We start from the raw sequence: 55,719 nt of genomic DNA, 5'->3' as shown, positions 1-55,719 counted from the left end.
GGTCGCCGGCCCGCCACTCGGCGCGCTGCACGGTGACGCTGCGCCCGGTCAGCGTCTCGATGGCGTCGATCACCTGGCGCAGGCTGACCGCATTGGCCGGGCCGCCGCCGAGGTTCAGCGCGCGGCCGCCGAGCTGCGGCGCCTGCCGCCAGGCGGCGAGATAGGCGTCGACGGCATCATCGACATGCAGCAGGTCGCGCACCTGGAAGCCGTCGCCGAACACCGTGATCGGCTCGCCGGCCAGGGCGCGCAGCAGGAAATGCGCGACCCAGCCCTGGTCCTCGGTGCCCATCTGCCGCTGGCCGTAGATGCAGCTCATGCGCAGCACGGTGACCGGCAGGCCGAAGCTGCGGCCGTAGTCGAGCACATACTGGTCGGCCGCGCCCTTGGAGCAGCCATAGGGCGTGTGGAAGTCGAGCGGCTGCTGCTCGCCGATGCCATGCGCATGCAGCTGCGGATCGGCCGGGTGATAGCCCTCGGGGCCGCGCGCCAGGGCGATCTCGCCGAGCCCGCCATAGACCTTGTTGGTGCTGGCGAAGACCAGCGGCACCGCCTCGCCGCGCTGGCGCAGCGCCTCCAGCAGCAGGAAGGTGCCGCGCAGGTTGACGTCGAAATCCTCGACCGGCGCGGTGAGGCTGGTGGTGACGGCGACCTGCGCCGCCAGGTGGAAGACCGCCGAGGCCTGCTGCGCGGCGCGGCGCAGCGCCGCCTCGTCGCGCAAATCGGCGACCAGCGCCGTGATGCGCTGCGGATGGCGCTGCTGCAGCCAGCGGAGATTGCGCTCGACCCCCGGCCGCGCCAGCGAATCATAGACCATGACGTCGTGGCCGAGCCCGGCCAGCCGGTCGGCCAGGTTGCTGCCGATGAAGCCGGCGCCGCCGGTGACCAGGATCGGCGCGGTCATGCCACCAGCCCCCGCGCTTCGAGCTCGTGCCGCGCCTGCTGCACGCGGTCCTCCGCCTGCTGCGCGGCGACCCAGCCGGCGAGCTCGGCGAGGTCGGCGGCGAAGTCGCCGCTGGCGGCATAGCCGAGCTCGGCCTGGGCCTTGCCGATATCGGGGATGTTGTGGCGGATGTCGCCGCTGCGCGCCTTGCCGGTGATCTCGGGGGCGATCTCCGGCCGGCCCATGGCGGCGGCCAGCGCCAGCGCCACCTCGGCCACGCTGCGGTTGAGCCCGCTGCCGATGTTGTAGACCTGGCCGGCCGCCTGCGGCGTCTCCAGGGCGAGCACAAAGGCGCGGGCGACGTCGCGCACATGCACGAAGTCGCGGCGCTGCGCGCCATCCTCGAAGATCATCGGGCTCTGGCCGTGCAGCAGCCGCGCGGCGAAAATCGCCAACACGCCGGTATAGGGGTTGGACAGCGCCTGACCGGGACCGTAGGCATTCCACAGCCGCAGCGCGACGCCCTCCATGCCATAGGCCGGCGCCAGCGTCAGGGTCATGCGCTCCTGCGCGAACTTGCCGATGGCATAGACCGAGGCGAGGGCAGGGCGCTTGCTTTCCGGCGTCGGCACCGGGCGCAGCGGGCGGCCCTGCGCGTCGAGCGGATCCCAGCCCTGGCCAGGGCGGCGCGGGCCGCGCGTGACATCCTCGTGCAGCAGGTTGTCGGCGTCGCGGTAGAGCCCCTCGCCATAGATGCTCATCGAGGAGGCGACGACGACGCGCTGCACCGGCTGCGCGATCAGCTGCTGGAACAGCACCGCGGTGCCCAGCTCGTTGACCGAGGTATAGCGCTCGACCGCATACATGCTCTGGCCGACGCCGACCTCGGCGGCCAAATGGACGACCTTGTCGACGCCGCGCAGCGCGCGCGCGACCGCCGCCTCGTCGCGCACATCGCCGCGGATCAGCTCGACCTCGGCCGGCAGCAGCGGCGGGCGCGGCGTGTCGCCATGCACCTGCTCGATCAGCGCGTCGAGCACGCGTATCCGATGGCCGCGCTCCAGCAGCGCCCTGGCCAGATGGCATCCGATGAAGCCTGCGCCACCGGTGATCAGGATGGTATCCGCCACGCGTCCATTCCTTGTGAAGGGCGGCATGCTGGTGTGCAGGGATGAAGATGATCAAGCGGAAAGCCGGCGCGGCGGATGACGGAAAAGTTTTTGGTGAGGAACTTTCCTTTCGAATCAACGAGGGTCGGAGAGCACCCCAGGGCGTCACTTTAAATTATTCACATGCGTTAGTTTCGGACCGGCATCGGCAGCCCTAGGCTACAAAGAAGGTCGCGGATGCCCGGCAGGCATCCCGCGTCGGAGTGTCGCAGAAAGGAAAGTGCGTGTCCGCATCGCGATCGATTCGCCTGGGCGTTGTCGGACTCGGCAATTGCGCTTCCGCCCTGCTGCAGGGTCTGCAGCACTACCGCGACGTCGGCGCCAACGAGACGCCGCCCGGGCTGATGCATGCGGATCTCGGCGGCTACCGCCCGCGCGACATCGTGCTGGCCTCGGCCTTCGACGTCAACGCGCGCAAGGTCGGGCGCGACGCGGCGGAAGCGCTGCTGGCGCCGCCGAACAACACGGTGATCTTCGCCGAGGTGCCGGCCACCGGCATCATCGTCGAGCGCGGTCCGACGCTCGACGGCATCGGCCGCTACCTGGAGGAGGAGATCGAGGAATCGGCCGAGCCGGTGGCCGATGTCGCGGCCTCGCTGCGGCGCAGCGGCACCGAGGTGCTGGTCTCCTACCTGCCGGTCGGCGCGCAGCGCGCCACCGAATTCTATGCCGAGCAGGCGCTGGCCGCCGGCTGCGCCTTCATCAACTGCGTCCCCGTCTTCATCGCCTCCGACCCGGCCTGGCGGCGCCGCTTCGCCGAGCGCGGCCTGCCGCTGGTCGGCGACGACATCAAGAGCCAGGTCGGCGCCACCATCCTGCACCGCATGCTGACCCGGCTGCTGGCCGAGCGCGGGCTGCGCCTTGACCGCACCTACCAGCTGAACTTCGGCGGCAACAGCGACTTCCGCAACATGCTGGAGCGGGAGCGGCTGGAATCGAAGAAGATCTCGAAGACCCGCGCGGTGACCAGCCAGCTCGGCATGCCGCTGCCGGCGGAGGCCGTGCATATCGGCCCGAGCGACCACGTGCCCTGGCTGACCGACCGCAAATGGGCGCATATCCGCCTGGAGGCCACCGGCTTCGGCGACCAGCCGCTGAACATCGAGCTCAAGCTCGAGGTCTGGGATTCGCCCAATTCCGCCGGCGTCGTCGTCGACGCGGTGCGCTGCGCCCGGCTGGCGCTGGACCGCGGCATCGGCGGCGTGCTGGCCGCGCCCTCCAGCTACTACATGAAGTCGCCGCCCGAGCAGCTGACCGACGAGGAGGCGCGGCTCGCCGTCGAGCGCTTCATCGCCGGGCAGGGCTGACGCGCGGCCTTGGCGACGACGCTGTTCCTGCTGCGCCACGCGGCGCATGGCGAGCTGCACCGGCTATGCGGCCGGCTGCCCGGCATCCCGCTCGGCGAGGCGGGGCGGGCCCAGGCGGCGTGGCTCGGCGCGCGGCTGCGGCGCGAGGCGCTGGAGGCGGTCTATACCAGCCCGCTGCAGCGCTGCCGCGAGACCGCCGCGGCGATCGGCGCCGCGGTCGCGCTGGCGCCTGCCATCGAGCCGGACGCCACCGAGATCGAGGTCGGCGCCTGGAGCGGGCAGTCTTTCGAGGCCCTCGCCGTAGCCCCTGGCTGGGATTCCTGGAACGCCGAGCGCGACCGCGCCCGGCCGCCCGGCGGCGAGAGCATGGCCGAGGTGACGGCGCGCATCACCGCGCTGATCGAACGGCTGCGCCAGCGCCACCCCGCCGGGCGGATCGCGCTGGTCAGCCATGCCGATGTGATCAAGGCGGCGGTCTGCGCGCTGCTCGGCCTCGGCATCGCCGCGCATGCGCGCTTCGAGGTGGCGCCCGCCTCGCTGACCGCCTGCGCGCTCTGGCCGGGTGGCGGCAAGCTGCTGCGGCTGAACGAGACGGGAGACGAGGCATGAGCCGCGACCAGGAAGCCCTGCGCGCCCGCATCGCGGCGCTGGGGCCGTGGTTCCACAACATCGACCTGCACGGCGTGATGACCGCGCCGGAGCATCCGCTCGGCGACTTCCCGCGCCAGGTCTGGCAGCATTTCTCGCAGCTGGTGCCGCAGGACCTGGCCGGCCGCAGCGTGCTCGACATCGGCTGCAACGGCGGCTTCTACGCGCTGGAGATGAAGCGGCGCGGCGCCGGGCGCGTGCTTGGCATCGATGCCGATGCGCGCTATCTCGCCCAGGCGCGCCTCGCCGCTGCCGAGCTCGGCCTCGACATCGAATACCGCGAGATGTCGGTCTTCGATGTGGGCGCCCTGGGCGAGCGCTTCGACCTGGTGATCTTCATGGGCGTGCTCTACCACCTGCGCCATCCGCTGCTGGCGCTCGACCTGCTGCGCGAGCATGTCGTGGGCGACCTGCTGCTGTTCCAGACCATGCAGCGCGGCGCGCGCGAGATCGAGCCGGTCGCCGCCGACTACGCCTTCGAGGCCGAGGCGCATCTGGCCCAACCGGGCTATCCGAAGCTGCATTTCATCGAGCACCGCTATGCCGGCGATCCCACCAACTGGTGGCTGCCGAACCGCGCCTGCGCCGAGGCCATGCTGCGCAATGCCGGCTTCGAGATCCTGCAGAACCCCGACCGCGAGACCTATCTCTGCCGCGCGGCCGACCTCCCCTACGGCGCCGGCGCCGTCTATCCCGCGAGGACCCCTGGCTGATGCTCGAAGCGGCGATGATCTGGAACGAGCCCAACAACAAGTCGCACTGGGATCCCGGGCTCGACCCCGACTGGATGATCTTCGCCGAGACGGCGCGGCTGGCCGGCCAGGCGATCCGCGCCGAGAGCGGCCGGCTGCCGCGGGTGCTGGGCGGCATCTCGCCGATCGATCCCGTCTTCATCATGAAGATGGGCGAGCGCGGCGTGCTGGCCGAGATGGAGGCGGTCGCCGTGCACGGCTTCCCGCTCGACTGGAACCTCTGGCAGATCCATGAATGGCCGGCGAAGCTCGCCGAGATCCGCGCGGTGACCGAGCTGCCGGTCTGGGTCTCCGAGGTCGGCGTCTCCACCTTCGGCGCCGAGGAGGTGCAGCTCTGGGGGCTGCAGCGCACGGCGCAGCTGCTGACCGGCCAAGCGCCGCGCATCCATTGGTACAGCCTCTACGACCTGCCGCGCGCCTGGGAGGCGACCACCCGCCACCGCGAGGCCGAAGGCTCCTCCTACTACCGGCATTTCCACATGGGGCTGCTGCGCGAGGACGGCACGCCGAAGCTGGCGCTGGAGGAATTCGGCCGCCACACGCCGACGCTCGGCCTGTGCCAGTGGTTCAACTTCGAGGACCACCGGCTGGACGATGCGGTGACCTGGATGAAGCGCCTCGGCGTCCGCCACCTGCGCACCGGCCTGTCCTGGGCCGACAGCTTCCGCCCCGACGCGCTGGCCTGGTTCGACCGGCAGATGCGCGCGCTGGAGGAGTTCGACGTCACCGTCACCTTCTGCTTCACGCCGGAGCATCGCGGCCCCGGCCAGCACCACACCAGCCCGCCCTACGAGCCGCTGGAATTCGCCGAGTTCTGCGCCGCCATGGTGCGCCGCTATGCATGACGGGTCGATGCGCGCGGCCGTGCTGACCGGGCCCGGCCGGGTAGAGATCCGCGACGTGCCGCGGCCGCGGCCGGGACCCGGCCAGCTGCGGCTGCGGCTGCAGGGCTGCGGCGTCTGCGCCTCCAACCTGACGCCCTGGGCCGGGCCGGACTGGATGCGCTTCCCGACCGAGCCGGGCGGGCTGGGCCATGAGGGCTGGGGCGTGGTCGAGGCCGTCGGCCCCGGCGTCGCGGAAGGCTGGCTGGGCCAGCGGGTCGGCGCGCTCTCCTACCACGCCTATGCCGAATACGACCTGGCCGATGAGGAGGCGGTGCTGCCGCTGCCGCCGGCGCTGGACGGCCAGCCCTTCCCGGCCGAGCCGCTCGGCTGCGCCATGAACATCTTCGCCCGCTCGGAGATCCGCGCCGGGCAGGATGTCGCCATCATCGGCATCGGCTTCCTCGGCGCGCTGCTGACGCGGCTGGCCAGCCAGGCCGGCGCGCGGGTCATCGCCATCTCGCGGCGGCCGACCTCGCTCGACCTCGCCCGCCGCATGGGGGCGGCCGAGACCATCCCGATGGAGGACCACCACGCGATCATCGCCCGCGTCCAGGCGCTGACCGAGGGCCGGCTCTGCCCGCGCGTCATCGAGGCGGTGGGCAAGCAGTGGCCGCTCGATCTGGCTGGCGAGCTGACCGCCGAGCGCGGCCGGCTGGTGGTCGCCGGCTATCACCAGGACGGGCCGCGCCAGGTCTCGATGGGGCTGTGGAACTGGCGCGGCCTCGACGTGATCAACGCGCATGAACGCGACCCGGCGGTGTATCGCCAGGGCATGCAGGCGGCGCTGCGGGCGGTGGAGGAGGGCCGGCTGCGGCTCGACGGGCTGTGCAGCCACGAATACCCGCTGGACCGGCTGGGCGAGGCGCTGGACGCCACCCGCGACCGGCCCGAGGGCTTCGTCAAGGCCTGGATCCGGCTGGCATGAGCGGGCGCCTTCCCCGTCTCGGTTTTCTCGGCACCGGCTGGATCGGCCGGCACCGGCTGCAGGCGATCCGCGATGCCGGTCTCGCCGAGATCGTCGCCATCGCCGATGCCGCGCCGGAAGCGCTCGACGCCGCCGCCGCGCTGGTGCCGGGCGCCCGCCGGCTGCCGGATCTCGACGCGCTGCTCGGCGAGCGGCTCGACGGCCTCGTCATCGCCACCCCCAGCGCGCAGCACGCGGCGCAGGCGCTGCAGGCGCTGCGCCAGGGGGTCGCCGTCTTCTGCCAGAAGCCGCTGGGCCGCGACGCGGCCGAGGTCGCGGCGGTGCTGCAGGCGGCGCGCCAGGCCGACCGGCTGCTGGCGGTCGACCTCTCCTATCGCGGCACCGCGGCGATGCGGCGCATCCGCGCGCTGGCCGACAGCGGCGCGCTGGGCCGCATCCATGCCGTCGACCTGGTCTTCCACAATGCCTATGGGCCGGACAAGCCGTGGTTCTACGACAGGGCGCACTCGGGCGGCGGCTGCCTGATCGATCTCGGCGTGCATCTGCTGGACCTGGCGATGTGGGTGCTGGGCTTCCCGGCGGTGCCGCAGGCGGCCGGGCTGCTGCAGGCGCAGGGCCGGCCGCTGCCGCCCGATGCCGCCGAGGTCGAGGACTATGCCAGCGCCCAGCTGCAGACCGCCGAGGGCACCCTGCTGCGCCTGGCCTGCTCCTGGCGGCTGCATGCCGGGCGCGAGGCGGTGATCGGCGCCACCTTCCACGGCACCGAGGGAGGGGCGGCGCTGCGCAACATCGGCGGCTCCTTCTACGATTTCGAGGCGGTGCAGCTGCGCGGCACGCGGGAGGAGGTCCTGCTGGGCCCGCCCGACGACTGGGGCGGCCGCGCCGCCACCGACTGGGCGGCAAGCCTGGCGCAGGGCGGGCGCTTCGATCCGGCGGCGGCCGAGCTGCTCGAGGTGGCGCGGCTGCTCGACCGGCTCTATGGCCGGACGCCCGCGGTGGCGCTCGCCGCCGTCGGTGCCGGGTAGGCGCCATGCTGGTCTATGGCGATGCCTGGCAGGAGGTGGCGCCGGACCAGGAACTGGACCGGCTGGCCGGCCGGCTGCGCCGCGTCGCCGCCATGCCCGCCGGCCTGCCGCGCCATGCCGTGCTGGCCGAGGCCTTCTGCCAGGCCGCGGCGCTCGCCCAGGGCCTCGCCGATGCCGCCTTCGAGGCCGCCGGCGAGGACGCCCCCGGCGCCGCCCAGGAGTCCGGCATGGCCCTGGTGATGCCGCTGGCGCAGGCGCTCGGCCGGTCCTGGCGATCCGGCTTCCTGTCCGCAGTTACCCTGCCGCCGGTGCCGCGCCGCGCCGCCGGCTGGCCGGCGCGGCTGCGGCTGCGCCAGCCGGAGGGATTTTCCTTCTACGCCCTCTATCCGGAGGGGCATTGGCAGGCGGCGCTGGCCTCGGGGCTGGGGCCGGGCACGCGGGTGATCGGGCTGCGCAGCATCGGCCTGGCGCTGGCCGCCATGGTGGCCGCGGCCCTCGGCGCCGCGCCGCCGCTGAGCCTGCGCCCGACCGGGCCGCCCTTCCGCCGCCGCCTGGCGCTGTCCGCGGCGCTGCAAGCGCGGCTGGCCAAGCCAGTGCCCGCCATCGCCATCGTCGACGAGGGGCCGGGCCTGTCCGGCAGCTCGATGGCCGCGGTGGCCGAGGCGCTGCTGGCTTCCGGCCATCCGCCCGGGCGGCTGCATCTCTTCCCCGGCCATGCCGGCCTGCCCGGCGCCCAGGCCAGCGCCGCGCATCGCGCGCTGTGGCAGCGGCTGCCGCGCCATGTCGCGCCGCTGCAGCCCGATCTGGCGACCTGGCTGGCGCCGCTGGCCGGCCCGGCCGAGGCGCCGCCGCAGGAGCTCTCGGGCGGCGCCTGGCGCGGCCTGCGCTATGCGGCGGAGGCCGACTGGCCGCCGGTGGATTCGCTGCAGGAGCGCCGGAAATTCCTGCTGCAGGCCGGCGGCCGGCGCTGGCTGGCGCGCTTCTGCGGGCTGGGCGAGGCGGGGCGGCGCAAGGCGCCGCTGGCCCGCGCCCTGTCGCGCGCCGGCTTCATCCCCGCCTGGCGCGGCCTGCGCCACGGCTTCTCGCTGGAGGCCTGGGAGGCGGCGGAGGGGCTCGACCAGCGCCCGGCCGATCCGGCGCGGCTGTTCGACACCGTGCTGCGCTACCTGGCGTTCCGCGCCCGCCACTTCCCGGCAGCGGCGGCGCAGGGCGCGGCGCCGGAGGCCCTGTGGGAGATGGCCTGCGTCAACACCGGCCGGGCGCTAGGCGAGGCGGCCGGGCAGGCCTTGCGCCGCCGGACGCCCCACCTGCTGCGGCTGGCCACGCTCGCCCGGCCCTGCCGCACCGATGGCCGGATGCAGGCCTGGGAATGGCTGCACCTGGCCGATGGCCGGCTGCTCAAGGCCGATGCGCTGGACCATCACGCGGCGCATGACCTGGTCGGCTGTCAGGACATCGCCTGGGACGTGGCGGGGGCCGAGATCGAGCTCGGCCTCGATGGCGACCGGCTGCTCGCGGCGCTCGCCGGGCGGCTGGAGCGGCGGCCGGCGCCGGCGCTGCTCGACTTCCACCGGCTCTGCTACCCGGCCTTCCAGCTCGGCGCCCGCGCCATGGCGGCGGCCGCCCATGCCCATTGGCCGGCCGAGGCTGCCCGCCTCGGCCGGACCGACCCTTACGCCGCGGCGCTGGCGCGGCGGCTGTGACCCTCCCTCCTTCCGGCTCCCCATGAGGAAACATGCCATGCAAGGCGAAGCCAGCATCCTGGTCACCGGCGGCGGGGGATTCCTCGGCTCGCATCTCTGCGAACGCCTGCTCGCCGAAGGCCACCACGTCATCTGCGTGGACAATTTCTACACCGGCTCGCGCAGCAACCTGACGGCGCTGCTGCGGCATCCGCGCTTCGAGCTGATGCGCCACGATGTCTGCCTGCCGCTCTACATCGAGTGCGACGCCATCTACAATCTCGCCTGCCCGGCCTCGCCGGTGCACTACCAGCGCGACCCGGTGCAGACGGTGAAGACCAATGTCGCCGGCGCCATCAACATGCTGGGCCTGGCCAAGCGGGTGAAGGCGCGGATCTTCCAGGCCTCGACCTCCGAGGTCTATGGCGATCCCGAGCAGCACCCGCAGACCGAGGGCTACTGGGGCCATGTCAATCCGATCGGCACCCGCTCCTGCTACGACGAGGGCAAGCGCTGCGCCGAGACGCTGTTCTTCGACTACCACCGCCAGCACGGCGTCGAGGTCAAGGTGGCGCGGATCTTCAACACCTATGGCCCGCGCATGCATCCGAATGACGGCCGCGTGGTCTCGAGCTTCATCGTCCAGGCGCTGACCGGGCAGGAGATCACCCTGTTCGGCGACGGCAGCCAGACCCGCTCCTTCTGCTATGTCGACGACCTGATCGAGGGCTTCCTGCGGTTGATGAACAGCGACGCGGCGGTGACCGGCCCGGTCAATCTCGGCAATCCGGATGAATTCACCATCGCCGAGCTGGCCCGGCTGGTCATCGAAATGACCGGCTCGCGCTCGCGCCTGGCCTACCGGCCGCTGCCGCAGGACGATCCGCGCCAGCGCCGCCCCGACATCAGCCAGGCGCGCGAGCGGCTGGGCTGGCAGCCGCGCGTGCCGCTGCGCGAGGGGCTGGCCCGCACCATCGCGCATTTCGACGCGCTGCTCGGGCGTGGCGAGGGCGTCGCGCGGCTGGCCGGGCGCCAGGTGGCGGCGCCGCCGGTGCAGTGAGCGCGGCGCGCCGCCTCAACCGGCCAGGCGGGGCGGCGGCTGCCAGTCGGCGATGCTGCGCAGCGCCGCCGTCTGCTTCAGCGTGACGACGCGGCCCTTCAGCGCGATCAGCCCCTCGCGCCGCATCTGCTGCAGCGTGCGGTTCAGGTGCACGACGCTGAGGCCGAGCGCATCGGCCAGCACCTCCTGGGTCAGCGGCATGGCGAAGCAGCCGCCGCTGGCGAGGCCGGCGGCGGTCAGCCGCGCCTCGAATTCCAGCAGCAGCCCGGCCATCCGCTCATGCGCCATCTGCCGGCCGAGCCGCACCACCTGGTCGCGCAGCTGCGCCACCTCCTGCAGCTCCAGCGCCCGCAGCGCGCGCGCCAGCGGCGTCTCCTCGCCGCCGGTCACCAGGCTGGAGGCATCGACATGGCGCAGCCGCGTCAGGCTGTTGATGCTGCAGAGCTCGGCGAGCGAGGGCCGGCCGCGGCCGATGATGTCGCCGGGCAGCAGGAAGCTGATGATCTGCCGCCGCCCGTCCGGCAGGATGTGGACGCGGCAGGCCCAGCCGGCCAGCAGCAGCAGCGGCGGCGCGCTCTGGCCCTCGGCGCGCAGCTCCTGCCGGGCGGCGGTCTCGCGCGCCGGCAGCCGCGCCAGGCCGGCGACGCGCTCCGCCTCCTCCTCGGTCAGCGGCGCCAGGCCGCGCAGCCGCGCCAGCAGCGCGACGATCTCCGGGGCGTCGGCGGGCGCGGTGACCAGGCAGCTCATCGGCCGCCGCGCACGGCCACCTCCGTGCTCGGGGCGGCGGGCGAAGGGGCAGGGCGATGGCCGGCGCGCAAGCGGGCCATCCGATCTTCGGTCATCAGTTCCTCAGTGACCGCCGGCAGGCCGCGGTCGCGCAATGGTCCGGGGGGCATCCCCCGGCAAGGCCATGTCCCCCGGGCCGCCGCGGCGGGCGCCCGCCGCGCCGGGGCGTTCCGCCCGGCAGGGCGGCAGGGCGGCAAGGTCGATGTCAAATTCTCCAGCTGCGGCTCGTCTCGATGTTTCGACGACGGCAACTGCCCAAGACGGGGCAGGGAAACAACTACATATGTTATGGAGTTCGGCGCTGTATTGGCCGGGCCCGCGACAGTCGCGCCGCAGGAAAGCCGGCAAGGCGGCAAGTCATCGCCGGTCGCCGGTCTGTGAAGTTGCCCGCCCGCTGGCGCTGGCGCGGCGGTTGCAGGGGCCGGACCGGGCACAGTCGGCGGCGCAGCTTCTGCTTGGGGAGAGCTGTCCTCGGCCGAAGAGGCGGGCCAATTTACTTATGTTATACTAATTTTTCCGGCGGCCGCGACAACCCCTGACCTGCCGCGGCCGTTCCTCTCCCATCCGGCCGGCTCCCGCCGGCGGCCGACCCAGAATGGGAAGAGGAACGCCCGCATGCCGCTGCGCCCCGCCGCCACCCCGCCTGCCTGCCGCCGCCGGATCGGGGGCGTGGCATGAAGGCGCTGACCTGGCACGGCAAGTCCGACATCCGCTGCGAGGCGGTCAAGGATCCCGAGATCCAGCACGGCCAGGACGCCATCATCCGCGTCACCGCCTGTGCCATCTGCGGCTCCGACCTGCACATCTATGACGGGGTGATCCCCGGCATGGAGCATGGCGACATCCTGGGCCACGAGACCATGGGCGAGGTGGTCGAGGTCGGCCGCGACAACAAGAAGCTCAAGGTCGGCGACCGCGTGGTGGTGCCCTTCACCATCTCCTGCGGCGAATGCTTCTTCTGCCGCCGCGGCCAGTATTCCGGCTGCGAGCGCAGCAACCCGAACCGCGAGGCGGCGACCAAGCTCTGGGGCAATTCGCCGGCCGGGCTGTTCGGCTATTCGCACCTGCTGGGCGGCTATGCCGGCGGCCAGGCCGAATACCTGCGCGTGCCCTATGCCGATGTCGGGCCGATCAAGATCCCCGACGGCATGCCGGACGAGCAGGCGCTGTTCCTCTCCGACATCTTCCCCACCGGCTACATGGCGGCCGATCTCTGCGGGCTGACCGGCGGCGAGACGGTGGCGATCTGGGGCTGCGGCCCGGTCGGGCAGTTCGCCATCCGCAGCGCCTTCCTGCTGGGCGCCGAGCGGGTCATCGCCATCGACACCGTGCCCGAGCGGCTGGCCATGGCGCGCCAGGCCGGCGCGCTGACGCTCGACTTCAAGGAAGAGGACATCTACGAGCGCATCATGCAGCTCACCCAGGGGCGCGGCGCCGATGCCTGCATCGACGCGGTGGGGTCGGAGGCGGATGCGACCGCCAGCCTCGATAGCCTGATCGACCGGGTGAAGGTCGCGACCTTCATGGGCACCGACCGGCCGCATGTGCTGCGCCAGGCGATCCATTGCTGCCGCAACTTCGGCACCGTCTCGATCGTCGGCGTCTATGGCGGTCTGCTCGACAAGATCCCGATGGGCTCGGCGATCAACCGCGGCCTGACCTTCCGCATGGCGCAGACGCCGGTGCAGCGCTACCTGCCCGAGCTGCTGCAGCGCATCGAGAAGGGCGAGATCGACCCCTCCTTCGTCGTCACCCACACCGCGCGGCTGGAGGACGGGCCCGAGCTCTACAAGACCTTCCGCGACAAGCAGGATGGCTGCATCAAGGTGGTGCTGAAGCCATGACGCAGAGCCCCCCCGGAGCGCGCCGCCTGGCGCTGGTGACCGGCGCCTCCAGCGGCATCGGCTTCGAGCTGGCGCGCTGCTGCGCCGAGGACGGCCACGACCTGGTCATCGCCGCCGACGAGCCGGAGATCGAGCAGGCGGCGGTGCAGCTGCGCGGCCATGGCGCCACGGTCACCGCCGTGCAGGCCGATCTGGCGACCGAGGCGGGGGTCGACCGGCTGGTCGCCGCCCTGGCCGGCCGGCCGGTCGACGCGCTGCTGGCCAATGCCGGCCGCGGCCTCGGCCATGGCTTCCTCGACCAGGACTTCGCCGCCATCCGCCATGTCGTCGAGACCAACATCACCGGCACGCTGCGGCTGGTGCAGCAGGTCGGGCGGCAGATGCGGGCGCGCGGCGCGGGCCGCATCCTGCTGACCGGCTCGATCGCCGGCTTCATGCCCGGCAGCTACCAGGCCGTCTACAACGGCAGCAAGGCCTTCATCGATTCCTTCAGCCACGCGCTGCGCGACGAGCTGAAGGACAGCGGCGTCACCGTCACCTGCCTGATGCCGGGGCCGACCGAGACCCGCTTCTTCGAGCGGGCCGGCATGCTCGACACCCCGGTCGGCCAGGGATCGAAGGATGATGCGGCCGATGTGGCGCGCAGCGGCTATGCGGCGATGCAGAAGGGCGAGGGCGACGTGGTCAGCGGCGTCAAGAACAAGCTGCAGGCGGCGATCGCCCATGTGATGCCGGCGCCGGTGCTGGCCGCGATGCACCGCCACATGGCCGAGCCGAAGAAGGAGGGCTGAACCGCCCGGCCGCGGCAACCGGCGCGGGCTGCGCCGGTTCTGCTGCCACCACCCCTCGCATGGAGCCCGCAGGACGCATGACCGTCTCCCACCGTCTTCCGGCGCCGCCCCGGGATTTCCGGCCGCTGGGCGGGCCGCTGCAGCATGGCGTCCCCTATGCCGTCGATGCCGCCACCTGGCTGGAGCGGCGGGTGCACGACCAGCTCGGCCTGCTGCGCCAGGGCCTGCGCGACAATCCCGCCGGCTGCCTGGTGCTGGCCTTCGGCCTCGGCCTGCTGCTCGCCAGCCGCCGCGCGCGCTGAGGCCGGCGCCGCCGGGGATGCGCCGCAGAGATCCGGTCAGAGATCCTGGGGCGACAGCGCGAAGTGGCGGTGCAGCGCCTGCCAGCCGGGCGGCGTGACGCTGATCGCGCGGCTGCCCTCCTGCCGCCGTATCCAGCCCTGCGCCAGGCAGAAGCCGCAGAAGGCGCGGCCCAGCTGCCCCGCCAGATGCGGCCGCCGCTCGCTCCAGTCCAGGCAGGGCCGGCAGAACAGGCGGCCGCCGCGCGCTTCCGGCAGCGCCAGCCCGATCCCGGCGAAGAAATCGCGCCCGGCCTCGGTCAACGCGCCGCCATCCGCCGAGAGCTCGATCTGGCCGCGTGCCACCAGGCGGTCGGCGAGGGCAACGGCGACCTGCCCGGCCAGATGGTCGTAGCAGCCGCGCAGCCGCCGCAGCGCCGCATCGCGCGGTCCGGTGCGCGGCGCCGGCCGGGGCGGCGGGGCAGCGGCCGCGGCAACGGCCATCAGCCCCTCCAGCATCTGCGCCACGGCGGGCGAGGCCAGCCGGTGGTAGCGGTGCCGCCCCTGCCGCTGCATCGCCAGCAGCCCGGCCTCGGTGAGCCGGGCCAGATGGGCGCTGGCGGTCTGCGGCGCGATGCCGGCGGCGGTGGCCAGCTCGCCGGCGGTCAGCGCCCGCCCGTCGAGCAGTGCGGCCAGCATGGTGGCGCGCGCCGGCTCGCCGATCAGCGCGGCGATGCCGGCGAAGCCCGCGGTGCTCAGCATGCGCTTCCTCCCTGCTGCGGTGGCCTGATGCGGCGACCGGTCTAGCATGGCGGGGCGCGGGATGCTTCGGCCGGGATGGTAGCATCCGGCGGCGCGCCGGCGCGACACAGGCGGCGACAGCAGGAGCGCCCCGCATGGCTTTCACCGATCCTTCCCCCCCGCCGCCGACCGGCTTCTTCGGCTGGAAGGTGGTGCGCGCCGCCTTCGTCACCGCCTTCTTCGCCTGGGGCATCGGCTTCTACGGGCCGCCGATCTTCCTGCAGACCCTGGCGCAGCAGCATGGCTGGCCGGTCGGCCTGCTCTCCCTGGCGCTGACCGTGCAGTTCCTGATCGGCGCCGCGGTGGTGGCGCAGCTGGCCCGGCTGCACCGCCGCTTCGGCCAGGTCGCCGTGCTGCGCGCCGGCGCCGTGCTGACGGCGCTCGGGCTGCTGGGCTGGGCCATGGCGCAGCAGCCCTGGCAGCTGTTCCTGGCGCTGCCGCTGAGCGCGGCCGGCTGGGCGCTGACCAGCGCGGCGGCGCTGAACGCCGCCCTCGCGCCCTGGTTCGTGCAGCGCCGGCCGATGGCGCTGGGCCTGGCCTTCAACGGCGCCAGCCTCAGCGGGCTGGTGCTGTCACCGCTCTGGGTGGCGCTGATCGGCGGGCTGGGCTTCGCCACGGCGGCCGGGCTGGTCGGTGCCGTCGCCGCCGTGCTGCTCTGGTGGATGGCCGGGCGCTTCTTCGCGCCGACCCCGGCCGGGCTGGGCCAGGCGCCGGATGGCGCGGCCCCGGCGGCTTCTGCCCTGGCCGCGCCGCCACGGCCCGCTGTCGCGTCGGCGCCGCTGCCCGCCAATCCCTGGCGCGACCGGCGCTTCGCCACGCTGACGGTGGCGGCCAGCCTGGCGCTCTTCGCGCAGATCGGGCTGGTGGCGCATCTCTTCTCGGTGCTGGTGCCGCTGCTCGGCGCCGGCGCCGCCGGCTGGGCCATGGGCGGCGCCACTGGCTGCGGCATGCTCGGGCGGCTGGCGGTGGGGCGGCTGCTGCGGCCGGGGGCCAGCCGGCGCCGGGCGGCGGCGCTGAACGGCGCGGTGCAGGCGCTGGGCTCGGCGCTGCTGCTGGCCGGCAGCGCCGGCTCGGTGCCGCTGATGCTGGCGGGCTGCGCGCTGTTCGGCCTGGGCATCGGCAATGCTACCTCGCTGCCGCCGCTGATCGCCCAGGCCGAGTTCCGCGCCGAGGACCTGCCGCGCGCCGTCGCCCTGGTCACGGCGATCGGGCAGGCCGCCTATGCCTTCGCCCCGGCCGGCTTCGGCCTGCTGCGCGACGGCGGCCCGGCGATCTTCCTGGCAGCCGGGCTGCTGCAGCTGGCGGCGGGCGCGCTGCTGCTCTGGCCGCCCCCGCGCCAGTCCCGGCGCCGGCGCGGCGCGCCCGCCTGATCCCGGCGGGTCGGCGAGGCCGCCGGGATCAGGCCGGCTGCGGCTTGCCATAGGTCTTGTAGCGCTCGCGCGCCGCGGCGATCTCGCTGTCCGAGAGCAGGCGCGGCCGGCCGGCGCCGCGCGCCAGCAGGTACTGCCGCGCCAGGGTCTCCAGCCGCAGCGCCGTGGCCAGCGCGGTCGCCGCGTCGGGGCCCTGCACGATCATGCCGTGATTCTCCAGCAGGCAGGCCTTGTGCCCGGCGATGGCGCGCCCCGCCGCCTCGGCCAGGGCCGGCGTGCCGAAGGTGGCATAGGGGACGAGCGGCACGCTGTCGCCGCCGAAGCCCACCACCATATAGTGGAAGGCCGGCAGCTTCTCGCCCAGGCAGGCCAGCGCGGTGCAGGCATCGGCATGGCTGTGGATGACGCAGCCGGCCTCCGGGCAGGCGGCATAGACGGCGGCATGCATCGGCCATTCGCTCGACGGCGCGCTGCCCGGCGCCGCCGGGCCCAGGATCGGCATGCGCACCATCTGCCCGGGCGCCAGGCTGTCGGCGGTGGCGCCGGTCGGCGTCACCAGCATCTCGGCGCCGAGGCGCGCGCTGACATTGCCGCTGCTGCCATGGTTCAGCCCGTGCCGGGCCAGGGCCTTGTAGGTCTCGACCAGGGTGGCGGCGAGGCTCTCGGTCATGCGGCGGTCTCCAGGGCGGCCAGGCTGCTGGCGAAGAGGTCGATGGCGCCGAGCTTGCCGGATTTCAGCACCAGCGCCAGGGGTTCGGGCCGGCGGGCCAGGCAGCGGCCGACGCCGAGGGCGGCGAAAGGCGCCACCTGCAGCCGGGTGATGTCGAGCGCCTGCACCACCGCGCCCGAGCTTTCGCCGCCCGCCACCACCAGGCGCCGCACGCCGCGCGCGACCAGGCCCTGGGCGAGGGCGCCGAGCAGCGCCTCGGCCCGGCGGCCGGCCTCGATCGGGCCGAGCGCGGCCTGGGCGCGCGCCACCGCCTCCGGCTCGATCGAGGGCGACAGCGCCACGGGTCCGGCGGCCAGCAGCGGCGTCGCCCAGTCCAGGGCGGCGGCGACCGTCGCCTCCAGCGGCGCCAACGGATCCAGCAGCCGCACCGGATGGCCGGCGTCGCGAAAGGAGAAAAACTGGGCGCGGGTCTGCTCGGCGCAGCTGCCGGCCAGCACGGCGCCTGGCCCTTGCACCCCGGGCAGCGCCGGTGCGGCGGCCGGCGGCAGCCAGCCGCGCGCCCGCCACAGCGCCGGGTAATGCGCGGCGACCGAGGCGCCGCCGGTGGCCAGCGGCCAGTCCAGGCTGGCCTCGGCCAGGGTCTGCAGGTCGCGCTCGAAGACCGTATCGGCGACCAGGAAGGGCCGGCCGGCGGCGAATTCCGCCTGCGCCGCCTGGCGGATGGCGGCGGGGCCCTCGGCGATCTGCTCGAGGAACAGGCTGCCGACGCCGAGCCGGGTCTGCGGCGCCAGCACCCGCCGCAGGTCGGATTGCGTCATCGGCGTCAGCGGATCGTGCCGCTTGGGCGAGTCCGCCAGCAGCTGGTCGGCGACGAAAAGGTGGCCGTGGAAGACGGTGCGCCTGGCCGCCGGATAGGCCGGGCAGAAGATCACCGGTGCCGCCGGCGCGCCGCCGCAGAGCCGCTCGGCCATGTTGCCGATATTGCCCTGGGCGGTGCTGTCGAAGGTGGCGCAATACTTGAAGAAGACCTGGCGGGCCTCCAGCGCGGCGAAACGGGCGGCGCAGGCTTCGGCCAATGCCTCAGCCTCGCGCGGCGGCGCGACCCGGCTCTTCAGGGCGACGACGAGGGCGTGCAGCCCTTCCGCCGTCTCCGGCACCCCCTCGGGCCCGACCGCCAGCAGGGTGGTGGCGCCGCCGGCGACCAGCATGCCGGCCAGCTCCACGGCGCCGGTCAGGTCATCGGCCAGGGCGCCGAGAAGCAGGGGAGAGGCCATGGATCGCTCCTTGCGCTGGGCTCCGAACAAATATGATATATCCAAATGGCCGCGAGGGAAGCCCGCCTGGTGAGGCCGGGCGCGGAGTCCGCTTCCTCCCTCGTCCCGCCATCGGACAGGAAGAGGTTCCAGGCATGAACGAGACCGATCTGTGCTTCACCCCGGCGACGGCGCTGGGCGATGCGATCCGCGCCAAGCAGGTCGCGCCCAGCGAGGTCACCGCCGCCGTGCTGAAGCGGATCGAGGCGCTGGAGCCGACGCTGAACGCTTTTGCTCATTTGGCCGCCGAGCAGGCCATGGAGGCCGCCCAGGCCGCGGATGCGGCGATTGCCAAGGGCACGCCGCTGGGCCCGCTGCACGGTATCCCGGTGACCATCAAGGACCATGAGGCGGTGGCCGGCCTGCCGAACGAGTATGGCACGCATCTGCGGCGCGGCGACGTGGCCACGGCCGACAATGTCATGGTGGCGCGGCTGCGCGCGGCCGGCGCCATCATCCTGGGCAAGACGACGACGCCGGAATTCGGCTGGACCGGGGTCAGCCGCTCGCCGCTGACCGGCATCACCCACAATCCCTGGAAGCATGGCTACAATGCCGGCGCCTCCTCGGCCGGGGCGGGCGTCGGGGCGGCGGCCGGCTATGGCCCGCTGCACCAGGGCAGCGACGGGGCGGGCTCGATCCGCATGCCGGCGCATTTCTGCGGCGTCTTCGGCCTGAAGCCCAGCTATGGCCGCATCCCGCAATCGCCGATGGCGGCCAGCGACTATACCGTGCATCTGGGGCCGCTGACCCGGACGGTGGCCGATGCCGCGCTGATGCTGAAGGTGATGGCCGGGCCGCATCCCGACGACCAGTCCAGCCTGGAGGCGCAGCCGGCCGATTATCCGCGCCGCCTGGCCGAGCGCCCGCGCCGGCCGCGCATCGCCTTCAGCGCCGATCTGGGCCATGCCCGCGTCGACCCCGAGGTGGCGGCGCTGGTGGAAAAGGCGGCACGGGCCTTCGAGACCGAGCTTGGCCTCGCGGTGCAGCCGGCCGCCACCCCCTGGGGCCCGCGCGGGCCGGAGCTGGCGCGCTTCTTCTGGCCGGCGCATTTCAGCCGCCATGCCGACCGGGTCGAGGAATTCCGCGACCGCATGGACCCCGGCTTCGTCGCCTGCCTGGAGGCCGGGCTCCATATTTCCCTCGGTGACTACCAGAAGATGCGGATGGTGAAGTACGCCTATTGCGCCGAGATCCACCGCTTCTTCGAGGACTGGGACTTTCTCATCACCCCGGCGGTCTCGACCGCGGCCTTCCCCGCGGAACTGCTGCAGCCGCCGCACTGGCCGCAGCACCCCTGGGACTGGATGAGCTGGGCGGAATTCTCCTACCCCTTCAACCTGTCGCAGAACCCGGCGGCCAGCATCCCCTGCGGCTTCACCCGCGACGGGCTGCCGGTGGGCTTGCAGATCGTCGGCCGGCGCTTCGACGATCTCGGCGTGCTGCAGATGGCGGCGGCCTTCGAGGCGGTGCGGCCCTGGGCGCAGCACCGCCCGCCCGTCTGATCAGCCGGAGGCGGAGATCCGGCGACGCGCCGCCAGCAGCCCGTGCTGCGGCGCGAAGACCAGGGCCAGGGCGAAGAGGCCGGACAGCACCAGCACGATGCTGCCGGCCGGCGAGACGTTGAGGTGGAAGCTCAGCACGATGCCGATGGCATTCGACAGCAGGGCGCTGCCGGTGGCGATCGCCGCCATGCGGCCGAAGCGGTCGGCGAGCAGATAGCCGATGCAGCCCGGGGTGATCAGCAGGGCGACGACCAGGATCACGCCCACGGCCTGCACGCCCGCGACCACGGCGGCCGAGAGCAGCGCCAGGAACAGGTAGCGCAGGACAGCAACATTCAGCCCGATGCCGCGCGCATGGCCGGCATCGAAGCAGAACAGCACCAGGTCGCGGCCCTTCACCGCGAGCACCGCCAGCACCGCGCCGCCGACCAGCAGGGTCTGCCAGAAATCCTCGGGCTCGATGCCCAGGATATTGCCGAACAGGATATGGGTGATGTGCGCTTCCGTGGTCAGGAAGGCCAGCAGCACCAGGCCCATGGCGAACATGCCGGTGAAGACGACGCCGAGCGCCGCATCCTCCTTCACCCGGCTGTGCGCCTGCACGAAGCCGGCCGAGAGCGCGCAGGCCATGCCGGCGGCGAAGGCGCCGAGCGCGATCGGCAGGCCCAGCGCCGAGGCGATCACCACCCCCGGCAGCACCGCATGGGCGATGGCGTCCCCCAGCAGCGACCAGCCCTTCAGCACGATGTAGCAGGAGAGCAGCGCGCAGGCGGTGGCCACCAGGCTACCGATCAGCAGCGCCTCGCGCATGAAGTCATACGCGAAGGGGGCGAGCAGGAGCTCGGTCATGGAGTGGCCTCCATCGCCGCGCGGCGGGCGCGGCGGCCGGCCAGCAGCCCGTGCCGTGGCGCGAAGACCAGCACCAGGGTGAAGAGCAGCGCCTGCAGGCTGACGATCACGCCGCCGGTGGAGCCGTCGAGGAAATAACTGGCATAGGCGCCGAGGAAGGCGGTGCCGGCGCCGATCCCGGTCGCCAGCTGCAGCATGCGGCCGAAGCGGTCGGTCAGCAGATAGGCGGTGGCGCCGGGCGCCACCAGCATGGCGATCACCAGCACGGCGCCGACCGCCACCATGGCGGCCACGGCCACCGCCGCGACGCTGCCCAGCAGCAGGATCTGCAGGACAGACGTATTCAGCCCGATGGCGCGGGCATGGCCGGCATCGAAGCACCACAGCATCAGGTCGCGGCCGCGCAGCAGCAGCACCGCCAGCACGCCCCCGGTGACGACCAGCAGCTGCAGCGTGTCCGCCGGCGCGATGCCCAGCACATTGCCGAAGATGATGGTCTGCAGCCGGATGTTGCTGGGGAACAGGGTCAGCAGCACCAGCCCGGCGCCGAAGAAAGCGGTGAAGACCACGCCGATGGCGGCGTCCTCGCGGATGCGGCTGTTGCGGCGGATGAAGCCCATCACCCAGGCCGCCAGCAGGCCGGAGGCGAAGGCGCCCAGCGCGAAGGGCAGGCCGAGGATCCAGGCCAGCGCCACCCCCGGCACCACGGCGTGCGACAGCGCATCGCCCAGCAGCGACCAGCCCTTCAGCGCGACGAAGCAGGAGAGCAGCCCGCAGATGCCGCCGATCGCCGCCGAGATCAGCATGGCGTTGCGCATGTATTCATAGTCGAAGGGGATCAGCAGGGCTTCCATCATGGCTGCGGCTGCAGCTGTCCCAGCAGGCGCCCCTCGGCATCCATCACCAGCCGCGTCCCGTCCGGGCCGGGCACCAGGGTGACGGCGGCGCCGGCGGCCTGGCTGGCGGCGCTGCCGCCGAAGGCGCGCGCCAGGTTGGCCGGGGTAAAGATCTCCTCCGTCGGCCCGGCGGCCAGCACGGTGCCCTTCACCAGCGCCACCTGGTCGCAGAAGCCGGGCACGCTGGCGAGATCATGGGTGGAGACCAGGATGATCCGCCCTTCCGCCCGCAACTCGCGCAACAGGAGAATGATCTGTTCCTGGGTGGTGACGTCGACGCCGCCGAACGGCTCGTCGAGCAGGATGATGCGGCCGTCCTGGGCCAGGGCGCGCGCCAGGAAGACCCGCTTCTTCTGCCCGCCAGAGAGCTGGCCGATCTGCCGCTCGGCGAAGTCGAGCATGCCGACGCGGGCCAGCCCCTGCTCCACCGCGCGGCGGTCGGCCGCCGAGGGGATGCGCAGGCTGTTCATGTAGCCGTAGCGGCCCATCATGACGACATCGCGCACGCTGACCGGGAAGGCCCAATCGACCTCCTCGGCCTGCGGCACATAGGCCAGCCAGTTGCGCCGCTGCGCGGTGGCGACGCTCTCGCCGGCGATGCGGACGGTGCCGGCGGCGGGCGTGACCAGCCCCATCACCGCCTTGAACAGCGAGGATTTCCCGGCGCCGTTGACGCCGAGCAGCCCGCAGATGGTCGGCCGGTCCAGCACCAGCGAGGCGTCGCGCAGCGCGACATGGCCATTGGCATAGGCGACCGTGGCGCCCTCGACCCGCAGCGCCATCGGCGGGGCGGCGGCGGGGCCGGTTCCCCCGGCCGCGCTGCCGGTGGGGGCACTGCCGGTGGGCGCGATGCGCTCGATCAGCCAGTCGCCGAAGCCGCGCAGCGGCGAGCGGGGGAAGGCCAGGGGAGGCGGGGCAGAGGTAGCGCCCATCAGCATGTTCAGCTCCTCCCGTCCTGGAAGGCGGCGAGGATCGCCTTCGCGTTGAACTCCAGCAGGCGCAGGAAGCTCGGCGCATTGCCCTCCGGCCCGGTCAGGCTGTCGACATGCAGCACGCCGGCGAAGCGCGACCGCGCCTCCCGCGCCACCTGCTGCATCGCCCGGTCGCTGACCGTGCTCTCGCAGAACAGCACAGGAATCTTCTGGCGGCGGACGGTGTCGACGACGGTGCGGATCTGCCGCGGCGTGCCCTGCTCCTCGGCATTGATCGGCCAGAGATAGAGCTCGCGCAGGCCGTAGCCGGCGGTCAGGTAGGAGAAGGCGCCCTCGCAGGTGACCAGCCAGCGCTGCGTCTCCGGGATGCGCGACAGCTGCGCGCGGATCGGCGCGTCCAGCGCCCGGATCTCGGCGGTGTAGCGCGCCGCATTGGCGGCATAGACCGCGGCATTGGCCGGGTCGGCGGCGGCCAGCGCGCGGCGGATGTTCTCGACATAGACCACCGCATTGGCCGGCGACATCCAGGCATGCGGATTGGGGCGGCCCTTGTAGGGCCCGTCGGTGATGGCGATGCCGGCGATGCCCTCGGTCAGGATCGCCGAGGGCACGTCCTTCACCCGCTGGAAGAAGCGCTCGAACCAGCGTTCCAGCCCCATGCCGTTCCACAGCACCAGGTCGGCACCCTGCGCGCGGACGATGTCCTGCGGCGTCGGCTCGTAGTCATGGATCTCGGCGCCCGGGCGGGTGATCGATTCCACCACCGCGGCCTCGCCCGCCACGTTCTGCGCCATGTCCTGCAGGATGGTGAAGGTGGTCACCACCCGCAGCGGGCGGTCGCGCGCCTCGGCCAGGGAGGGCAGGGCCAGCAGCCCGGCCAACAGGGCCGAGGCCGCCATCTTGGCGGCAATCCGTCGCGTCAGGCGCATCCAGGCTGTTCCCTCGCATGTCAGGCTGTGGTCACGGCAGGCATCCGATGCGCGGTATTGAGCATGTAGCCGAGGCTACAATCAAGAGGGTCGGTTGAGGTTTCGCCAGATGGCAACATTTTGCGGTGAGGGGCGGGCGGGCTGAAACAAGAACGGGGCCGTAATGGCCCCGTTGACGCTCGTGCTGCCGGTGGCGGGGGTCAGAGGGTGCCGTGGATCGGCTCCTCGGGGCTGCGGCCATGCCACCAGCGGCCATTGATCACCACGCCCTCGGCGACCAGGCGCTGGCTGCCTTCCAGCCGCTCGCCGACCACGTCGACATAGTCGAAGCGGCCCTGGCGCAGCGACAGGATCGAGGCGTCGCCGATGCTGCCCGGCTTCAGCGTGCCGAGCTCGCGCCGCTGCAGCGCCGCCGCCGCCAGGTTGGTCGAGGCGGCGATGACCTCGGACAGCGGCACGCCCAGGCAGAGGAATTTCGACAGGGTGGTCACCTGGTCGAAGGCCGGCCCGGTGATGCAGAGCGAATGGACATCCGAGGAAATGGTGTCGGGCATGAAGCCATTGGCCAGCATGGCGCGTGCGGTCTTGAAGGAGAAGGAACCCTGGCCATGGCCGATATCGAACAGCACGCCGCGGTCGCGCGCCGCCAGCACCGCCTGCTTGACCTTGCCCTGGGCATTCACCGGGGAATTGGGGAAGGGGCGGAAGGCATGGGTCAGCACGTCGCCCGGCCGCATCTGGGCGATCACCTCCTCATAGCTCGGCGGCGGATGGTCGATATGCACCATCAGCGGCATGCCGACCTCGTCGGCTACCTGCAGCGCGATGTTCAGCGGCACCGCGCCCGAGGTGCCGGAGGAATGCCGCCCGACGCGCACCTTGATGCCAACGATGACGTCGCGGTTGGCGTCCGCCACCTGCACCGCCTCGATCGGGTTCATCAGGCGCAGCTCCTCGCTCTCGCCCACCATGACGCGCTTGGAGAAGCCGAAGATGCCGGCATGCGAGACGTGGAGGTAGGCCAGGATGCGGACCTGGCTGCGCTCGATCACGTGGCGGCGGAAGCCGGCGAAATTGCCGGGGCCGGCGCTGCCGGTGTCGACCGCGGTGGTCACCGCCGAGAGGCGGGCAAACTCTTCCGCGTTGACGCCCAGCGAGGTGCCGCCGTCATAGACATGGGTGTGCAGGTCGATCAGGCCGGGGGTGACGATCAGCCCGCTGACATCGCGCCGCTCGCAGCCGGGCGGCGCCTCGATGCCGGGCGCCAGCTTCGCCACCTTGCCGCCCGCGAAGGCGACATCCATCACCGCGTCGATCTTCTGCGACGGGTCGACCACCCGGCCGCCGGCCAGGATCAGGTCATAGGCCATCCGCTCGTCTCCCAGATTTCCATCAGTGAGCCTGCCACCCGTCGCGCTGCCTTCCAAGATGCGGGGAGTCGGGTGCCCCCCGGCCCGGGGCCGCGTCACGGGGGAATGATGCGACGCGGGCGGGGCCGTTTCCTATCCTGCGCTTCATGAAAACCGCTGCCCTTGCCGCCGCCTTGCTGACCCTGCCGCTCGCCGCCTGGGCCGCCGATCCCGCGCCCCCCTCGCCGCGCCAGGTCGAGGATGCCTTCTGCGCCCGCCGTGACGCCGGGGGCGCCTGCCGGCTGGCGGATGGCCAGGTGCTGTCCTTCTGGTGGGGCAGCCGGGTGACACTGCCGGCCGGTGGCGAGCTCTATCTGGGCCTGGCCACGGCGCAGCCGGCGCCGACCGGCGGTGTCGTCTTCACCGCCCCCGACGCCACCCTGCCGCTCTACCAGGCCAGCTTCCGCCGCGAGGGCGGCCGCTGGATCCCGGCCAGCCTGCAGGCCGGGATCGGCCGCATCGGCACCGGCGGCGCCGGCGGCGACGCGCCGCAGGTCGACGGGAAGGCGCCGCTGCGGCAGCACGCCCTGCCGGGCGGCGACCTGATCCTGGCGCTGCGCACCATCGCCAGCTTCCAGGGCAGCTCGATCTACGGCTTCGAGATCTTCCGGCTGGAGGCGGCGCGCAGCCAGTGGCGCCATGCCGGCACCATCCCCGGCGGCAGCGACAACGGCGCCGCCTGCGCCCCGCCGGAAAGCCCCTGCGTGACGCTGGAAGGGTCCCCGGCCTTCGACGCCGGCGCCGCCATGGCGCGGCCCGGCTGGCCCGTCATCGTCATGTCGCTGGACCGCAGCGAGGAGCGCGACGGCCGCCCCGTCACCCTCTCCGGCGCCGAGAGGAAGCGCTATGGCTACGACCCCGAGCGCGGCGCCTATCGCGAGCTCGGCGACAACTAGGGCCCGGGCCAGGCGGCCATGGCGACCTCGGCCATCGCCGCCAGGGCCGGCTGGGTGGCGCCGTCGCGCGCCTGCACCGACATGCCCTGCTGCACGCCGAGATAGAACCGCCCCAGCGCGGCGACATCGACCGTGGCGGGCAGCTCGCCTTCGGCCTGGGCGGCGGCCAGCCGGCTGGTGACCTTCTCCAGGATGGCGGCGCGCATCCCGGCCAGCAGCGCCTGCGCCTGGCAGGCCGCCGGCTCGCCTATATTGGCCAGCGTCACCATGCAGCCGCAGGCACCCTCGGCCAGCGTGCCGGCCGAATCCAGCAGCAGCGACCGGATCGCCGCGCGCGCCGTGGGCCCCGCGTCGAAGCCGCTCCAGATGCGCGGGCCGAAGCGCTCGCCATAGAGCGTCAGCGCCTCGGCATAGAGCGCCTCCTTGCTGCCGAAGGCGGCATAGAGGCTGGGCGAGCCGATCCCCATCGCCTGGCACAGCTCGGCCACCGAGGTGGCGCTGTAGCCGCGCCGCCAGAACAGCAGCATGGCCGCGGCCAGCGCGCGCTCGCGATCGAAGCTCCGGGGACGTCCGCGGTCGGCCATGGCACCTATTTCTCTGTCGATCGCTATATAATTCGCTTGACGGCGCGCCGCAACCGGCGCCAGGATTTCTGTATCGAACACCACAGAAAGACCCGACCCATGGACCTTCTCGGCAAGCGCGCCCTCGTCACCGGCGGCTCGCGCGGCATCGGCGCCGCCATCGCCCGCGAGCTGGCGCGCCGCGGCGCCGATGTCGCGATCACCTATGTCAGCTCGCCGGAGCGTGCCGGCGCGGTGGCGCAGGAGATCGAGGGACTTGGCCGCCGCGCCCTGGCCATCGCCGCCGACAGCGCCGACCCGGCCGCCATCCGCCGCTCGGTGGAGGCGGCGGTGGCCGGGCTCGGCGGCCTCGACATCCTGGTCAACAATGCCGGCGTCGCCCGCGGCGGCCCGCTGGAATCGATGCGGCTGGAGGACATCGACGCCCTCATCGACGTCAACATCCGCGGCGTGGTGCTGGCGATCCAGGCCGCCATCCCGCATCTGTCGCAGGGCGGCCGCATCATCAGCATCGGCTCCTGCCTGGCCGAGCGCGTGGCCCTGCCCGGCATCAGCGTCTATTCGATGAGCAAGTCGGCGCTGATCTCGCTGACGCGCGGCCTGGCCCGCGACCTCGGGCCGCGCGGCATCACGGTGAACCTGGTCCATCCCGGCCCGACCGACACCGACATGAACCCCGCCGCCGGACCCCAGGCCGATGCCCAGCGCGCTGGCACCGCGCTCGGCCATTACGGCAAGCCGGAAGACGTGGCCGCCGCCGTGGCCTATCTGGCCGGGCCGGGGGCGGCGCAGGTGACGGGGACGGGGATCGTCGTCGATGGCGGGCTGAACGCCTGACAGGGAAGACAGGGGCAGGCCAGGGGAAGGAATTCCCCTGGACCCCATCTTTTTTCTGATGACCGGCCTTTTGTCGCGCTGCGCCTCAGCGGGGCCGTCGCCCGGGCGTCACGGCGGGACGCCGTGACAGGAAACGCTGCGCCCTCCCAGGTCGCGCTTCTGCCGGGCCGTTTCACGTACTGTCGTCACGTGGACACGGCAGTCTGACAGAAAGAAGAAGGGGGTCTGGGGGAATTCATTCCCCCAGCCTGCCTCCCCGGCTTCCCGTCAGTTCACCACGACCGCCTCGGCATTCTCCTCGCCGCCCTGATAGATGTCGTGCAGCACGCCGAGCAGCCGCGCCACGCGCGGATCGGCGACGCGGTAGTGGATGGTCGTCCCGGCGCGGCGGGTGGCGACCAGCCCGTCCTCGCGCAGGCGCGCCAGGTGCTGCGACAGCGCCGGCTGCGACAGGCCGACGCGCTCGGCCAGACGGCCGACGGTGACCTCGCCCTCGCCGATCAGGTGGCAGAGCAGCAGCAGGCGGCGCTCATTGGCCAGCATGCGCAGCAGGTTGGCGGCCTCGGCGGCGTGGTTCTCGACATCGGCGAGGGGGTTGTGCAGATCAAGCATGTCCATGGCGCGTCATTCCTGCGGGGCGATCTCGCCGCGCTCCATCAGCTCGAACCACATCGCGTTCAGCACGGCGAAGGCGGCGGCGAGCGGCAGGCCGAGCAGCCAGGCGAAGTACCACATGGTCGTCGTTCCTTTCAGGAGGCGCGGGGTCAGTAGGCGTCGGAGCTGTCGCGCACGCTGGCCTCGCTGACCTTGCCCCAGAGCACCCGGTAGACCCAGGCGGTATAGGCCAGGATCAGCGGCAGGAAGAGGGCGGTCGCGACCAGCATGATGAACAGGGTGAGGTGCGAGGAGGAGCTGTCCCAGACCGTCAGGCTCGAGCGCGGGTCGAGCGAGGAGGGCAGCAGGAAGGGGAACATCGACAGCCCGGCGGTCGAGATGATGCCGAAGGTGGCGAGCTTCGAGCAGAGCAGCGTGCTGACCTCCCGCCCGGCGCGCAGGCCGAGGAAGGCGCCGAGGATACCGAGGAAGCCGGCGGCGGGCGCGATCAGCATCCAGGGATGGGCCGCGTAGTTGGCGAGCCAGCTGGCGCCGTCGCGGGTCACCTCCTTCAGCAGCGGCGCCGAGGGGCCGGCCGGGTCGATCGGGCTGGTGATGCGGTAGCCGCCGAGCCAGAGCCAGGTCAGCAGGCCGCAGAAGGCGAAGAGGCCGAGGGCGGCGAGTGCCGCGATGCTGCCATAGCGGCGGCCGCGCTGCGCCACCACGCCGCTGGCCTTCAGCGACAGCCAGGCGCCGCCATGCATCACCATCATCGACAGCGACAGCAGCCCGCAGAGCAGCGCGAAGGGGTTGAGCAGGCCGAAGAAGGAGCCCTCGTAGCGGATGCCGTATTCCTCGGTCAGGCGGAAGGGCACGCCCTGCAGCACGTTGCCGACGGCGACGCCGAAGATCAGCGCGGGGACGAAGCCGCCGGTGAACAGCGCCCAGTCCCAGGCGGCGCGCCAGCGCGGATCGTCGCGCTTGCCGCGATACTTGAAGCCCACGGGGCGCAGGATCAGCGCCGCCAGCACCACGAACATCGCCAGGTAGAAGCCCGAGAAGGACACCGCGTAGAGCGGCGGCCAGGCGGCGAAGATGGCGCCACCGCCGAGGATCAGCCAGACCTGGTTGCCTTCCCAGACCGGGCCGATGGTGTTGATGGCGACGCGGCGCTCCAGGTCGGTGCGGCCGACGAAGGGCAGCAGCGCGCCGACGCCGAGGTCGAAGCCGTCGGTGGCGGCGAAGCCGATCAGCAGCACGCCGAGCAGCACCCACCAGATCAGCCGGAGGGTCGGATAGTCGAGGAGTTCATGCAGGATCATGACACGCTCACTCCGCCGGCACGGCGCGCGGCGGCGCCTGTCCGGCCGACAGCAGGGGGGCGGGGGCGGGCAGCGGCTGCGGGCCCTTGGCGATCGCCTTCAGCATCAGCCCCATCTCGACGACGGCGAGGATGCTGTAGAACAGGGTGAAGCCGGCGATGGTAATCAGCACCTCGGTGACGCCCAGATGCGAGACCGCCATGGCGGTCGGCAGCACGCCCTCGATGATCCAGGGCTGGCGGCCGAATTCGGCGACGATCCAGCCCATCTCGGCGGCGATCCAGGGCAGCGGGATCGACCAGACGGCGACCCAGAGCAGCCAGCGATGGCGATCCAGCTTCCGCCGCGCCGACAGGAAGAAGAACACCGCCGTCAGCAGGATCATGTACATGCCGATGCCGACCATGACGCGGAAGGCCCAGAACAGCGAGGGCACATGCGGCACGGTGTCCCAGGCGGCCTTGGCGATCTGTTCCTCGGTCGCCTGGCGGGGATCGTCGACATAGCGGCGCAGCAGATAGGCATAGCCGAGCAGCCGGCCATTTTCTTCAAACGACGCGGTCACCTCGGGGGCGACGCCGGCGCCGCGCGCTGTTCGGATGGTCTGCAGCGCGTCGTATGCCAGAATACCCTGGCGGATGCGGGTCTCGGCGCGGAGCACGAGGTCCTTGATGCCCGGCACCTCGGTGGTCAGCGACCGCGTGGCGATCAGCCCCATCAGCGCCGGGATATGGATCGCGTAATGCGTCTCGCGCGCTTCCTGGTCGGGGAAGCCGAAGGCGGTGAAGGCGGCGGGCGCGGCCTCGGTCTCCCACATCGCCTCGACGGCGGCGAGCTTCATCTGCTGGTGCTCGGTCGCCAGATAGCCGCTCTCGTCGCCGAGCACGACGACCGAGAGCGAGGCGGCCAGGCCGAAGGAGGCGGCGACCGTCATCGAGCGGCGGGCCAGCGCCAGGTGGCGGCCCTTCAGCACATACCAGGCGGAGACGCCGAGCACGAAGAGCGAGGCGGTGACATAGCCGGCCGAGACGGTGTGGACGAACTTCGCCTGGGCCACGGGGTTGAAGACCACGGCCCAGAAGTCGGTGACCTCCATCCGCATGGTCTGCGGGTTGAAGGCGGCGCCGACCGGGTTCTGCATCCAGCCATTGGCGATCAGGATCCACAGCGCCGAGAGGTTGGAGCCGAGCGCCACCGCCCAGGTCGCCGCCAGGTGCCCAAGCCTGGAAAGCTTGTCCCAGCCGAAGAAGAACAGCCCGACGAAGGTGGCCTCCAGGAAGAAGGCCATCAGCCCCTCGATCGCCAGCGGCGCGCCGAAGATGTCGCCGACATAATGGCTGTAGTAGCTCCAGTTCATGCCGAACTGGAATTCCATGGTCAGCCCGGTGGCGACGCCGAGCACGAAGTTGATGCCGAACAGCGTGCCCCAGAAGCGGGTCATCTCCCGCCACACGGTGCGGCCGGTCATCACATAGACCGTCTCCATGATGGCGAGCAGGATCGACAACCCGATCGTCAGGGGCACGAAGAGGAAGTGGTAGAGGGCGGTCAGCGCGAATTGCAGCCGCGATAGGGATACGACGTCCAGTTCCATCCGATGCCGCCGGGGGAGGGCCCCGGTGTCCTCTCGGTTGCGGCGCCGCGGGAGCACGGCGCCGGGTGGTTCAGCAGGAGGGCGGGTTCAGTCCGGCCGCAGCATCGCCAGGGTGGCGGCATAGCCCGCCTCCCCGCGGCGATGCTCGGCGACCAGGCGGCCGTCCTCGAGCAGCAGCAGGCGGTCGGCGAGCGCCGCTTCCCGCCGGATATGCGTGGCGATCAGCAGGCTGGCGGCGCCGGCGCGCGCAGCGATCCGCGCCAGCACCTCGCGCGCCAGCAGCGGGTCGAGGCCCTCGGTCGGCTCGTCCAGCAGCCAGAGCGGCGCGCCGCGCAGCAGCAGCCGGGCCAGCGACAGCCGCCGCGCCTGCCCGGCCGAGAGGCCGGTGCCGCCCTCGCCCAGCCGCGCCGCGAGGCCGCCGGGCAGGGCAGCGACCGTGCTCTCCAGCCCGGCATCGGCCAGCGCCTGCCACAGCGTGGCGTCGGGGGCGGCCGGGTCGGCGAGGCGCAGATTGTCGGCCAGGCTGTCCTGGAACAGCTCGCTGCGCTGGGTCATCAGGCAGGCGGGCAGGGCAGCCAGGCGGCCCTGCCAGGGGGCGAGCTCGCCGGCGGCCAGCGCCAGCAGGCTGGACTTGCCGGCACCGCTGGCGCCGATCACCGCGACCCGCTCGCCGGCGCGCAGCCGCAGCGACAGGCCGCGCAGCACCGGCGCCGCGGCGCCCGGATGGCCGGCGGTGACCGCTTCCAGCCGCAGCGATTCGCCGCGCGGCGGCAGCGGCAGGCCAGACGGCGGCGGCGCGGCGCTCAGGCGCGGCGCCAGGCGGCGGGCGGCCAGCAGCAGGCGGCCGAGCTCCACCGCGCCGCGCCGCAGCGCCCCAAAGGGCTCCAGCGCGGCGAAGGCGACCAGCAGCGCCATCGCCGCCTGCGGCACGGTGAGGGTGCCTTCCTCGACCAGGGCGCCGGCGGCGAGCAGCGTGCCGGCCAGCGCCAGGCTGCCGGCCAGGCCGAAGCCCAGGCCGGTGCGCGTCTCGATGCGGTGCAGCGCGTCCTCGGCCCCGGCCAGCCGGGCCTCGGCGGCCAGCACGGCGTCGCGCTGCGCCGGCAGCCGGCCGGCCAGCAGCAGCTCGGCCTGGCCGCCCAGCAGGTCGGTGGTGCGGGCGCGCAGCGCCTCGGCGGCATGGGCGCGGCGGCGGGCCGGGCGGCGCCCGGCGCGGGCGGCGGCGGCGGGCAGGCCGAGGCCTGCGGCCAGCAGCAGCGCCGCCAGGCCGAGGCCGAGCCCCGGATGCAGCAGGCCGAGCGCCAGGCCGGCGCCGGCGGTGACGCTCAGCGCCGCGCCCAGCGGCAGCAGCAGCCGCAGATAGAGCCCGTCCAGCGCATCGACATCGGCGGTCAGCCGGAACAGCAGCCGGGCGGGGCGGGCCAGCAGCTGGCGCGCGGCCATCGGTGCCGCCCAGCCGCGGAACAGTCTTTCGCGCAGCGCGGCGAGCACGGCGAGCGTCGCGTCATGGGTGACCAGCCGCTCGCCATAGCGGCCGGCGGTGCGGGCCAGCGCCAGGAAGCGGATGCCGGCGCCGGGGCGGAAGACGTCGAAGCCGATGGCGGCGCTGGCCGAGAGGCCAGCGAGCGCGGTCGCGGTGATGAACCAGCCGGACAGGCCGAGCAGCGCGACGCCGGCCAGCATCGTCGCCGCCGCCAGCCCAGCGCCGGCCAGCAGCGCGCGGCGCTGCGCCTGCCAGAAGATCGAGAGAACCGGAAGAAGCGTGTTCACAGCAGGACGATCCTGTCGAGGCGGGCGGCCAGCACCGGGTCGTGCGTCGCCAGCAGCAGGCTGCGCCCCTGGCACAGCGCCAGCAGCGTCTCGGTGGTGGCCGCGGCGGTGGCCGCGTCCAGATGCGCGGTGGGCTCGTCGGCGAGCACCAGGCTGGCCGCCGGATCGACCAGGGCGCGGGCCAGCGACAGGCGCAGCGCCTCGCCGCCGGAGAGGCCGAGCCCGGCCTCGCCGATGCCCTGCGGGCCGTGCCGTTCGGCGACGGCCGCCAGCCCCGCCAGATGCAGCGCGCGCTGGGCGGCGGCCGCGTCCAGGCCCGGCCGCTGCAGCGTCACGTTGCGCGCCAGCGAGGCGTTGAAGAAGAACGGCCGCTGGCCGACCCAGGCGATCTGCGCGCGGATCGAGGCCGGCGCCTCGGCCAGGTCGCGGCCGCCGATCAGCACACGGCCAGCCTCGGGGCAGGCCAGGCCCGCGATCACCGCCAGCAGGCTGGACTTGCCGATGCCGCTGGGGCCGAGCAGCGCGACATGCTCGCCGGGTGCCACGTCCAGGCCGAGATCGCTGAAGACGGGGGCCGCCGCCCCGGCATGGCGGAAGCGCAGCCGCTCGACCGTCACCGCCGGCGGCCGGGCGGCGAGGGCGGGGGTGGCCAGCGGGGCGACGAGCGGCGCGACCAGCCGGGCGGCGGGCTCGGGCGGTTCGGCGGCGGCGCGCAGCGCCCGCAGCGCCGCCTCGCCGGCGGCGCGGTCGTGCCAGGCGGCGGAGAGCTCGCGCAGCGGCTCGAAGAAGGCGGGCGCCAGCAGCAGCAGGAAGAAGCCTTCCGCCAGGCTCAGCCGGGCGCCCCAGGTGCCGAATTCCAGCTGGCCCAGCAGGTGGAAGCCGATCTGCACGGCGACGAGGGCGACGCCCAGCGCCGAGAACAGCTCGAGCACGGCGGAGGAGAGGAAGGCGATGCGCAGCACCGCCATGCTGCGCGCGCGCAGCGATTCCGCCTGGGCGCGCAGCCGCCGCGCGGTGGCATCCACCGCGCCCAGCGCGCGGATGCTGGCCAGCCCGCGCAGCCGGTCCAGCAGGAAGCCGTTCATGCCGCCGAGCTCGAGCATCTGCGCTTCCGAGGCGGCCTGGGCACGCCAGCCGATCAGCGCCATGAACAGCGGGATCAGCGGCGCCGCGACCAGCAGGCCGAGCGCCGAGAGCCAGGAGAAGGGCAGCACCGCCAGCAGGATGACCGGCGGCAGCAGGCTGGCGCGCAGCCGGGCGGTGCGGAAGCGCAGCAGGTAGGGCAGCACGGCATCGGCCTGCTCGGCGAGCAGGCTGGCCGCCGCGCCCGAGGCCGGCCGCGTCGCGTCCAGCGGCGAGCGGGCGGCGAGCGCGTCGAGCGCGCTGCCGCGCAGATCGGAGAGCAGCCGCCGGCTGCCGGCGAAGACCATCCGGCCGCCCAGCGCCTCCAGCCCGGCGCGCGCCGCGCCGAGCGCCAGCAGCAGCCCGGCCGGCAGCAGCATCGCCGCCAGCCCGGCGCCCGTGGCCAGGCGCTGCACCGCGCCGGCCAGGATCCAGGCCATCGGCAGCCAGAGCAGCGCGGCCAGGGCCTGCAGCAGCGCGCCCTGGCGGACCCGCCGGGGCAGCGCCTGGCGCGGCGCGCGGGCGGGCCTGGCCGCGGCGGCGACGGGCGGCGCGACGGCGGCGGCGGGCGCCGGCCGGGCCGGGGCCTCGACGAGGCGCCTCACCTGATGCTGATCCTGCAAGCCCACCGGCCTCTGTCCCTTCCTGACCAGCCCGGATTAGCGGCCCTCACCCCCCCGCGTCCTTGCGCTGCATCAAGTCCGGTACCGCCCGCTTATATAAAAAACGGTGCATGCTGCGGGCATGCGGGGACGGCGCCGGACGCGGTGGTCGTTCCGGGGTGGGATCGTCGATTCGCCTTGTGCTGCCGGGCCTGGCGGCCCTGCGCGGCGGCCGGTCCGGCCGGTGCCGCGCCGGCCCGTCCTCGCACGGGACGGGCCGGTGATCGACGTGGCAAACTGTCCACCCCGCGCCGGGGTGTCGCTCCGCTAGCGGGGCGCGACCGTCGCGCGCGCGCCGGGCAGGGCCGGGCTGCGGCCGCAGGCCTCGCCCAGCAGCAGCAGCGCCGGGCCGTCGCCCACCCAGCCGCCGGCCTCGTGCGCCACCTCGGCAAAGCTGCCCAGCAGCAGGCGCTGGTCGGGCGAGCCGCCGCGCTCGATGAAGGCAGCCGGCGTCGAGGGATCGGCGCCGGCGGCGACCAGCCCGGCGAAGAACTGCGGCAGGATCGTCGCGCCCATGTAGACGGCGATGGTCTGGCCGGGCCGGGCGAGCGCCGCGAAATCCACCGCCAGCCGGCCCTCGCGGCTCTGGCCGGCGACGAAGGTGACACTGCGCGCCGCCTCGCGATGGGTCAGCGGGATGCCGGCCTGGGCGGCGCAGGCCAGCGCCGCGGTGATGCCGGGCACCACCTCGAAGGCGATGCCGGCCTCGGCCAGCGCCTCGATCTCCTCGCCGCCGCGGCCGAAGATGAAGGGATCGCCGCCCTTCAGCCGCACCACCTTCCTGCCGCTGCGCGCCAGTTCGACCAGCAGGGCGTTGATGCGCTCCTGCGGCACCGGATGGCGGCCGCGCGCCTTGCCGACATCGATCCGCTCGGCATCGCGGCGGGCCAGGTCCAGCACGGCGGCCGAGACCAGGCGGTCATGCACGATCACATCGGCCTCGCCCATCAGCCGCAGCGCGCGGAGCGTCAGCAGGTCGGCCGCGCCCGGCCCGGCGCCGACCAGGTGGACCAGCCCCGTGGGGGCGGTCTCGGCGCGCGCCAGGGCGGCGGCGAAGGCGGCCTCGGCCTCGGCCTGGCGGCCTTCCTCGGCCAGCTGCGCCGGGCGGCCGGCCAGGACGCCCTCCAGGAAGCGGCGGCGCGCCGCGACATCCGGCAGCGCCTCGCGCAGCCGGCCGCGGAAGCGCTCGGCCAGCGCGGCGATGCGCCCGAGGCCGGGCGAGAGCACCGCCTCGACCCGCTGGCGGACCAGCCGGGCCAGCAGCGGCGCGGTGCCGGCGGTGCCGATCGCCACGGTCACCGGGTCGCGGTCGATGATGGCGGGGGTGATGAAGGAGGACAGCGCCGGCCGGTCGACCACGTTCACCGGGATGCCGCGCGCCTGGCAGGCGGCCGAGAGCGCGCGCAGCTCCGCCTCCGGCGCGCCGGCGGCGCAGGCCAGCGCCACGCCCTCCAGCAGCTCCGGCGAGAAGCGGGAGGCCTGGCGCAGCCGCGCGCCGGCGGCGGCGAGCAGCCGGGCCTTGGCCGCCAGCGCCTCGCCCCCGCCCAGCAGCAGCACGTCGCGGCCCTGCAGATCGAGGAAGAGCGGGAAATGGCGCATGCGCCGCTCCTTACGCCGCGTCCCGCCCCCAGGCCAAGGGCTTTGCTTTTGCCGGGGAAAATCCGTCGCGGGTACGTTGCGGAAACGCATCGTCCAGCGGTTGTCCACACCCCTGTCCACGGAATCTGTGGATTATTCTGAAGCGGCCCTAGGGGCGGGGCTGCGGCGACAGCAGCGTGGCGCAGCCGGCCAGCACCGCCTCCGGCGCCACCGGCTTGCGCAGCATGGTGAAGGCGCCGGCCTCGGCGACCTGGCGCAGCACCGCCGCATCGGCATCGCCCGGATGGCCGGTCAGCAGCAGGGCGGGCAGGCGCGGCTGGCGGGCGCGCACCGCCGCGACCAGCTGCAGCCCGTCCATCCCCGGCATCGCCAGGTCGGTGATCATCAGGTCGAAGGCGGCCTCGCGCGCCAGCAGCGCCAGGGCGTCGCGGCCGCCCTCCGCCTCGACCACCACCAGGCCGCGCTCGCGCAGCCATTCGGCGAGCAGCCGGCGCACCAGCGGCTCGTCATCGACCAGCAGCACGCGGGCGCCCTCCGGCAGCTCGGCCCCGGCCTGCGGCGGCGGGCTGCGGCGCAGCGTCGCCTCGTCCGCCTCGGGCAGCCAGAGGCTGACACGGGTGCCGCGGCCCGGCGCGCTGTCGATCGCCAGCGCGCCGCCCGACTGCTCGGCGAAGCCGGTGGCCATGGCGAGGCCGAGCCCGGTGCCCTGGTCCTTCGGCTTGGTGGTGAAGAAGGGCTCGGCCGCCTGGGCCAGCGTCGCCGCATCCATGCCCGTGCCGGTGTCGGTGACGTCGAGCCGCAGGTAGCGGCCGGGGGCGAGGCCGACCGGCAGGCCGAGGCGGACCTCGCCGACGTTCTCCAGCACGGCGCCCAGCACCAGCCGGCCGCCGCCCATCGGCCGCATGGCGTCGCGCGCATTGACCGCCAGGTTGATCAGCACCGCCTCGAGCTGGCCGCGATCGGCCATCGCCGGCGGCAGGCCGGGGGCCACCGCCAGCCGCACCTCGACGATGGCGCCCAGCGTGTGGCTCAGCACCTCGCGCAGGCCCTCCATCAGCGGCGCCATCTCGATCGCCTCGGCGCGCAGCTGGCCGCGGCGGGCGAAGGCGAGCAGCCGCTGGGTCACCGAGGCGCCGCGCTCGCCGGCGCTGATCACCATCTCGGCCAGCTTGCGGATGCCGGGATCGGTGGTGCGGCGGGCGATCAGCTTGGCGCCGCCGAGCGCCGCCTGCAGCACGTTGTTGAAGTCGTGCGCGATGCCGCCGGCCAGCCGCCCGAGCGATTCCATGCGCTGCGCATGCGCCAGCCGCTCCAGCACGTTCTCGCGGTCGCGCCGGGCCTGCAGCAGGTCCTGCTGGGTCCGCCCATGCTCCAGCCAGACGAGGAACAGGGCGATGGCGGCCAGCAGCAGCAGGCTGATCGCCGCCGCGGCGGCCGAGATGGAGGGCATGACGAAGCCGATCGAGGCGAGCTCGGTGGCGGCGTTCAGCGACAGCTCGACCACCAGCGGCACCGCCTCCAGCGACTGGTAGCCGATCAGCCGCAGCCCGCCCGGGCCGGCCGCCTCGGCACGGCCGTTCGGCGACTGCCGCAGCGCGCGGCGCAGCGGGTCGTCGGCCTCGAGCCGCAGGCCGAGCTCGCTGTCGGCCTCGCTGTCGGCGATCACCACGCCATCCTGGCGCAGGACGCGGATGCGGCGGCCCGTGCCGAGCTGCAGCTCCTGCAGGGCGCGGACCAGGGCGACCGGGTCGAGCGAGACCACGGCGACGCCGGCGAAGCGGCCGGCGTCGTCGTCGATGCGGCGGGCGACCTGGACGCTCCATTGCGCGCTGGTGCGGCCGATCAGCGGCACGCTGATGAAGGGCCGGTGGTCCCCGGCGTCGCGCGGCCCGTTGAAATGCGGCCGGTCGGCCAGGCTGACCGGAACCCAGCCCGGCACCGAGGACCAGACCAGCATGCCGTCGGGCGCGATGACGCCGATCTGGCGGACGCCGAAGCGGGCCTGCTCGACGATGGCGCGGAACTGCGCCTCGATCGCCGCCGCCGCCTGGCGCTGGCCGCCGGCGAGCAGGCGCTGGCGGGCCTCGGCCTGCTCGTGCATGCCGTCGATCGCCTCGAAGCTGCGCAGCAGCATCTGCTCGACGGCGCGGGAGGCGATCTCGGCGCGGTCCAGGGCGCTGTCCACGGCCTGGTTCTGCACATGGCGGATGTGCCACCAGGCGGCGCCGCCCACGGCGAGCGAACAGGCAGCCCAGAAAGCCAGGGCCAGCAACCAGGTCAGGCGACGCGACAGGCCGGTCATAGGGGTGGCAATTTTCCTCGGCCGCAACGGCACAGGGCCGCCCTTATAGGCCGTCCGGCTGAAGCGCGACAGCAGGGCGCGGGCCCCGGCGGGCGCCGGCGCCCGGCGCGGCCGCAGGAGGAGGCCAGCCGAAAGGCGGCACGGGGGGAGAAGACCGGCTCCCCCCGGCTTGCATCACAAAGCCGCGATCTCGCCGCGCTCGATGACGAAGGTGGTGTCGACCAGCGGGCGGAGCAGCTCCGGGCTGCTCTCGGTGATCAGGATGGCGACATCGGGCAGCGCCTCGCGCAGCCGGGCCAGCGCCTCGGCGTAGCGCAGGGCGAGCGCCGGGGCGAGGCCCTGGAAGGGCTCGTCCAGCAGCACCGCGCGGCTGCCCACCATCAGCGCGCGGCCGAGCGCCACCATCTTGCCCTGGCCGCCGGAGAGCCCGGCCGCCTTGCGCGGGGCGAAACCGCGCAGCTCCGGCAGCAGGTCGTAGACCGCCTCCAGCCGGCGGGCGAGCTCGGCCTTCGGCAGGCCGAGAACCTCGGCCGGCAGCAGCAGGTTCTCCTGCACGGTGAAGCTGCCGAACAGCCGGCGCTCCTCCGGCGCATAGCCGATGCCCAGCGCCGTGCGCCGGTGGGCGGGGATGCGGGCGCAGTCCTGCCCGTCGACGGCGATGCGGCCGCCCTGCAGCGGCAGCAGCCCCATCAGCGCGCGCAGCGTGGTGGTCTTGCCGGCGCCGTTGCGGCCGATCAGCGCGACGCGCCCGCCCGGCGGCACCGCCAGCGAGACCGAGCGCAGCACCGAGGCCCCGGCGATATCGACCGAGACGCCTTCAAGTCGGAGCATGCAGCGCCTCCTGCGGCAGCTCGCCGATCACGTCACGGCGCACCTGCGGGTCGTTGAGCACGGTCTGCGGGTCGCCCAGCGCCATGATGCGGCCCTGGCCCCAGACGGCGACGCGGTCGGCGAAGCGGGCGACCACCTCCATGTCGTGCTCGACGAAGACGGCGGTGACGCGGGAGGCGCGCAGCACGCGGACCAGGGTCTCCACCACGCCCATCTTGTCGGCCGCCGCCACGCCGCTGGTCGGCTCGTCCATCAGCAGCAGGCGTGGACGCAGGGCGACCGCCATGGCGATGTCGGCCAGCTTGCGGGCGCCCTCGTTCAGCGCGTCGGCGCGGCGGTCGGCAACCGGGCCGAGGCCGAAGCGGTCGAGCAGGGCCTCGGCCTCCTGGCGGATCGAGGGGCGCATCAGCGGCGCGAAGGCCGACCAGATGCCCTGGCGGGCGGCGACGGCGAGGGCCGCGTTCTCCAGCACCGTGTGCTCGGTGAAGAGCTGCGGCAGCTGGAAGGAGCGGCCGATGCCGAGCGCCACGATCTTCCGGGGCGACATGCCGAGGATCGGCTTCCCGTCGAAGGCGATGCTGCCGGCCTGGGGTTTGAGGTATCCCGTGGTCATATTGATAAAAGTGGTCTTGCCGGCGCCGTTCGGGCCGATGATGGCGAGGAACTCGCCCTCCATGACGTCGAGGTCGATGCCATCGGCCGCCTTCAGCCCGCCGAAGGCGAGCTTCAGGCCGCGGGCGGAGAGCAGCGCGCTCATGCCGTCTTCCTCCGCGACAGCAGCGATTTCCCCATGCCCCAGAGCCCGCCGGGGGCGAAGAGGATGACCAGCAGCAGCACGCTGCCGAGGATCAGCTGCCAGGCATCGGCGACCAGCGCCGCGGCATAGACGCGGGTCAGCTCGAAGGCGACGGCGCCGATGACGGGGCCGAAGACCGAGCCCGCGCCGCCCAGGATGGCGATGAAGACCAGCTCGCCCGAGGCGGTCCAATAGGCCAGCGCCGGGGTGACCAGGCGGGTGGTCATGGCCAGCACCGCGCCGCCGCAGCCGGCCATCAGGGCGGCCAGCACATAGGCGGCGAGCAGCACGCGCCGCGCCGGGACGCCGAGGAACTCGAGCCTTGTCTCGCGCGTCTTGATGCCGGCCAGCGCCTGGCCCATCGGCGAGCCGAGGTAGATGCGCACCAAAGCCCCGAAGCCCAGCGCCAGGACCACCGCCAGGATCAGCAGCACCCAGCCCTGGAATTCCCCTTCGAGCGGCATGCCGGCGAAGCGCAGCGGCGGCAGCCGCATGCCGTCGGTGCCATGGGTGATCGAGTAGAACTTCTCCAGCAGCGAATAGAAAACCATGCTGAGGGCGAGGTTCAGCATGCCGAAGAAGATCTCGCGGTAGCGCACCACGAAGAGGCCGACCACCAGCCCGACCAGCGCCGAGGCGATGGCGGCGACCGGCAGCAGGATCAGCGCCTCGGGGATCAGCATGGCGGTGAAGGCCGCCGTATAGGCCGCCAGCGCCAAATAGAGGGCATGGCCGAAGCTGACCTGGCCGGCGCGCAGCAGCAGCAGGATGCCGAAGACCGCCAGCGACTTGGCCAAGGCCACGGTGAGCACGAAGCGCAGCCAGGGCACCGCCCAGGCCAGCACGAGCAGCAGCACGGCGCCGAGCAGCGCCAGCAGCAATTCCTGGGTGCGGGTCATATGCGCCGGGTCTCCGCCACGCCGAACAGGCCCTGCGGCCGCACCAGCAGCACCGCCAGCATGATGACATAGGGGATGACCACCTCGAGCTCCGGCTCGAGATAGACGGCGAAGGAGCGCCCCAGCCCGATCAGCAGGGCGGCGACCGCGGCCCCCTCGATCTGCCCAAGGCCGGCGGTGGCGACCACGGCAAAGGACAGGACGATGGTCTGGGCGCCGACGCCCGGCACCAGCGAGACGGTGGGCGAGGCGAGGGCGCCACCCAGCGCCGCCAGCGCCGCGCCGGCGGTGAAGGTCAGCAGCGTGACTTTCGCCGCGTCGATGCCCATGGCGCGGGCGGCTTCGCGGTCGGTGGTCACCGCCACGATCATGCGCCCCGCCAGCGTCCGCCGCAGGAACCAGGCGAGGCCGACCAGGGTGGTCAGCGCAATGCCCGGCAGCACATAGAGCTGGTAGGCATTGAACGGGATGACATCGCCGCCGAAGGGAATGTCGATGGTGCCGAGCAGGCGGACCGGCGCGTCGGAGACCACCGGCTGCACGCCCCAGACCAGCTTCTGCAGATCCTCGAGGATCATGAACAGGGCAAAGGTGACCAGCAGCTGCAGCACCGGCTCATGGTCCTGCATGCGGCGCAGCAGCAGCCGCTCGATCGGCGGGCCGAGCAGCGCGCCGACCAGCGCGGCGGCGACGACGAGCGCCGGATAGGCAAGGAAGTCAGGCAATCCCAGGCTGGACAGGAAGAGACCCAGCGAGGCGGCGCTGTAGCCGCCGATGGCATAGAGGCTGCCATGGGCGATGTTCAGCACGCGCAGCACGCCGAAGACGAGGTTGAGACCGACCGCCACCATGAAGACCGCCGCGGCATAGGACAGGCCGTCCAATGCCGCGAGGCCCACCAGCAGCCCGTTCTCGGAGAACCAGGCACCCATCAGCGTCCAGTCCTACGGCGTGTAGGGGACGGTGGCGGGCAGCTTGTCCAGCATGTCCGGCTTCAGCGTCTTCAGCCAGTCCAGGCTCTTCTGCCCGACCGGGGTGGTGATCATCTCGGCCGGGAAGCTCATCATGTCGGTCATCACCGGGAAGCTGTACTTGTCGGTGTGCATCGAGGTGCCGATCAGCTGGTTCTCCAGCCCCTGGCCGTCCTCGCGGATGGTGACGCTGCTGGTCAGCGAGGGGAAGGTCAGGCCGCGGAAGGCCGCCGCCAGCTCGGCATCATTCGGCCAGCCGCCGCCCTTGGCGGCGATCGCCTTCTCATAGGCCGCCTTCATCGCCGAGACCGCCTGGAACATGTGGTGGGTCGAGTAGATCGGATAGACGTTGAAGCGCTTGCGGTAGTCCTCGGTGAACTTGGCCAGCAGCGCCGGGTCGCGCGGGCTCGGGTGCAGGAACCAGTGGTCGCCGCGGGCGCCGATGATATGGCCGGGCGGCAGCGCCTTGCCGACGCGCTCCAGCGAGCTCTCGGCCAGCGGGATGACGAAGGTCGAGCGCTCGAACAGCTTGCGGTCGGAGGCCTGGCGGATGAAGGCGTCGAGCTCGCCGCCCCAGGTGGTCGAGAAGATCACGTCCGGGCGCAGCGCCAGCAGCCGCGTCACCTCGGTCGAGAAGTCGGTGGCGCCGAAGCGCGGGAACAGCTCGGCGGCGACGCGCACGCCGGGCTTCAGCGCGTTCAGGGCCGTGCGGAAGATGTCCCAGGAATCGCGGCCCCAGGCATAATCCTGGTTCATCACCGCGACCGAGCGGAAATCCGGCTTGGTCTTCAGCAGATACAGCAGCGGCGCCAGCACTTCCGGCGTGGCATTCGCCTGGGTGCGGTAGGCATAGCTGTACTTGCCCTCCTCGAAGATGCGCTGGGTGCCGCAATCCCACAGGATGGTCGGGCGCTTCATCTCCTCCGACAGCGGCGCGCAGGCCAGGCAGTCGGCCGAGGAGATGCCGGCGAAGATCAGCTGGACATTCTCGCTCTGCACCAGGCGGCGGTACTCGCCGGTGAAATGGTCGACGCCCGGGCCCTCGTCGATGAAGATCGGCCGCAGCTTGACGCCGGCGATGCCGCCCTGCTCGTTCAGCTGGTCGAACAGCAGCTCGGCCGCCTGCTTGCCGGGCACGCCGAAGACGCTGGAGGAGCCGGAGAGGAAGGTGGCGATGCCCACCTTGATCTCGGCGGGCTTCTGCGCGGCACCCTGGGCCAGGGCGCTGCGGCCGGTCAGCGCCAGGCTGCCGATGCCCAGCGCCGCCTGCAGGGCGCCGCGGCGGCTGAGCGAGGTCGAGGGGACGGCCGGCGCCAGCGCGGCCCCGGGGGTCACTTTCTGCATGGAACGCTTCCTTTGTATCCGGCCGTTCACGGCTCTGTGGCGGAGACTGGCAGAAAGCTTGGCGGCGATCCAGCATGGGAATGGCTTTCAGCCGGCTGCTGTGATCACAGAATACATCTTGCCTGGCGCCCTGGCCCTGGCGAGACTGGCCGGGCCGCACGGCGCCGCAGAGCGCCGGCCGAACGACCGTCCGGAAGCACCAGGAAAGTATTGAAAAAAATGATCCAGACGCCCCGCCGCCGGCTGCTCGCCGGGGGTGCCGCCGCCCTGCTCGCGCCCACCCTGCTCACCCCGCCGGCGCGGGCGCAGGCCGCGGCCCCGATCCGCATCGGCGTGCTGGCCGATTTCTCCGGCCCCTATCGCGACACCTCGGGCCCCACGGCGCTGGCCTGCGCGAAGCAGGCGGTGGAAGACCTGGGCCTGGCCAATCGCGGTATCCAGGTCGAGGTGCTGCAGGGCGACCACCAGAACAAGCCGGATGTCGCGCTGGCGCTCGCCCGCCGCTGGATCGACCAGGACGGCGTCGACATGATCACCGAGGTGAACAACTCGGCGATCGCCTTCGCCATCGCCGGGCTGGTGCAGGAGAAGGACCGCGTGCAGATGAACAGCGGCGCGCTGAGCGCGGCGCTGACCGGCGAGCGCTGCTCGCCCAACACCATCCACTGGACCGCCGACACCTGGATGCTGGCCAATGCGGTGGGCAAGGCGACCGTCCGCAATGGCGGCGATTCCTGGTATTTCATCACCGCCGACTATGCCTTCGGCCACCAGATGGAGCGCGACCTCGGGCGCTTCGTCACCGCGGCCGGCGGCAAGGTGGCCGGCTCCTCGCGCTTTCCCTTCCCCGGCACCACGGATTTCGCCAGCTTCCTGGTGCAGGCGCAGTCGAGCCGCGCCAAGGTGATCGGCCTGCTGATGGCCGGCACCGACATGGTCAACTGCATCAAGCAGGCGCGCGAATTCGGCGTGGCGCGGCGCGGCGTCAAGCTGGCCGGCACGCCGATGTTCGTCACCGACATCCATGCGCTGGGGCTGGAGACGGCGCAGGGCCTGCTGCTGGCCGAGGCCTATTACTGGGACCTGAACGACCGCACCCGCGCCTTCAACACCCGCATCCGCCCGAAGGTGCCGAACAACTGGCCGAACCAGGAGCATGCCGGCACCTATGCCGCCTGCCTGCACTACCTGAAGGCGGTGGCCGACATGGGCGCGGGGCCGGCGAAGGCCAGCGGCCGCGCCGTGGTTGCCCGGATGAAGGCGATGCCGACCGACGACGACTGCTTCGGGCAGGGCGTGGTGCGCGCCGATGGCCGCAAGGTCCACCCGGCCTATCTCTTCGAGGTCAAGGCACCGGGCGAGAGCCGCGGCGCCTGGGACTACTACAAGCTGAGCGGCACGGTGGCGGCGGAGGAGGCGTTCCGGCCGTTGTCGGAAGGCGGCTGCCCGATGCTGGGCTAGGCGTCCTCGAGGCGGATGTCGCGCAGCTTCATGGACCAGACCGTCTGGTCCGCGTCGCGCACCGCATCGAAGCCGGAGGAGAAGCAGCGCCGCCGCAGCAGGAAGTCGGCGGCACCCTCCCGCAGGGTCAGCGGGATGGCGATGCCGGCGGCCGGCGGCGCCCCGCTGGCCAGCGGCAAGGCGCGGTTGCCCTCGAGCGCGAAGGCGTCCAGCGTCACCCGCCCGCCGGCATTGCGGCGGGCCGGGACCTCGGCGCGGCAGGAGAGGGTGAGGCGTTGCGCGCCCGGATGCTCCAGCCGGGCCAGCACCAGCGGCCCCAGCACCGGCACGCCCTGGATGATGCGGGCTTCCGGCGCCTGCAGATGCAGCAGGCCGCCGCTGGCCAGCGCCAGGCTGACGCGGCGCGCCGGCGGCAGCGCCTGGACGCGGCGCAGCGCCCTGGTGGCATCCGCCAGCAGCCCGGCGCGCAGCCAGTCCAGCCGGTCCAGCGCCGGCGAGGCGGCGCCCACCGCGGCACGCGCCTCGGCCAGGGCCTGGTCGGCCAGGGTGGTCTCGCCGCGCCACAGCGCCTCGCGCGCCGCCAGCATCTGCAGCCCGTGGCATTCCGGGAAGACCGCCAGGGCGCCGGCGGCGGCGGCGAGCTCGGCCATCGGCGCGCCGGCGCCGGCCAGGTCCAGCACCCGCCCCATCCGCTGGTGCCGGGCCAGGAAGCTGCCGAGATTGTGCTCGCCGCCCGGGCAGAGGAAGAGGCCGGGCCAGCCGCGCTCCTGGAACAGGCGCAGATTGTAGAGGTCGATCATCTCCTCGTCGCCGAAGAGCAGCAGGTAGCGCGCCGGATCGCCGGTCAGCACCGCGTCGGTGCCCTCGACCGGCGGGTGCCGGTCGAGCCAGACCTTGTAGCGCACCACGCCGCGGCCGAAGCGTGGCGTGTCCAGCGAGAAGGGCGGCGACAGCGCGACGATGCGCACTTCCGGCATCTCGGCGCCCAGGGTCAGCGCGGCATAGGCGCCCATGCTGATGCCGATCAGTGTGACGCTGCGATAGCGCCCGGCCGCGGCGCGCTGCCGGCACCAGGCGATCATCGCGGCGCGGCCCTCGGGGGCGCGGTACCAGCTGCGCGCATGGTCGCGGATCAGGATCCTGTCGAGCCGCGGCCGCAGCTGCAGCGTGCGCAGGAAGTCGTAGCCGGCGAAGGGCTTCGACACATCGCCGACGCCGGTCAGCGCGATGACCAGGTCGCGCGCGCCCTCGCCTTCCAGGAAGATCGCCTCGTAGCTGCCGAACTGCACCTGTTCGTCGGGCGCCAGGACAGGGCGGTCTGCGGTCATGCGGGTCTCCGGTGCGGGCGGGCGCGCGCCCGGTGCCTCATAGGCCGGTTCGGTTAACTCTCTGCGCTAGCCCTGTCGGCGGGACCGCAGGGAGCCGCTTCGCCGCCATGGCCAGTTTCAACGATCCGCGCTTCGCCGCGCAATGGCAGCTGAAGCCGGGCCAGGGCATCAACATCACCCCGCTCTATGACGATTACGCGGGCCAGGGCATCCGCGTCGGGCTGATCGACACGCTGCTCGACACCGCCAACCCCGAGCTTGGCGGCCAAGTCGATCCGCGCGCCGGGCAGCAGGCGGCGGCGGTGCAGGGGGGGGAGGCGGCGGCCGGCTCGCACGGCACCGGCGTCGCCCTGGTGCTGGCGGCGGCGGCGAACAATGGCTACGGCGGCGTCGGCGCCGCCTATGGCGTCACCCTGGTCTCCTACCGCGTCGATGCGCGCGGCGAGCGGACGGTGGCGCAGGAGACGGAGATGCTCGCCCTGCAATGGCAGGTCGATGTCTCGAACAATTCCTGGAGCCGCTCGGGCGAGCATTTCCGCGACGATTTCGGCCAGGCCCAGTATGCCGGCGCGGCGGCGGCCATCGCCGAGGCGGCGGCGCGCGGCCGCGAGGGGCTCGGCACCGTCATCGTCCGCTCGGCCGGCAACAACGGCATGACGGACGACGTCAACACCCACAGCTATTCCAACAACCGCTACACCCTGCTGGTCGGCGCCACCGATGCCACGGGCGCGGTGCAGGATTTCTCCAACCCCGGCGCGGCGCTGCTGGTGGTGGCGCCGGCGACCGCCACCTCCTATGCCGCGCCGCTGGCCAGCGCCACGGCGGCGCTGATGCTGCAGGCCAATCCGGCGCTCGGCTGGCGCGACGTGCAGACCATCCTGGCGCTGACCGCGCGGCTGACCGATGCCGACGGGGCCGGCTGGTTCGACAATGCCGGGGAGGGCTGGAATGGCGGCGGGCTGCATGTCTCGCGCCGCGCCGGCTTCGGGCTGATCGATGCCCGCGCCGCGGTGCGCCTGGCCGAGAGCTGGCAGGCGCAGTCGACCAGCGCCAACCAATTGGAGGCCAGCGCCTCCGCCGCCCCGGAAGCTGCCCTGGCGGATGCCGGCAGCAGCGCCTTCTCGCTGGCCATCGACCGCGACCTGCGGGTCGAGCGGGCCGAGGTCAGCCTCGCCCTCGACCATGCGAAAATCGGCGAGCTGCGGCTGGTGCTGGTCTCGCCCTCGGGGACCGAGAGCGTGCTGCTCGACCGGCTGCACCAGGGCGAATACGACCCGGCCAGCGGCCAGCTGCGCTTCACCTTTGCCAGCACCCAGTTCCTGCGCGAGGCGTCGCGCGGCGACTGGCAGCTGCGCATCGAGGATCTGGCCGAGGGCCAGACCGGCATCCTGCACAATTGGTCGCTGACCCTGCTGGGCAGTGCCGCCAGCGACGACACCCAGCACGTCTATACCGACGAATTCGCCGCCATCGCCGCCGCCGATCCGGCGCGGGCGGTGCTGCGCGACGCGGCCGGCCACGACACCCTCAACGCGGCGGCGGCCTCGGGGAATTCCTGGATCGATCTCGGCGGCGACAGCCGGATTGCCGGGGCGGTGCTGCGCCTGGCCGAGGGCACCGAGATCGAGGACGCCATCGGCGGCGATGGCGACGACGTGCTGATCGGCAATGCCCTGGCCAACCGGCTGCAGGGCGGCCGTGGCGATGACCAGCTGCGCGGCGGCGCCGGCGACGACATCCTGGAGGGCGGCCCCGGCGACAACCTGCTGGAAGGCGACACCGGCGACGACCTCTATCGCGTGACCGGCGCCGGCGACCGCGTGGTTGAGCGGCAGGAGGAGGGCCATGACCGGGTCGAGGCCAGCATCGACTACCGCCTGCCCGAGCATGTCGAGGATCTCGTGCTGCTTGGCGCGGCCTGGCACGGCATCGGCCATGACGGCGACAACCGCATCACCGGCAATGCGGCGGCGAACTGGCTGGAGGGCGGCGGCGGCGACGACTGGCTCGACGGCGGCGCCGGCGCCGACCGGCTGCAGGGCGGCACCGGCAACGACACCTATATCGTCGACGACCCCGGCGACATCGTCGAGGAAGTGCCGCTCGGCGGCTTCGACACGGTGCGCAGCAGCATCAGCCATCGGCTGGCCGTCGCGGTCGAGTATCTGGTGCTGACCGGCGACGCCGCCATCGACGGCACCGGCAATGCCGGGGCCAATATCATCACCGGCAACGACGCCGCCAACACACTGCGCGGCGAGGAGGGGCCGGACCGGCTGCTCGGCGGCGGCGGCGCCGACATGCTCTATGGCGGCAGCGGCGCCGACTGGCTGGAGGGCGGCGACGGCGATGACTGGCTGGCCGGCGGCAGCGGCATCGACCTGATGCGCGGCGGCGCCGGCAACGACACCTATGTCGTCGACGACAGCGGCGACATGGTCGGCGAGCTGGCCGGTGGCGGCGACGACCGCGTGCTCAGCACCGTCGACTACAGCCTGCCCTCCGAGGTCGAGACGCTGGCGCTGATGTCGCTCGCCGCGCTGCGCGGCACCGGCAACCGGCTGGACAACACGCTGATCGGCCATAGCGGTGCCAATCTGCTGCAAGGGCTGGGCGGCGACGACCGGCTGCTGGGCGCGGCCGGCGACGACCGGCTGGAGGGCGGCTCGGGCGATGACTGGCTGCTGGGCGGCAGCGGCGCCGACACGATGCTGGGCGGCAGTGGCAACGACACCTATGTGGTCGACGATCCCGGCGATGTCGTCATCGAGGAGCGCTTCCAGGGCTTCGACCTGGTGCAGGCCAGCATCAGCTTCACCCTGCCGGACTGGGTCGAAGAGCTGACGCTGACCGGCAGCGCCGCGCTCGAGGGCATCGGCAATGCCAGCGCCAATGTGCTGAACGGCAATTGGGGCGACAATGCGCTGCGCGGCGAGGCGGGCGCCGACCTGCTGCGCGGCATGGCCGGCGACGACCGGCTTTGGGGCGGCGAGGGCAACGACCTGCTCTCCGGCGGCAGCGGCGACGATGTCCTGCGCGGCGGCGCCGGCGACGACCTGCTGCTGGGCGGGGCGGGGGCCGACCGCTTCGTCATCGCGCCCGGCGAGGGCGCCGACCGCATCGCCGATTTCCGCCCGGCCCAGGGCGACGTGCTGGTGCTGGAGGGCTTCGGCCCGGCGCTGGACAGCTGGGAGGAGGTGCTGGCGCAGCTGACCCGCCAGGGCAGCAACCTGGTGCTCGACCTGGGCGGGGTGGGTGGCGGCCCGGGGGGGCTGGTCACCTTCCTCGGCCTGCCGGTCGGCGCGCTGGGGGCGGACCAGGTGATCTTCGGCTAGGTCGGCGCGCGCCCGCCTGCCAGGCCGCGGTCCGCGGAGGGTGGGCGCCGGGGATGCTTTACCGGGGGTGCTTTAGCGGGCGCCGACCGCGGCCGGCAGCGCCACCACGGTCGGCGCGGCGGTGCAGAAGCGGTTGCGCCCGCCCATCTTCGCCGCATAGAGCGCGCTGTCGGCGGCCGAGAGCAGCGCATCGGCGCCCGAGCGCGCGCCGGGCTCGTCCTGCTGCGGCGACGGATAGGCGGTGGCGACGCCGAGGCTGATGGTGACGATGCCGGCGGGCTGGTTGCCGGCATGCGGCAGGGCGCGGGCGGCCACCGCGGCGCGCACCCGCTCGGCCAGCAGGGCCGCGCCCTCGCCATCGGTCTTCGGCATCAGCAGGGCGAATTCCTCGCCGCCCTGGCGCGCCGCGATGTCGCCCGGCCGCCGCGCCGTCGCCCCCAGGCAGTCGGCCACCATGCGCAGGCAGGTGTCGCCGGCCGGATGGCCGTAGCGGTCGTTGTAGCGCTTGAAGTTGTCGGCATCGAGGACGAGCAGCGACAGCGGCTGCCCCTCGCGCGCGCAGCGGCGCCATTCCACCGCCATCGCCTCCTCGAAGCGGCGGCGGTTGGCGAGGCCGGTCAGCGCGTCGGTGGTCGCCATCTCCTCCATGTTCTCGAGCGCCTCGAGCAGCCGCGCCTCGGCGGCCTTGGCCTCGGTCGCGTCGCGCATCACCGCGACATAGCCGAGCGGCGCGCCGGTCGAGGGATGACGGTGGGTGCGGGCGCGCAGGTCGATCCAGATCCAGCGCCCGCCCGGATGCTGGAAGCGGTAGGTGACCGCCGCCTCCGCATCGCCGGCGGCCAGCGCCATGGCGGCGGCCTCGACCCAGTCGACATCGTCCGGATGCGCCCGGTCGGTGAGGCGGTGGGTGATCAGCACCTCCGGCGGCAGGCCCAGCACCCGCGTCGCCATCGGCGACACGTAGCGCCGCGTGCCGTCGATATCGCTCAGCATCACGACATCGCCGGAATTCTCGGCGATCAGGCGGAAGCGCGCCTCGCTCTCGCGCAGCGCCGCCTCGGCGGCACAGGCCTCGGTGACGTCGCTGCAGGTGGTGACGATGCCGCCGGGCAGCGGATGCGCCCGCAGCGTCAGCAGCCGCCCGTCCGGCAGGCTCGCCGCCATCGGCGAGCGCTCGGCGCGCAGCAGCGCCAGGCAGCGCGCGGTCTCCTCGGGATCGGCCGGGGCGCCGGCCGGCAGCAGGCAGGCGGCCATGGCGGGCGCCACCTCGGCCGCCGGGCGGCCCGGGTTCAGCAGCGCCTCGGGCAGCGCCAGCAGCTTGCGGAACAGCGTGTTGGCGGCGACCAGCCGGCCGTCGCCGTCCCAGATCGCCAGGCCCTGGCCCATCGTCGCGGCGATGCCCTCGAGCAGCGCATGGCGCCGCGCCAGGGCGCGGCGCTGCACGCGGGCCGCCCAGCGGAACACGGTCAGCCCCGCCACCGCGCTGGCCGCCAGCACCAGCCCGGCCACCAGCAGCAGCCGCGCCGGGGCGCCGGCCTCCAGCAGCAGCCCCAGGCTGAGCCCGGCCGGCAGCAGCCAGGCCAGCACCTGCAGCAGCGCCATGGCACGCTCCAGCCCGACGGTCTTTCGGGCCGTCAGGTCGGCAAGCGCGGCGGCGATGCGGGCGAAACGAAGCATGGCTAACAAGGCGGATAGAAGTGCTGCGGTTTTATTAATCGTCCGTAGCGGCGGCTCTAGATTTGTTCACTGTACGCACCTGCCGCCCGGGGCGATCGGCGCCGGTTCGGGTCTCCGGCCGCCGCCGCCGTTCCGCTGTCCGGAAATCCAACCGAGTCGGCGACCCCGCCGCGCGTCCCTTATGGCCAAGCTCAAGTCCTGCAGCGGGCCCGGCGCAGTATTCCAGCCCCGCGGCCAAGATCAGGACAGGGTTATGCTTGCCGCGGCACGCGCCCGTGCTGTCAGCCGGCCGGCGGGCGGGTGGGGCGCAGCGCCACCACGCTGCGGATGTGGTAGCGCATCTCGGCGGTGGCGATGGTGGCGTCGCCGCGCTGCAGCGCGCTCAGGATGCGGCCATGCTCGGCCAGCACGCGTTCCGGCCAGTGCGGCCGGTGCCCCTCCATGCCGCGCACCAGGCAGGCCTTGTCGTGCATGGTCTCGATCTGCCGCAGCAGGGCGGTGTTGCGCGCGCCCTGGGCGATGCGCAGGTGGAACTCGCCATCCAGCGTGTTGAAGGCGTCGAGATCGCCCTCCGCCAGCGCCGCCCGCTGCCCGGCGATCAGCCGCTCCAGATCGGCCGGGCAGTCAGGGTCGCGCGGCAGGGCCAGGCTGACCGCCATGCATTCCAGCGCCTCGCGCAGCTCGCAGAATTCCTGCACCTCCTCCTCGGTCATGCGGATGACGCGCCAGAAGCGGCCGAAGCGCTCGACCAGCCCGTCGCGCAGCAGGCGCTGCAGCACCTCGCGCACCGGCGTGCGGCTGACGCCGAAGCGCTGGCCCAGCGTCACCTCCTGCAGCTGGGTGCCGGGCGGCCAGCGCAGCGAGACGATCTCGGCCTTCAGCCGGGCATGCAGCTCGCCGCTCAGATGCGCGGGCGCGGCCAGGCTGTCGGCGGCGGGCAGGTCGTTCATGCCATCGGGTTTCCAGTATGCCGAAAATGCGGGCAGGTGGATGGCAAAGCACAGGCACCCCCGGCCTGCCTAGGGGAAATTCGCGTCATAACGGTGCTTGCAGCCATGCCGGAGTTCGGACGTATACTGAAACCAGACGGACAAGAACCATCCGCATCCCTGGGGGCTTCCGATGACCGAGCAATCGCCGCGCGCCACCTTCTCCCGCCGCGCCCTGATGGGGGGCGGCACCGGCCTTGCCGCCGCCGCTGCCCTGGGCTGGCCGCGCGGCCCCGCCCTGGCGGCGCCGGCCACGCTGCGCGCCGCCATTTCCGGCTACAACGTGATCAACACGCTGGACCCGGCGGTCGCCGCGCTGATCCCGGAATACTACGTGATCTGGAGCCTCTATAACGGGCTGCTGAAGCTGGACGCGCAGATGCGCCCGGTCCCCGACCTGGCCGAGAGCGTCACCGTCGCCGGCGACGGCCAGATCGAGTTCAAGCTCCGCCAGGGCGTCAAATTCCACGACGGCAGCCTCCTCACCTCGGACGACGTCAAGTTCACCCTGGAGCGGCTGCTGGACGAGGCGACCAAGTCGCCCAACCGCAGCAAGGTCTCGGCGATCAGCCAGATCGACCTGCCCGACGCCCAGACGGTGCGGCTGAAGACCTCCGCCCCTTTCGCGCCGCTGCTGACCTTCCTCTCCAATGCCCGCACCGGCACCCAGATCCTGCCGCGCAAGGCCTTCATGGCCGATCCCGCCGGCTTCGGCCGCAAGCCGGTCGGCACCGGCGCCTATCACCTGCGCAGCTGGGAGCCGAACCAGGCGCTGAAGCTCTCGGCCTTCGCCGATTACTTTGGCGGCGCGCCGCGCATCCCGGAGGTGGAGATCCCGCTGATCGCCGAGGAGACCAGCGGCGTCACCGCGCTGCTGGGCAAGCAGGTCGACATCACCTCGACCGCGCCGTTTGCCGACATCCCGGCGCTGGAGAAGCGCACCGACATCAAGGTGATGAAGCAGCCGGGGCTGAACACCCGCTTCCTGTCGCTGAACAACCGCAAGCCGCCCTTCGACGACGTGCATTTCCGCCGCGCCGTCAGCCTGGCGATCAACCGCGACGTGCTGGTGCGCGTCGTGCTGTTCGGCGAGGGGGTGGCGACGCCCGGCCTGATCCCGCCCTCGCTGGCCGCCGCCTATGACCCGGCGCCGAAGCCGCTCTCCAGCTTCAACGCCGCCCGCGCCAAGGAGGAGCTGGCCAAGTCCAAGTATGGCGCCGGCACCAAGGGCACCATCCTGACCTGGGGCTCCGGCTGGTGGAAGCGCACGGCCGAGGTGGTCGTCGCCCAGGTCAACCAGGTGCTCGGCACCCAGCTGAATGTCGAGGTGACCGAGGCCAATACCGTCTTCGCCCGGGTGCGCAGCGGCGACTACCAGGCGGCGACCTGGGGCTGGCTCGGCATGATCGACCCGGACGAGTATTCCTACGACCTGCTGCACAGCGAGGGCTGGCGCAATTTCGCCGGCTACAGCAACCCGCAGCTCGACGCCCTGCTGGTGCAGGCGCGGCAGGAGCTGGACCCGGCGAAGCGCGGCACGCTCTACCGCCAGAGCGAGGCGATGTGGATCGAGGACATGCCGATGGTCCCGCTGTTCTGCTCCAACATCCACAACCTGCTGGCGGCCAATGTCAGCGGCTTCACCCAGCTGCCCTATTCCAATTTCGGCGACCAGTTCGCCGGCATGAGCCTGGGCTGATCCGGCTTTGGCCACCGCCCCCCTGCGGCGCGGCGCCCGCCGCGCCGGGATCCTGCTGCTGACGCTGGCGGCCGGCGCGCTGCTGGTCTTCTTTGCGATGAAGGCGGCGCCCGGCGACCCGGCGCTCTCGGCGCTGGGCGAGAATGCGCGGCCCGAGCTGGTCGCCGCCTTCCGCCGCGAGCACGGCCTCGACCTGCCGCTCTGGCAGCAGTTCCTGGCCTGGATCGGCGGCGCGCTGACCGGGGATTTCGGCCGCTCGCTGACCTTGGCGGGCGGCGTGCCGGTGGGCAGCCTGATCGCCAGCCGTCTGCCGGTCACCGCCTTCATCGGCCTCTATGCGCTGCTGCTGGCGGCCGCCATCTCGCTGGTCGCCGGCACCATCGCGGCGCTGCAGCGGGGCCGGGCGGCGGACACGGCGCTGACCTCGCTGGCGGTGCTCGGTGTCTCCATGCCGGATTTCTGGCTGGGCTATGTCCTGGTCTTCTTCCTGGCGCTGAATTTTCCGATTTTTCCCTCCTATGGCTTCGTCTCGCCGGTCGACTCATTCACCGGCGCGCTGCTCTCGGGCTTCCTGCCGGCGCTGGCCATCGCCGCGCCCATGGCCGCGGTCTTCTCGCGGGTGCTGCGCGCCGCGCTGCTCGACGTCATGCACCGGCCCTATGTGCAGGTCGCGCGCTCCATCGGGCACTCGGGAAAGTTCGTCTTCCTGCACACCATCCTGCGCAACGCGCTGATCCCCTATGTCACCATCATCGGCCTGCAGGTGCGCTACCTGCTGGGCGGCGTGGTGGTGATCGAGCGGGTCTTCGGCATCCCGGGCCTGGGCTCGCTGATGGTCGACGGCGCCTTCGGCCGCGACTATCCGGTGATCCAGGCCTGCGCCCTGACCTTCCTGGTGATCGTGCTGATGACCAACCTGGCCGTGGACCTGCTCTGCACCCGCCTCGACCCCAAGGCGCGCGCCTGATGCGCCGCACCCTCCGCCTGCTGGCCGGGGCGCGGACCCTGTCGCTCGGGCTGCTGATCACCCTGGTGGTGCTGTTCGGCATCCTGGCCGGGCCCTGGATCACACCCTTCTCCGCGACAGAAATGGATTTCATCAATGTGCTGACGCCGCCCGACGGCACGCACTGGCTGGGCACCGATTCCTTCGGCCGCGATGTGCTGTCGCGCGTGCTCAGCGGCGGCCAGGTCTCCTTCCTGATCAGCACGGTCGGCGTGCTGTCGGGGGCGGTGATCGGCACCGCGCTGGGAATGCACGCCGCCTGGCATGGCGGCAATCGCGAGGCGCTGCTGATGGCCTTCTGCGACCTGCTCTTCGCCTTCCCGAGCTTCGTCCTCGCCCTGTTCATGATGGTGGTGCTCGGCTTCGGCATGCACAACGTGATGATCGCGATCGCCCTGGCCTATCTGCCGATCTTCGCGCGCCTGTCGCGCAACCTGACCCGCACCATGATGCACGAGCCCTTCGTCCAGGCCGCGCGCCTGATCGGCCAGCGCCCGGCCCGCATCCTGGTCTTCGAGATCCTGCCCAACATCTTCTCCACCCTGCTGGTGCAGGCCAGCGTCGGCATCGCCTTCGGCATCGTCATGGAGGCGGGGCTGTCCTTCCTCGGCCTCGGCGTGCAGCCGCCCACCCCCTCGCTCGGCGTCATCCTGGCCGATGGGCGCGAGTATTTCCAGCGCGCCCCCTGGGTGCTGACGCTCACCGGCGTCGTCGTCTCGGTGGCGCTGCTCGGCCTCAACCTGCTGGGTGACGGTCTGCGCGACCTGACCGACCCCCGCCTGCGCAAGGCCGCCGGCCCATGAGCCTCCTGCCCAAACGACTGCTGGAGGTGCGCAACCTGCGCATCCATGCCGGCCCGCTGGAAGTGGTGCGCGCAGTCGACCTGGAGCTGCGCGAGGGCGAGACGCTCGGCATCATCGGCGAGAGTGGCTCCGGCAAGACCATCACCAGCCTGGCCCTGCTGCGCCTGCTGCCCGACGGCTTGCGCGCCGAGGCCGATGCCTTGGTCTGGCGCGACCGCGACCTGACGTCCCTCTCCGACCGCGACTTCCGCCCCTGGCGCGGGCGCGAGATGGCCATGGTCTTCCAGGACCCGGTCGGCTCCTTCAACCCGGCCAAGCGCATCGGCTGGCACCTGCGCACCGCGCTCGAGCGCCGCGGGCTGCGCGGCGCCTGGCAGCCCGAGGCCGAGCAGCTGCTGGACAGCGTCGGCATTCCCAACCCGGCGGCGGTGCTGGAGCGCTATCCCCACCAGCTCTCGGGCGGCATGCTGCAGCGGGCGCTGATCGCCATGGTGGTGGCCCTGGAACCGGGGCTGATCGTCGCCGACGAGCCCACCACCAACCTCGACAACATCGTCGAGCAGCAGATTTTGACGTTGTTCCGCGACCTG

Annotated in this window: 49 protein-coding genes (2 of these 49 cut by a window edge); 21 read left to right on the top strand and 28 right to left on the bottom strand. The window is 72.8% G+C overall.

Annotated features, from left to right (window positions below; genetic code table 11):
- On the bottom strand, positions 1 to 904 hold the 5' portion of the coding sequence (locus tag WFI16_RS17480) for an SDR family NAD(P)-dependent oxidoreductase (RefSeq protein WP_419899122.1). The gene continues 149 nt to the left of window position 1, outside the view; only the first 904 of its 1,053 coding nucleotides appear in the window; it begins with the start codon at positions 902 to 904; its stop codon lies off the left edge, out of view.
- Positions 901 to 2,013: an NAD-dependent epimerase/dehydratase family protein gene (locus WFI16_RS17475; protein ID WP_419899121.1), complete on the bottom strand. Its 1,113-nt coding sequence runs from the start codon at positions 2,011 to 2,013 to the stop codon at positions 901 to 903. The genes WFI16_RS17480 and WFI16_RS17475 overlap by 4 nt, the downstream gene beginning before the upstream one ends.
- A gap of 263 nt (positions 2,014 to 2,276) precedes the next feature.
- Between WFI16_RS17475 and WFI16_RS17470 the strand changes: the two genes are divergently transcribed.
- Genes WFI16_RS17470 through WFI16_RS17435 form a run of 8 tightly spaced genes read left to right on the top strand, consistent with a single transcriptional unit; the run spans position 2,277 to position 10,335 of the window.
- The gene (locus WFI16_RS17470) at positions 2,277 to 3,359 is read left to right on the top strand and encodes an inositol-3-phosphate synthase (RefSeq protein WP_419899120.1); all 1,083 of its coding nucleotides are present in this window, start codon (positions 2,277 to 2,279) and stop codon (positions 3,357 to 3,359) included.
- A 9-nt stretch (positions 3,360 to 3,368) separates the two neighbouring features.
- Entirely contained in the window at positions 3,369 to 3,968 is a 600-nt protein-coding gene (locus WFI16_RS17465; protein WP_419899119.1) for a histidine phosphatase family protein, read from the top strand.
- Complete coding sequence (locus tag WFI16_RS17460) at positions 3,965 to 4,720, top strand: TIGR04290 family methyltransferase (RefSeq protein ID WP_419899118.1); 756 nt, start codon at positions 3,965 to 3,967, stop codon at positions 4,718 to 4,720. The genes WFI16_RS17465 and WFI16_RS17460 overlap by 4 nt, the downstream gene beginning before the upstream one ends.
- The gene (locus WFI16_RS17455; protein WP_419899117.1) at positions 4,720 to 5,604 is read left to right on the top strand and encodes a beta-xylosidase; all 885 of its coding nucleotides are present in this window, start codon (positions 4,720 to 4,722) and stop codon (positions 5,602 to 5,604) included. The genes WFI16_RS17460 and WFI16_RS17455 overlap by 1 nt, the downstream gene beginning before the upstream one ends.
- Before the next feature lie 7 nt (positions 5,605 to 5,611).
- Positions 5,612 to 6,568: an MDR/zinc-dependent alcohol dehydrogenase-like family protein gene (locus tag WFI16_RS17450; RefSeq protein ID WP_419899116.1), complete on the top strand. Its 957-nt coding sequence runs from the start codon at positions 5,612 to 5,614 to the stop codon at positions 6,566 to 6,568.
- Entirely contained in the window at positions 6,565 to 7,593 is a 1,029-nt protein-coding gene (locus WFI16_RS17445; protein ID WP_419899115.1) for a Gfo/Idh/MocA family protein, read from the top strand. Before WFI16_RS17450 ends, WFI16_RS17445 begins: the two co-directional genes overlap by 4 nt.
- Positions 7,594 to 7,598: 5 nt before the next feature.
- Positions 7,599 to 9,296, top strand: coding sequence for a hypothetical protein (locus WFI16_RS17440; RefSeq protein WP_419899114.1), 1,698 nt, complete (start codon positions 7,599 to 7,601; stop codon positions 9,294 to 9,296).
- A gap of 37 nt (positions 9,297 to 9,333) precedes the next feature.
- Positions 9,334 to 10,335 (top strand): UDP-glucuronic acid decarboxylase family protein, encoded by a 1,002-nt coding sequence (locus WFI16_RS17435; RefSeq protein ID WP_419899113.1) that lies wholly within the window; start codon positions 9,334 to 9,336, stop codon positions 10,333 to 10,335.
- A 15-nt stretch (positions 10,336 to 10,350) separates the two neighbouring features.
- On the opposite strand, the gene WFI16_RS17430 is transcribed toward WFI16_RS17435, so the two are convergent.
- On the bottom strand, positions 10,351 to 11,082 hold the full coding sequence (locus WFI16_RS17430) for a Crp/Fnr family transcriptional regulator (RefSeq protein ID WP_419899112.1): 732 nt from the start codon (positions 11,080 to 11,082) through the stop codon (positions 10,351 to 10,353).
- A 713-nt stretch (positions 11,083 to 11,795) separates the two neighbouring features.
- Here WFI16_RS17430 and WFI16_RS17425 point away from each other — a divergent pair.
- The 3 genes from WFI16_RS17425 to WFI16_RS17415 all read left to right on the top strand — a co-directional run bounded on the left by WFI16_RS17425 (position 11,796) and on the right by WFI16_RS17415 (position 14,058).
- A complete protein-coding gene (locus WFI16_RS17425) occupies positions 11,796 to 12,965 on the top strand; it encodes a zinc-dependent alcohol dehydrogenase (RefSeq protein ID WP_419899111.1) in 1,170 nt (389 codons plus the stop codon).
- Positions 12,962 to 13,756 carry an SDR family NAD(P)-dependent oxidoreductase gene (locus WFI16_RS17420; RefSeq protein WP_419899110.1) on the top strand — a complete coding sequence of 265 codons (795 nt, stop codon included), beginning with the start codon at positions 12,962 to 12,964 and terminating at the stop codon, positions 13,754 to 13,756. Before WFI16_RS17425 ends, WFI16_RS17420 begins: the two co-directional genes overlap by 4 nt.
- A gap of 77 nt (positions 13,757 to 13,833) precedes the next feature.
- Positions 13,834 to 14,058 carry a hypothetical protein gene (locus tag WFI16_RS17415; protein ID WP_419899109.1) on the top strand — a complete coding sequence of 75 codons (225 nt, stop codon included), beginning with the start codon at positions 13,834 to 13,836 and terminating at the stop codon, positions 14,056 to 14,058.
- A gap of 36 nt (positions 14,059 to 14,094) precedes the next feature.
- Here WFI16_RS17415 and WFI16_RS17410 read toward each other — a convergent pair whose 3' ends face one another.
- Positions 14,095 to 14,796 carry an ArsR/SmtB family transcription factor gene (locus tag WFI16_RS17410; RefSeq protein ID WP_419899108.1) on the bottom strand — a complete coding sequence of 234 codons (702 nt, stop codon included), beginning with the start codon at positions 14,794 to 14,796 and terminating at the stop codon, positions 14,095 to 14,097.
- 134 nt (positions 14,797 to 14,930) lie between these two features.
- Here WFI16_RS17410 and WFI16_RS17405 point away from each other — a divergent pair, with 134 nt between their 5' ends.
- Positions 14,931 to 16,205, top strand: a complete 1,275-nt coding sequence (locus WFI16_RS17405; protein WP_419899107.1) for an MFS transporter — start codon at positions 14,931 to 14,933, stop codon at positions 16,203 to 16,205.
- A 28-nt stretch (positions 16,206 to 16,233) separates the two neighbouring features.
- On the opposite strand, the gene WFI16_RS17400 is transcribed toward WFI16_RS17405, so the two are convergent.
- Together WFI16_RS17400 and otnK are read right to left on the bottom strand one after the other, a co-directional pair.
- Positions 16,234 to 16,875 carry a class II aldolase/adducin family protein gene (locus tag WFI16_RS17400; RefSeq protein WP_419899106.1) on the bottom strand — a complete coding sequence of 214 codons (642 nt, stop codon included), beginning with the start codon at positions 16,873 to 16,875 and terminating at the stop codon, positions 16,234 to 16,236.
- Entirely contained in the window at positions 16,872 to 18,149 is a 1,278-nt protein-coding gene (gene otnK, locus WFI16_RS17395; RefSeq protein ID WP_419899105.1) for a 3-oxo-tetronate kinase, read from the bottom strand. Before otnK ends, WFI16_RS17400 begins: the two co-directional genes overlap by 4 nt.
- Positions 18,150 to 18,283: 134 nt before the next feature.
- Here otnK and WFI16_RS17390 point away from each other — a divergent pair, with 134 nt between their 5' ends.
- The gene (locus WFI16_RS17390) at positions 18,284 to 19,693 is read left to right on the top strand and encodes an amidase (RefSeq protein ID WP_419899104.1); all 1,410 of its coding nucleotides are present in this window, start codon (positions 18,284 to 18,286) and stop codon (positions 19,691 to 19,693) included.
- On the opposite strand, the gene WFI16_RS17385 is transcribed toward WFI16_RS17390, so the two are convergent.
- From WFI16_RS17385 to WFI16_RS17365, 5 genes are all read right to left on the bottom strand, one after another.
- On the bottom strand, positions 19,694 to 20,542 hold the full coding sequence (locus WFI16_RS17385) for a metal ABC transporter permease (RefSeq protein ID WP_419899103.1): 849 nt from the start codon (positions 20,540 to 20,542) through the stop codon (positions 19,694 to 19,696).
- Positions 20,539 to 21,399, bottom strand: coding sequence for a metal ABC transporter permease (locus WFI16_RS17380; RefSeq protein ID WP_419899102.1), 861 nt, complete (start codon positions 21,397 to 21,399; stop codon positions 20,539 to 20,541). The genes WFI16_RS17385 and WFI16_RS17380 overlap by 4 nt, the downstream gene beginning before the upstream one ends.
- A complete protein-coding gene (locus WFI16_RS17375) occupies positions 21,396 to 22,370 on the bottom strand; it encodes a metal ABC transporter ATP-binding protein (RefSeq protein ID WP_419899101.1) in 975 nt (324 codons plus the stop codon). Before WFI16_RS17375 ends, WFI16_RS17380 begins: the two co-directional genes overlap by 4 nt.
- Before the next feature lie 8 nt (positions 22,371 to 22,378).
- A complete protein-coding gene (locus WFI16_RS17370) occupies positions 22,379 to 23,299 on the bottom strand; it encodes a metal ABC transporter substrate-binding protein (protein WP_419899100.1) in 921 nt (306 codons plus the stop codon).
- 200 nt (positions 23,300 to 23,499) lie between these two features.
- A complete protein-coding gene (locus WFI16_RS17365; protein ID WP_419899099.1) occupies positions 23,500 to 24,669 on the bottom strand; it encodes an amidohydrolase/deacetylase family metallohydrolase in 1,170 nt (389 codons plus the stop codon).
- A gap of 146 nt (positions 24,670 to 24,815) precedes the next feature.
- On the opposite strand from WFI16_RS17365, the gene WFI16_RS17360 reads away from it, so the two are divergent.
- Positions 24,816 to 25,604 (top strand): hypothetical protein, encoded by a 789-nt coding sequence (locus tag WFI16_RS17360; RefSeq protein WP_419899098.1) that lies wholly within the window; start codon positions 24,816 to 24,818, stop codon positions 25,602 to 25,604.
- Here the strand turns inward: WFI16_RS17360 and WFI16_RS17355 are convergent.
- The gene (locus tag WFI16_RS17355; protein ID WP_419899097.1) at positions 25,601 to 26,188 is read right to left on the bottom strand and encodes a TetR/AcrR family transcriptional regulator; all 588 of its coding nucleotides are present in this window, start codon (positions 26,186 to 26,188) and stop codon (positions 25,601 to 25,603) included. The two genes, WFI16_RS17360 and WFI16_RS17355, sit on opposite strands and share 4 nt — an antisense overlap.
- Before the next feature lie 99 nt (positions 26,189 to 26,287).
- Here WFI16_RS17355 and WFI16_RS17350 point away from each other — a divergent pair, with 99 nt between their 5' ends.
- Positions 26,288 to 27,025 (top strand): 3-oxoacyl-ACP reductase family protein, encoded by a 738-nt coding sequence (locus WFI16_RS17350; RefSeq protein ID WP_419899096.1) that lies wholly within the window; start codon positions 26,288 to 26,290, stop codon positions 27,023 to 27,025.
- Between the two features lie 267 nt (positions 27,026 to 27,292).
- Here the strand turns inward: WFI16_RS17350 and WFI16_RS17345 are convergent, their stop codons facing one another.
- The 13 genes from WFI16_RS17345 to WFI16_RS17285 all read right to left on the bottom strand — a co-directional run bounded on the left by WFI16_RS17345 (position 27,293) and on the right by WFI16_RS17285 (position 42,828).
- Positions 27,293 to 27,643 (bottom strand): ArsR/SmtB family transcription factor, encoded by a 351-nt coding sequence (locus WFI16_RS17345; protein WP_419899095.1) that lies wholly within the window; start codon positions 27,641 to 27,643, stop codon positions 27,293 to 27,295.
- A 6-nt stretch (positions 27,644 to 27,649) separates the two neighbouring features.
- Positions 27,650 to 27,760, bottom strand: coding sequence for a cytochrome bd-I oxidase subunit CydX (gene cydX, locus WFI16_RS17340; protein ID WP_419899094.1), 111 nt, complete (start codon positions 27,758 to 27,760; stop codon positions 27,650 to 27,652).
- Between the two features lie 29 nt (positions 27,761 to 27,789).
- Positions 27,790 to 28,941, bottom strand: coding sequence for a cytochrome d ubiquinol oxidase subunit II (gene cydB, locus WFI16_RS17335; RefSeq protein ID WP_419899093.1), 1,152 nt, complete (start codon positions 28,939 to 28,941; stop codon positions 27,790 to 27,792).
- Between the two features lie 7 nt (positions 28,942 to 28,948).
- Positions 28,949 to 30,535: a cytochrome ubiquinol oxidase subunit I gene (locus WFI16_RS17330; protein WP_419899092.1), complete on the bottom strand. Its 1,587-nt coding sequence runs from the start codon at positions 30,533 to 30,535 to the stop codon at positions 28,949 to 28,951.
- Between the two features lie 87 nt (positions 30,536 to 30,622).
- The gene (locus tag WFI16_RS17325) at positions 30,623 to 32,302 is read right to left on the bottom strand and encodes an ATP-binding cassette domain-containing protein (RefSeq protein WP_419899091.1); all 1,680 of its coding nucleotides are present in this window, start codon (positions 32,300 to 32,302) and stop codon (positions 30,623 to 30,625) included.
- Entirely contained in the window at positions 32,299 to 34,029 is a 1,731-nt protein-coding gene (gene cydD, locus WFI16_RS17320) for a thiol reductant ABC exporter subunit CydD (protein ID WP_419899090.1), read from the bottom strand. Before cydD ends, WFI16_RS17325 begins: the two co-directional genes overlap by 4 nt.
- 324 nt (positions 34,030 to 34,353) lie before the next feature.
- On the bottom strand, positions 34,354 to 35,685 hold the full coding sequence (cysG, locus tag WFI16_RS17315; RefSeq protein WP_419899089.1) for a siroheme synthase CysG: 1,332 nt from the start codon (positions 35,683 to 35,685) through the stop codon (positions 34,354 to 34,356).
- Between the two features lie 148 nt (positions 35,686 to 35,833).
- Complete coding sequence (locus tag WFI16_RS17310; protein ID WP_419899088.1) at positions 35,834 to 37,987, bottom strand: response regulator; 2,154 nt, start codon at positions 37,985 to 37,987, stop codon at positions 35,834 to 35,836.
- A gap of 174 nt (positions 37,988 to 38,161) precedes the next feature.
- Positions 38,162 to 38,818, bottom strand: a complete 657-nt coding sequence (locus WFI16_RS17305; protein ID WP_419899087.1) for an ABC transporter ATP-binding protein — start codon at positions 38,816 to 38,818, stop codon at positions 38,162 to 38,164.
- A complete protein-coding gene (locus WFI16_RS17300; protein WP_419899086.1) occupies positions 38,805 to 39,575 on the bottom strand; it encodes an ABC transporter ATP-binding protein in 771 nt (256 codons plus the stop codon). Before WFI16_RS17300 ends, WFI16_RS17305 begins: the two co-directional genes overlap by 14 nt.
- Positions 39,572 to 40,513, bottom strand: coding sequence for a branched-chain amino acid ABC transporter permease (locus tag WFI16_RS17295; RefSeq protein ID WP_419899085.1), 942 nt, complete (start codon positions 40,511 to 40,513; stop codon positions 39,572 to 39,574). Before WFI16_RS17295 ends, WFI16_RS17300 begins: the two co-directional genes overlap by 4 nt.
- The gene (locus WFI16_RS17290) at positions 40,510 to 41,445 is read right to left on the bottom strand and encodes a branched-chain amino acid ABC transporter permease (RefSeq protein ID WP_419899084.1); all 936 of its coding nucleotides are present in this window, start codon (positions 41,443 to 41,445) and stop codon (positions 40,510 to 40,512) included. Before WFI16_RS17290 ends, WFI16_RS17295 begins: the two co-directional genes overlap by 4 nt.
- A 12-nt stretch (positions 41,446 to 41,457) precedes the next feature.
- Positions 41,458 to 42,828: an ABC transporter substrate-binding protein gene (locus WFI16_RS17285; RefSeq protein ID WP_419899083.1), complete on the bottom strand. Its 1,371-nt coding sequence runs from the start codon at positions 42,826 to 42,828 to the stop codon at positions 41,458 to 41,460.
- A gap of 219 nt (positions 42,829 to 43,047) precedes the next feature.
- Here WFI16_RS17285 and WFI16_RS17280 point away from each other — a divergent pair, with 219 nt between their 5' ends.
- Positions 43,048 to 44,289: an ABC transporter substrate-binding protein gene (locus tag WFI16_RS17280; RefSeq protein ID WP_419899082.1), complete on the top strand. Its 1,242-nt coding sequence runs from the start codon at positions 43,048 to 43,050 to the stop codon at positions 44,287 to 44,289.
- On the opposite strand, the gene WFI16_RS17275 is transcribed toward WFI16_RS17280, so the two are convergent.
- Complete coding sequence (locus WFI16_RS17275) at positions 44,286 to 45,617, bottom strand: hypothetical protein (RefSeq protein ID WP_419899081.1); 1,332 nt, start codon at positions 45,615 to 45,617, stop codon at positions 44,286 to 44,288. The two genes, WFI16_RS17280 and WFI16_RS17275, sit on opposite strands and share 4 nt — an antisense overlap.
- Before the next feature lie 107 nt (positions 45,618 to 45,724).
- Between WFI16_RS17275 and WFI16_RS17270 the strand changes: the two genes are divergently transcribed.
- Complete coding sequence (locus WFI16_RS17270; RefSeq protein ID WP_419899080.1) at positions 45,725 to 48,955, top strand: S8 family serine peptidase; 3,231 nt, start codon at positions 45,725 to 45,727, stop codon at positions 48,953 to 48,955.
- 72 nt (positions 48,956 to 49,027) lie between these two features.
- Here WFI16_RS17270 and WFI16_RS17265 read toward each other — a convergent pair whose 3' ends face one another.
- Positions 49,028 to 50,632 (bottom strand): GGDEF domain-containing protein, encoded by a 1,605-nt coding sequence (locus tag WFI16_RS17265; RefSeq protein ID WP_419899079.1) that lies wholly within the window; start codon positions 50,630 to 50,632, stop codon positions 49,028 to 49,030.
- A gap of 281 nt (positions 50,633 to 50,913) precedes the next feature.
- On the bottom strand, positions 50,914 to 51,582 hold the full coding sequence (locus WFI16_RS17260) for a GntR family transcriptional regulator (protein WP_419899078.1): 669 nt from the start codon (positions 51,580 to 51,582) through the stop codon (positions 50,914 to 50,916).
- Between the two features lie 172 nt (positions 51,583 to 51,754).
- Here WFI16_RS17260 and WFI16_RS17255 point away from each other — a divergent pair, with 172 nt between their 5' ends.
- The 4 genes in view from WFI16_RS17255 to WFI16_RS17240 are tightly spaced (at most 7 nt apart) and all read left to right on the top strand, a layout consistent with a single transcriptional unit that may run on beyond the window.
- Positions 51,755 to 53,320, top strand: a complete 1,566-nt coding sequence (locus tag WFI16_RS17255) for an ABC transporter substrate-binding protein (protein ID WP_419899077.1) — start codon at positions 51,755 to 51,757, stop codon at positions 53,318 to 53,320.
- A gap of 7 nt (positions 53,321 to 53,327) precedes the next feature.
- The gene (locus WFI16_RS17250; RefSeq protein WP_419899076.1) at positions 53,328 to 54,287 is read left to right on the top strand and encodes an ABC transporter permease; all 960 of its coding nucleotides are present in this window, start codon (positions 53,328 to 53,330) and stop codon (positions 54,285 to 54,287) included.
- Complete coding sequence (locus WFI16_RS17245; protein ID WP_419899075.1) at positions 54,287 to 55,129, top strand: ABC transporter permease; 843 nt, start codon at positions 54,287 to 54,289, stop codon at positions 55,127 to 55,129. Before WFI16_RS17250 ends, WFI16_RS17245 begins: the two co-directional genes overlap by 1 nt.
- Positions 55,126 to 55,719, top strand: partial view of an ABC transporter ATP-binding protein gene (locus WFI16_RS17240; protein WP_419899074.1) — the 5' portion only. 360 nt of this gene lie beyond the right edge of the window; 594 of the gene's 954 nt are visible here — the first part of the coding sequence; it begins with the start codon at positions 55,126 to 55,128; the stop codon falls past the right edge of the window. The genes WFI16_RS17245 and WFI16_RS17240 overlap by 4 nt, the downstream gene beginning before the upstream one ends.

It is taken from the genome of Roseomonas sp. USHLN139 (assembly GCF_037145735.1).
GTDB lineage: Bacteria > Pseudomonadota > Alphaproteobacteria > Acetobacterales > Acetobacteraceae > Pseudoroseomonas.
This window is presented reverse-complemented; position numbering and strand designations above follow the sequence as displayed.

Excerpts from the sequence above, each read along its gene's own strand:
- WFI16_RS17310 (WP_419899088.1), bottom strand. The coding sequence starts at position 37,987 with ATGACCGGCCTGTCGCGTCGCCTGACCTGGTTGCTGGCCCTGGCTTTC.
- WFI16_RS17415 (WP_419899109.1), top strand. The coding sequence starts at position 13,834 with ATGACCGTCTCCCACCGTCTTCCGGCGCCGCCCCGGGATTTCCGGCCG.
- WFI16_RS17300 (WP_419899086.1), bottom strand. The coding sequence starts at position 39,575 with ATGAGCGCGCTGCTCTCCGCCCGCGGCCTGAAGCTCGCCTTCGGCGGG.
- WFI16_RS17450 (WP_419899116.1), top strand. The coding sequence starts at position 5,612 with ATGCGCGCGGCCGTGCTGACCGGGCCCGGCCGGGTAGAGATCCGCGAC.
- WFI16_RS17435 (WP_419899113.1), top strand. The coding sequence starts at position 9,334 with ATGCAAGGCGAAGCCAGCATCCTGGTCACCGGCGGCGGGGGATTCCTC.
- WFI16_RS17265 (WP_419899079.1), bottom strand. The coding sequence starts at position 50,632 with ATGCTTCGTTTCGCCCGCATCGCCGCCGCGCTTGCCGACCTGACGGCC.
- WFI16_RS17275 (WP_419899081.1), bottom strand. The coding sequence starts at position 45,617 with ATGACCGCAGACCGCCCTGTCCTGGCGCCCGACGAACAGGTGCAGTTC.
- WFI16_RS17245 (WP_419899075.1), top strand. The coding sequence starts at position 54,287 with ATGCGCCGCACCCTCCGCCTGCTGGCCGGGGCGCGGACCCTGTCGCTC.
- WFI16_RS17440 (WP_419899114.1), top strand. The coding sequence starts at position 7,599 with ATGCTGGTCTATGGCGATGCCTGGCAGGAGGTGGCGCCGGACCAGGAA.
- WFI16_RS17385 (WP_419899103.1), bottom strand. The coding sequence starts at position 20,542 with ATGACCGAGCTCCTGCTCGCCCCCTTCGCGTATGACTTCATGCGCGAG.
- WFI16_RS17455 (WP_419899117.1), top strand. The coding sequence starts at position 4,720 with ATGCTCGAAGCGGCGATGATCTGGAACGAGCCCAACAACAAGTCGCAC.
- WFI16_RS17270 (WP_419899080.1), top strand. The coding sequence starts at position 45,725 with ATGGCCAGTTTCAACGATCCGCGCTTCGCCGCGCAATGGCAGCTGAAG.
- WFI16_RS17285 (WP_419899083.1), bottom strand. The coding sequence starts at position 42,828 with ATGCAGAAAGTGACCCCCGGGGCCGCGCTGGCGCCGGCCGTCCCCTCG.
- WFI16_RS17390 (WP_419899104.1), top strand. The coding sequence starts at position 18,284 with ATGAACGAGACCGATCTGTGCTTCACCCCGGCGACGGCGCTGGGCGAT.
- WFI16_RS17305 (WP_419899087.1), bottom strand. The coding sequence starts at position 38,818 with ATGCTCCGACTTGAAGGCGTCTCGGTCGATATCGCCGGGGCCTCGGTG.
- WFI16_RS17290 (WP_419899084.1), bottom strand. The coding sequence starts at position 41,445 with ATGGGTGCCTGGTTCTCCGAGAACGGGCTGCTGGTGGGCCTCGCGGCA.
- WFI16_RS17425 (WP_419899111.1), top strand. The coding sequence starts at position 11,796 with ATGAAGGCGCTGACCTGGCACGGCAAGTCCGACATCCGCTGCGAGGCG.
- WFI16_RS17260 (WP_419899078.1), bottom strand. The coding sequence starts at position 51,582 with ATGAACGACCTGCCCGCCGCCGACAGCCTGGCCGCGCCCGCGCATCTG.
- WFI16_RS17460 (WP_419899118.1), top strand. The coding sequence starts at position 3,965 with ATGAGCCGCGACCAGGAAGCCCTGCGCGCCCGCATCGCGGCGCTGGGG.
- WFI16_RS17345 (WP_419899095.1), bottom strand. The coding sequence starts at position 27,643 with ATGGACATGCTTGATCTGCACAACCCCCTCGCCGATGTCGAGAACCAC.
- cysG (WP_419899089.1), bottom strand. The coding sequence starts at position 35,685 with ATGCGCCATTTCCCGCTCTTCCTCGATCTGCAGGGCCGCGACGTGCTG.
- WFI16_RS17380 (WP_419899102.1), bottom strand. The coding sequence starts at position 21,399 with ATGATGGAAGCCCTGCTGATCCCCTTCGACTATGAATACATGCGCAAC.
- WFI16_RS17330 (WP_419899092.1), bottom strand. The coding sequence starts at position 30,535 with ATGGAACTGGACGTCGTATCCCTATCGCGGCTGCAATTCGCGCTGACC.
- WFI16_RS17420 (WP_419899110.1), top strand. The coding sequence starts at position 12,962 with ATGACGCAGAGCCCCCCCGGAGCGCGCCGCCTGGCGCTGGTGACCGGC.
- WFI16_RS17410 (WP_419899108.1), bottom strand. The coding sequence starts at position 14,796 with ATGCTGAGCACCGCGGGCTTCGCCGGCATCGCCGCGCTGATCGGCGAG.
- otnK (WP_419899105.1), bottom strand. The coding sequence starts at position 18,149 with ATGGCCTCTCCCCTGCTTCTCGGCGCCCTGGCCGATGACCTGACCGGC.
- WFI16_RS17375 (WP_419899101.1), bottom strand. The coding sequence starts at position 22,370 with ATGGGCGCTACCTCTGCCCCGCCTCCCCTGGCCTTCCCCCGCTCGCCG.
- WFI16_RS17405 (WP_419899107.1), top strand. The coding sequence starts at position 14,931 with ATGGCTTTCACCGATCCTTCCCCCCCGCCGCCGACCGGCTTCTTCGGC.
- WFI16_RS17445 (WP_419899115.1), top strand. The coding sequence starts at position 6,565 with ATGAGCGGGCGCCTTCCCCGTCTCGGTTTTCTCGGCACCGGCTGGATC.
- WFI16_RS17430 (WP_419899112.1), bottom strand. The coding sequence starts at position 11,082 with ATGAGCTGCCTGGTCACCGCGCCCGCCGACGCCCCGGAGATCGTCGCG.
- WFI16_RS17355 (WP_419899097.1), bottom strand. The coding sequence starts at position 26,188 with ATGGCCGACCGCGGACGTCCCCGGAGCTTCGATCGCGAGCGCGCGCTG.
- WFI16_RS17400 (WP_419899106.1), bottom strand. The coding sequence starts at position 16,875 with ATGACCGAGAGCCTCGCCGCCACCCTGGTCGAGACCTACAAGGCCCTG.
- WFI16_RS17365 (WP_419899099.1), bottom strand. The coding sequence starts at position 24,669 with ATGGCCTATGACCTGATCCTGGCCGGCGGCCGGGTGGTCGACCCGTCG.
- cydX (WP_419899094.1), bottom strand. The coding sequence starts at position 27,760 with ATGTGGTACTTCGCCTGGCTGCTCGGCCTGCCGCTCGCCGCCGCCTTC.
- WFI16_RS17255 (WP_419899077.1), top strand. The coding sequence starts at position 51,755 with ATGACCGAGCAATCGCCGCGCGCCACCTTCTCCCGCCGCGCCCTGATG.
- cydB (WP_419899093.1), bottom strand. The coding sequence starts at position 28,941 with ATGATCCTGCATGAACTCCTCGACTATCCGACCCTCCGGCTGATCTGG.
- WFI16_RS17370 (WP_419899100.1), bottom strand. The coding sequence starts at position 23,299 with ATGCGCCTGACGCGACGGATTGCCGCCAAGATGGCGGCCTCGGCCCTG.
- WFI16_RS17280 (WP_419899082.1), top strand. The coding sequence starts at position 43,048 with ATGATCCAGACGCCCCGCCGCCGGCTGCTCGCCGGGGGTGCCGCCGCC.
- WFI16_RS17350 (WP_419899096.1), top strand. The coding sequence starts at position 26,288 with ATGGACCTTCTCGGCAAGCGCGCCCTCGTCACCGGCGGCTCGCGCGGC.
- WFI16_RS17360 (WP_419899098.1), top strand. The coding sequence starts at position 24,816 with ATGAAAACCGCTGCCCTTGCCGCCGCCTTGCTGACCCTGCCGCTCGCC.
- WFI16_RS17295 (WP_419899085.1), bottom strand. The coding sequence starts at position 40,513 with ATGACCCGCACCCAGGAATTGCTGCTGGCGCTGCTCGGCGCCGTGCTG.